Below are 56113 nucleotides of genomic sequence, written 5' to 3'. Positions count from 1 at the left end.
ACCCTGCGCGCGCAGACGGCCCAGCGACAGCGGCAGGGCGTTGCGCGAGGCGAACACGCACAACAGGTTCGCAGGCCCGTAGTCGAGCAGCAGCTGCAGCGCGTTCACGATGCGCGGGTCGCGCAGGTGGTGCGCGTCGTCGAGGATCAGCGCGACGTCGCGCCGCTGCGCCGCGATGCCGCGGACCAGCGCGATCACCAGGGCCTCGATGGCGTCCTCGCCGTGGCCATGGCCCGCCAGCGCAGAGGCTTCGGCCGTCATCGACGGATCGATGTGCGACAGCGTGGCGAGGAGGGCGTCGACGAAGGGCGCCAGATCGTCGTCGCCTTCGCCGAGCGCGATCCAGGCCACCTCGACGCCGATCCCCAGCAGTTCGCGCCGCCACGCATCGAATGCCGTGGTCTTGCCGCTGCCGGCCGGCCCCTGCAACACGACGCAGCGGCGATGCCGGGCCTGCCTCAATTGCTCGACGAGGCGCGGTCGCGCGATGGCGGCCGCGTCCGCGCGCGCGGGGCGCGGCTTGCGTTCTGCCGCCACGCGTTGCCGAGGCTTCGCGCACGGGTCTTTCATGTCGATCTGCTTTCGGATGTCGTCTCGCACGGGCGCCATTGTGCGGCAGGGCACCTACTCCTCAGGGGTGGGGCCGGCGCGCGCCTGTCCTGCTCTACTGGCGGTATGCGAGCGCGTGGCTCGCGCCATGCTTGCGCGGTTCGCCGCATGAAAGGCTTCTCATGGACAAGACCGCCCTGTTGCGGCGACTGCGCCTGCCCGTCGTCGCTTCCCCGATGTTCATCGCGAGCGGCATCGATCTCGTCGTCGCGCAATGCAAGGCGGGCATCGTCGGCTCGTTCCCGGCGCTCAATGCGCGCCCGGCCGATCAGCTCGACCGCTGGATCGGCCGCATCGAAGAGGCGCTGGCGCAGCACGACAGCGAACATCCGCAGGCCCCTGCAGCGCCCCATGCGGTGAACCTGATCCTGCACAAGACCAACGATCGGCTCGAGAGCGACCTCGCGACCTGCGTGCGCCGCAAGGTGCCGATCGTCATCACCTCGGTGGGCAACCCGGCCGCCGTGGTCGATGCGGTGCACGGCTATGGCGGGCTCGTGTTCCACGACGTCATCCACCAGCGCCATGCACGCAAGGCCGCACAGGCCGGCGTGGACGGGCTGATCCTGGTCTGCGCCGGCGCCGGCGGCCATGCGGGCCGGCTGTCGCCCTTCGCACTGGTCGGCGAGGTGCGCGACTGGTTCCAGGGCCTGATCCTGCTCGGTGGTGCCATCACCACCGGTGATCATGTTCTCGCGGCCCAGGCACTGGGTGCCGACCTGGCCTACATGGGCACGCGCTTCCTCGCAACGCCCGAGGCGCAGGTGCAGCCCGCCTACAAGGAGGCAGTGCTCGCCGCGTCGGCCGAGGGCATCGTCTATTCCGACCTGTTCTCGGGCGTCCATGCGAACTACCTGCGCAGCAGCATCGCGACGGCCGGCTACGACCCCGACAAGCTGCCTGCCAAGGGCGGGCACGCGGAGAACTTCGGCTCCGAGAGCATGGCCACGAGCAAGGTGTGGCGCGACATCTGGTCCGCGGGCCAGGGCGTGGGACGCATTCGGGAAGTGCTGCCTGCGGCCGATGTGGTGACGGAACTGCGCCGCGACTACGCTGCGGCCAGGCAGCGCCTCGCGCCAGGCCATTCTTGAAACTCAGCGCGCACAGGCGACGCGGGATGCAGAGGATGGCCTGAGGTGCGCCACGCACAGCCGGTGTCCGCGGCATACTTTCCCGGAGTCTCCAAGGTCGGGCGGCACGGCACGCCCGATCTCGGGCGGGACGGCCCGGCGACCGAGCTGCAAGGTGGATGACATGGTGATGACACGCGGCCGAGGCGTCGCCTCGAGATCGAAGGGGCACCATCCGCTGGCCCGCACTGTGGCGCCTCGAACGCGAGAACTCGATCAAGGGCACCGTGACGGAAGGCGTGATCCGCTGGTTCAGGACCGCGCAGTCGAACATCAAGATGGTGTCGCCGTACTTCGCGCCCTTCGATGCGGCCGTGGCGAGCCTGGCGCAGGCGCAGGCCGCGGGCATCCAGGTCGCGCTGCTCACGAACTCGCTCGCATCGACCGACGAGCCCTGGGTCTACGTCGGCTACTGGCCCCATATCCATGACCTGCTGCAGGCTGGCTGGGGCCGTTCATTCCGCAGGACGAGTTGTAGCCCCTCGAATTGCGCGTCGGAACCTTCAGACCGGCTTCGTCCCCTTCAGCGTGATCCGTTGCATCACCCGCTGGAACCCGTGGTAGTCGTTCACCGGGTTGTGTTGTGCGCAGCGGTTGTCCCAGAACGCGATGGTGTTGGATTCCCAGGCCCAGCGGCAGGTGAATTCGGGCCTGACCTGGTGCTCGAACAGGAAGTGCAGCAGCGGCGCGCTTTCTTCGTCGGTCATGCCCTTGATGCCCGCGGTGTGCGCGGTGTTCACGTACAGCGCCTTGCGGCCCGTCTCGGGATGCGTGCGCACGACCGGATGCTCCGCACGGTATTCGCGCAGGTTCTCGGTCTTGCCGTCCGACTTGATGCGGTCTTCGCGGGTGCGCGAGATGTCTGCCTTGCTCGATGTGCTGATGCCGATCATCGGATCGATGACGCGCTTCATCTCCGCCGACAGCGTGTCGTAGGCAAGGTACTGGTTGGCGAACAGCGTGTCGCCGCCATAGGGTGGCACTTCGCGCGACAGCAGCATCGAGCCCATCGGCGGCTCGTCCAGGTACGTTGTGTCCGAATGCCAGATGCCGCCGAAATTCGATGTCTCGCACTTGAGCTTCTTCACTTCGATGATGAAGGGAAAACCTTCCACGCCCTTCACGAACGGGTACTCGATCGGCTCGCCCATGGACCTGGCGAAATCCAGGAACTGCTGCGGCGTCAGGTCCTGGTTGCGCATGAAGATCACCTGGTGGTCGAGCAGGGCCTGGCGCACCTCGGCGGCCCGCGTGGCGTCCATGCCTTGCCGCAGGTCGATGCCCGAGAGTTCTGCGCCGAGGGCGCCCGCGATTTTTCTGATTTGCACGCTCAGGCCTTCTTCGTGTCTTGCGTCGACGCATCGGGCGCATAGGGAATCGACTCGTCCACCGTCTCCCAGATGTACGCGCCCGACGGGTTGCGGCTTTCTTCCAGGATGTGGCCGACCAGGCCGGCGGAGCGGCTCACCACGGCCACGCCGCGCATGACCTTCTGCGGAATGCCGATCTCGCCCAGCAGGGCCGCGGTGGCGCCGGTGGCGTTGATCGTCAGGTGCCTGCCGTAGACCGCGTCGACCTGCACCGAGAGCATGCGCAATGCGGCGATGTGGCGCCCGGGCACGCCTTCGCGTTCGGCCACGGCCAGCATCTTGGGCGAGCGCGGATCGTCGGGCTTGTGATGCGGATGGCCGAATCCGTGCACCGGCCTGCGTGCCGCATGCTGGCGCTCGGCGATGGCGCGCGCGCGGGCTTCCATGCCCTCGGGTGCGGCGAGGATTTCTTCCAGCAGCGCGGCGCATCCTTCCATGGTGCCGATGAAGGTCGTGCCCACGCCGAGCAGGCCGGCCGCGACCGCCGCCTGCAGCGCATCGGGCGCCGAGTGGTAGATCAGCCGCGTGGCGATGACGCTCGGCGTGATGCCGTGTTCCATCAGGGTGACCAGCACGGTGTCGAGGATGCGCACCTGTGCTGGTGTCGGTCGCGTGCCGATCAGCTGCAGCAGGAACATCTCGGTGAAGCTCATCTCGCCGATGATGTCTTCCACGAGGTTGACTTCGCGCACGAAGATGCTCTGGGCATCCGAGCGCGCGATCGCGGTGCTCGGCTTGGCTTTGGTTCTCAAGAGGATCCTTTCGGGATGTTCAGCGCGTCACCTGGATGCCGGCGCGTTCGCGGTCCCAGAATGCGCCAAGATTGGCTTCGGCCTTCTGGCGCAGCTTGTACTTCTCGATCTTCTGGCTCAGCGTGGCGGGCATGTCCTCGGCCACCTCGATGTAGCGCGGCACCATGAAGTACGCGAGGTTGCGGTTGCAATGCATGAGCAGGGACTCGTGGCTGAAGTCGCCTTCCATGCCGGCGCGCAGCGTGATGGTGGCGGCGACCTCGTCCTCGCTCGACTCCGCGCACACCGGATACACGGCCACGTCGGCGACGGCGGGATGGGTGCGGATCACTTCTTCCACCTCGAAGGCCGAGATGTTCTCGCCGCGCCGGCGGATCGCGTCCTTGATGCGGTCGGTGTACCAGACGTAGCCGTCTTCGTCGCGGAAGCCTCGGTCGCCGGTGTGGAACCACAGATTGCGCCGGCTCGCGACGGTGGCTTCGGCTTGCCTGTAGTAGCCGAGCGAGGCGCCCCACGGATTGTTGTTGCGCAGGAGGATCTCGCCCGGCGTTCCGGGCGGCACGTCGAAGTCGTCGGCGTCGACGATGCGCACCTCGACGCCCGCGCGCGGCAGGCCGCAGGAGCCGAGCTTGTCGCGCCGGCTTCGCGTGTTGTAGGCCGATCCCAGGCAGTAGTCGGTGAGGCCGAAGGCGCTCATGATCTGCATGCCGAAGCGTTCTTCGAAGCCCTTGGCGAAGCCGGGCACGGGCGCCAGATGGCAGCGCCGCACCGTGTGGCTGCGGTCCTGCGGCGAGGGCGGATGCTTCCACAGGAAGTTGGTCACCGCACCGACACCGTTGAAGACGGTCGCGCCGCTCTCGCGGATGTGCTGCCAGAACCTGCTGACCGAAAAGCGCGGCGCCAATGCGATCGCCGAGCCGGCCATGAGCGAGCCCATGGTGCTGCCCAGCAGCGCATTGCCATGGAACAGCGGCAGGAACACATAGGCGATGTCCTGCGGCGTGTACTCGTGATGGAAGGCGACGTCGGTCCCCCAGTAGATGAGCTGGGCGTGGCTGAACATGATGGCCTTCGAGGGCCCGGTCGTGCCGGAGGTGAACATCAGCATCGCGAGGTCGCTGAAGCGCGGCGGCTGCGCCACCTCGGGCTCGGCGGCCAGCAAGTGCGCGAAGTCATGCACGGCGGCGCCGGACGCGAGCGTGCTGCCGGGTGTCCAGGCGGGGACAGGGGCATCGCTGTCCGGCCGCTCCACGCGCACCACGAACACCTGCTTCACGCCGGGCACGGTCTCGCAGATGTCGATGAAGCGCTGCAGCAGCCGCTCCTCGACGATCAGCGCAGCGCTGTCCGAGTGGTTCAGGAAGTAGGCGAGCAGTTGTCCCTTGGCCGCAGCATTCACCGGCACGGTCACGTAGCCCGAGCGGCAGGGGCCCCAGATGGCGAGGAGTTGCTCGGGGCAGTTCTCCATGAGCACCGCGACGTGGCTGCGGGCCGCGATGCCATGCGCCGCCAGGCCGCCGCCGATGCGAGAGGTCCTTTCGTCGATCTGCGCATAGCTGGTGGCGGCGCCCGTGGGCAGCCAGGTCATGAAGGTCTTGTCGCCCCATGTCCGCGCTTTGGCCGCGAGGACCTGGTGGAGGTCGGCGGTGCGCGCATCAAAGTCGAGCCGGTCGGGAAAGGCCGTCATTCCAGCTTCGCCCCGCTGACACGGATCAGGTCCTGCCATTTCTTGCGCTCGCTGGCCTGCGCGGCGCTCCATGCCCTGACGTCCGCGAAGTCGTTCTCGAAGCCCTGCGCACGTGCCAGGTCGGCCATGGCCGGCGAGCGCATCTGCGCGGACAGCCCGTCGGAAATCCTGCGCACGACCTCGTCGGGCGTTGCCGTCGGCACGAAGACGGCGTTGAAGGAGAAGTACTCCCAGCCCGGATAGCCGAGTTCGGCCACGGTCGGCAGATCGGGCAGCGCCTGCGAGCGGCGCGGGCCGGTGACCGCCAGTGCCCGCAGCTTGCCGCCCTTGAGCTGCGCCGCGGCCGTGGTGAGCGCGGCGAAGCCGAAGTTGACCTCGCCGCTGATGATGTCGATGACCGCGGCGCTCTGCGTCTTGTAGGGCACGTGCATCAGCTCAATGCCCGCCACCTGCTGGAACGAGGCCGCGGCGAGATGCTGCGAACTGCCGCTGCCGCCGCTCGAGTAGGTGAGCTTGCCCGGGTTCTTCTTCGCATGGTCGACCAGTTCCTTCACCGAATGAAAGGGCGAGTTGGTCGGCACGACCAGCACCAGCATCACGCTGGCCAGGCGGGCGACCGGCTTGAAGTCGCGGCCCACGTCGTAGGGCACCTTGCCCATCAGCACCTCGTTGGTGTAGTGGCCGGGTCCGGTGAACAGGACCGTGTAGCCGTCCGCTGCCGCGCGGGCCACGTAGTCGGTGCCGATGACGCCGTTGGCACCTGGCTTGTGATCGACAATCACCGGCACCTTCCATTGCGTGCCGAGCCGTTCGGCGAGGACGCGGGTAATGGCGTCGAGCGTCGTGCCCGGGCCGTAGGGTTCGAGAAAGGTGACGGGCCGCGCAGGCCAATCGGTCTGCGCGTGGGCGATGGGCAGCGCCGCCAATGCGCCGGCGGACAGGGCCGCCAGCGTGATCGAGCGCCGGAGTGGGGATTTCATGCACAGGTCCTCGTGTGGAGTGCCGGATAATTTATTCGCTCATGCGAAATAATGTTCGCGATTTCGAACAATTGCGCCATTTGCGTGCGGCTGCGGGTTTGTCCGTACGGGATGTTCGGTATCTCGAACATCCCGCCGAGCGGCGGCTGGCGCGGAGAGACCGGCGAGTGCCTCAATCGCGACCGCGCCGGCCTTTTGCCGCATGCGGCGGCACGACATGATCGGCCGGGGCACTGTCCGCGAGTCGCTCCATCAGCGGGCTCGCCATGCCGAGCACCTTGCGCTCGGTCTCGTTCAATTGCTTGAGGGCCGCGGACAGCCAGCTGTCGCATCGGACCATGTCCTGGTCGAGCGTCGCGCGCCCGGCCTCGGTGATCGAGATGAAGAAGCGGCGTCGATCGTCCTGGCTTCGCTTGCGCACGATCATGCCGGCCTCGCGCAGTTCCGCCAGTGCGCGCGTCAGCGACTGAGGCTGCTGGCATTCCGCGGCAGCAAGCTCGCTGAGCGTCTTGGGCCCATGTCGCTGCAGATAGCTCATCATGCCGATCTTGTTGGCGCTCAGGGCGTCTGCCGCGAGTTCGGCGCGCAAGCGGCGTGCCAGGCGGAAAACTCCGCGCCGAACGTCCGCCACGCTGTCGGGAGAACCCTTTGAGCTTGTCATGATAATGCGCAGTTGCGCAGTATATTCTGGGCAGAATATCGCTGCCCCGAAGGGGCCGATTGCCGCTTTATCAAGTCAATGCGATGTTCCGGTGAAGGCAATCAGTGCCCCGCATCAGCCAGCCATCGGTCCCGGCGGCATCTTGCGTTCGCTGGATGCATTTCGTCGCATTGCGCTCGCCACGGGGCGCACAGGGCAGCACAGTCGCGCCATCGCTCCCATACGGAGAAGGTCATGAGCAACGCAAACACGGCGCCCGCAAGGTGGCGGCATTCGCAAAGAGTCACCGCATTGGCTGCGGCGCTGGCCCTGGCCGGCTGCGCGGTCGGGCCCGATTTCAAGACGCCCGAGCTTCCACCGGCGGCCCAGGGGCCTGACTACACCCCCGGCCCGCTGCCGGCCAGGACGGCCGAAGCGCCCGGCAGCGCAGGCCCGGCGCAGGAATGGGCCAAAGGCATGGACATCCCGGCGCAATGGTGGACGGTGTTTCACTCCGAGCCGCTGGACCAGCTGATCCGCAGCGCACTCGCGCACAGCCCGACCCTCGCATCGGCCCAGGCCGCGCTGCGCCAGGCACAGGAAAACTACAACGCGCAATCGGGCAAGCTGAGTCTGCCGTCCGTCGATGCACAGCTCGGCGTCGAGCGCGAACGCGCCTCCGCCATCCAGACCCAGGTGGCGGGCGGCCAGCTGCTGACGCTGTACAACGCCTCGGTCAATGTCTCGTACACCGTCGATGTGTTCGGCGGCGTGCGCCGCCAACTGGAAGGCGCGCAGGCCGCGGTGGATGCGCAGCGCTACCAGGTCGAGGCGGTGTATCTCACGCTCACCGGCAACCTGGTCACGACGGCGATCAAGGACGCGTCGCTGCGCGCCCAATTGCAGGCCACGCGCGAGGTGTTGGCTGCGCAACAGCAGCAACTGGATGTGATCGAAAAGCAGTTCGCCACCGGCGCGACGCCCAAGTCGATCGTGCTGGCGCAGCGCACGCAGGTCGCGCAGACCCTGGCAACGCTGCCGGCGATCGAAAAGAGCCTCGCGCAGACCCGCCATCAGCTCGCCGTCTATGCAGGACGCCTGCCCAGCGAGGCCGGGCTGCCCGAGTTCGATCTCGCCAGCCTGAACCTGCCGGCCACGCTGCCGCTCTCGCTGCCCTCCGAGCTGGCACGCCAGCGGCCGGACGTGCGCGCCAGCGAGGCGCTGCTGCACGAGGCCAGCGCGCAGATCGGCGTGGCCACCGCCAACCTCTATCCACAGCTCCAGCTCACCGCGAGCTACGGCAGCACGGCGACCCGGGCACGCAACCTGTTCGGCAGCGGCTGGGACTTCTGGAGCCTGGCCGGTGGCCTGACGCAGCCCATCTTCCACGGCGGCGCGCTCAATGCGCAGCGCCGCGCCGCGATCGCCGCCTTCGATTCCGCCGCGGCGCAATACCAGGGCACCGTGCTGACGGCATTCCAGAACGTCGCCGATGCGCTGCGCGCGCTCGAGTTCGATGCCGCCACGCTCAAGTCGCAGTCCGACGCCGAAGCCATCGCGAAGCAGTCGCTCGACCTGACGACGCAGCAATTCCGCGCCGGCGCGGTGAGCTATGTGCAGCTGTTGACCGCGCAGCAGGCCTACCTGCAGACCCACACGGCACTGGTGCAGGCGCAGGCCGCGCGCTACGCCGACACGGCCGCGCTGTTCCAGGCGCTGGGCGGCGGCTGGTGGAACCGCAGCGAACTCGCCGACGCCTCGGCCGCCCCCAAGAATTGACGACCCCGACCCCCAGGAGAACCCCCTCATGACGAAGCGCATGATCATCATGATCGGCTGCGTGTTGCTGCTGATTGCCGTGCTGGCATTCGGCAAGTTCCTGCAGATCAGGCAGCTTATCGCGTCGGCCCCCAAGCCGAGCGCGCAGACCGTGACGGTCATCGAGGTGAAGAGTCAGCAATGGCGTCCGCAGCTGGCCGCCGTCGGCACGCTCACCCCGGTGCGCGGCGCCGACCTCAGCACCGAAGTCGCGGGCCTGGTGCGCAGCGTGCACTTCAAGTCGGGACAGGACATCCAGGCCGGCGCGCTGCTGGTCCAGCTCAATGCCGATTCCGACATCGCGCAGCTGCATGCGCTGGAAGCCGCCGCTGCGCAGGCCGCCATCGTGCTCAAGCGCGACCAGGCGCAGCTTGCGGTGCAGGCCGTCAGCCAGGCGCAGATCGATGCCGACCTCAATGACCTGAAGGCCAAGCGCGCACAGGTCGCCCAGCAGGCGGCCACGGTCGACAAGAAGGCCATCCGCGCGCCCTTCGCCGGCCGGCTCGGCATCACCACGCTGAACCCGGGACAGTACGTGAACGCCGGCGACAAGCTGGTCACCCTGCAGACGCTGGACCCGATCTACGTCGACTTCTCGCTGCCCCAGCAGCAACTGGCCGGACTCGCGGTCGGGCAGGTCGTCAACGTCAGCGTCGACACCTTCCCCGGCCAGACCTACAGCGGCAAGATCAACGCGATCAATCCGAAGGTCGATCCGGCCACGCGCAACGTGCAGGTCGAAGCCACGCTCGCCAATCCCAAGCGCGAGCTGTTGGCGGGCATGTTCGCGAACGTGAAGATCGACGTCGGCGACACGCAGCAGTGGCTCACGGTGCCGCAGACCGCCATCACCTACAACCCCTACGGCTCCACCGCGTTCATCGTCAGCAAGGCCGGAGCCGCCAGGCCGGGCCAGCCGGCGAGCGCAGCGAGTGCGCCCAGTGCAGCCGGTGCGGCAAGCGCACCGGCCGGTGCCGGCGGCGACCAACTGGTCGTGCACCAGGTTTTCGTCGAAGCCGGGCCGACCCGCGGCGATCAGGTCGCGATCACCAAGGGCCTGGAGGCCGGTCAGCGGATCGTGACCAGCGGCCAGATCAAGCTGAAGAACGACACGCCGGTGGTCATCGACAACAGCGTGCAGCCCGCCAACAGCCCGAACCCGACGCCGCAGGAAAAGTGAAGAAGGCCATCGCATGAACTTCACCGACATCTTCATCCGCCGGCCGGTGCTGGCGACGGTGGTCAGCCTGCTGATCGTCGTGCTCGGGCTGCGTGCGCTGTTCGGCCTGCCGATCAACCAGTACCCGCGCACGCAGAACGCGGTGGTCACCATCACCACCGCCTACTACGGCGCCGACGCCGCGACCGTGGCCGGCTTCATCACGCAGCCGCTCGAGGCCGCGGTCTCGCAGGCGCAGGGCATCGACTACCTGTCGTCGTCGAGCATCAGCGGCGTGTCGACCATCACCGCGACGCTGCGCCTGAACTATGACGCCAACCGCGCGCTGACCGAGATCAACACGCAGGTCGCCTCGGTCAAGAACCAGCTGCCGCCGCAGGCCCAGCAGCCGGTGCTGACGGTGCAGACCGGCCAGACCACCGATGCCATGTACATCGGCTTCTACAGCGACACGCTGGCCAACAACAACGTCACCGACTACCTGGTGCGCGTGGTGCAGCCCAAGCTCAATGCCATCGATGGCGTGCAGACGGCGGAAATCCTCGGCGCCCGCACCTTCGCGCTGCGCGCCTGGCTCGATGCCTCGCGCATGGCGGCCTACGGCGTGACCGCGGCCGACGTGAGCGCCGCACTCGCGGCCAACAACTTCCTGGCAGCGGTCGGCTCGAGCAAGGGGCAAGCCGTCACCGTGCCGCTGACCGCGGGCACCTCGCTGCACTCGGTCGACGAGTTCAAGCAGCTCGCCATCAAGAGCAGCGGCAGCGCGATCGTGCGACTGCAGGACGTGGCCACGGTCACGCTGGGCTCCGAGAACTACGACTTCAACGTCGCCTTCAACGGCGTGCGTTCGGTGTTCGTCGGCATCAAGGTCGCGCCCGAGGCCAACATCCTCGACGTGGCCGAGCGCGTGCGCAAGGTGTTCCCCGACGTGCAGAGCCAGCTGCCCAGCGGCCTGACCGGCGAGATCGTCTACGACTCGACCGACTTCATCAACACCTCGATCACCGAGGTCGTGAAGACGCTGGTCGAGGCGCTCTTGATCGTGACGGTGGTGATCTTCCTGTTCCTCGGCAGTTTCCGGGCGGTGCTGGTGCCGGTGATCGCGATGCCGCTGTCGCTCATCGGCACCTTCTTCGTCATGCTGATGCTGGGCTACTCGATCAACCTGTTGACGCTGCTCGCGCTGGTGCTGGCCATCGGCCTGGTGGTGGACGACGCCATCATCGTGGTCGAGAACGTCGACCGCCACATGCGGGAGGGAAAGTCGGCGATGGAGGCGGCCTTCATCGCGGCACGCGAACTCAGCGGGCCGATCCTGGCGATGACGGTGGTGCTGGTCGCGGTGTACGTGCCGATCGGCTTCCAGGGCGGCCTCACGGGTGCGCTGTTCACCGAGTTCGCCTTCACGCTGGCCGGCGCAGTGGCGGTGTCAGGTGTGATCGCGCTGACGCTGTCGCCGATGATGTGCTCGCGCTTCTTCAAGCCCGAGCAGGACAGCGGCAAGTTCGCGATGGCGATCGAGCGCACCTTCGAGCGCGTGCACCACGGCTACCAGTCCGTGTTGCGCAGCCTGCTGCGGACCTGGCCGGTGCTGATCGTGATGGGCGTGATCCTCATCCTGTGCCTCGGCCTGATGTTCAAGATGTCGAAGTTCGAGCTTGCGCCGGAAGAAGACCAGGGCATCGTGCTGTCGCAGATCCAGGGCCCGCCGACCGCGACCATCGATCAGATGCAGACCTACGCCGACCAGATCTTCAAGATCGCGAAGGCCATTCCCGAGTACGCGCAGATGTTCCAGCTGACCGGCGTGCCCAGCACCAACACCGGCATCGCCGGCGTGCTGCTCAAGCCCTGGGACCAGCGCTCGCGCAGCGCGCACGACATCCAGTCCGAACTGCAGCAGCGCTGGAATGGCATCGCCGGCGCGCGCGTGGCGGCCTTCCAGTTCCCGGCGCTGCCGGGCGCCTCCGGGCTGCCGGTGCAGTTCGTGATCAACACCACCGAGCCCTTCGAGAACCTCAACACCATCGCGCAACAGGTGATGGACCGCGCGCGCGCCGACAAGAAGTTCTACTACATCGATGCCGACCTGAAACTCGACAAGCCGCAGGCCACCGTGGTCGTCGACCGCGACAAGACCGCCTCGCTCGGCATCACGCAGCAGGACGTGGGCAATGCGCTCGGCGCTGCGCTGGGCGGCGGCTTCGTCAACTACTTCTCGATCGCGGGCCGCTCGTACAAGGTGATCCCGCAGGTGCTGCAGGTCGACCGGCTCAACCCCTCCGACACGCTGAACTTCTACATCAAGACGCCGAACGGCGTGGTGCCGGCCAGCACGGTCGCGAGCCTGCAATACACGGTGCAGCCGGAGTCGGTGAACCACTTCCAGCAGCTCAACTCGGTGACCATCTCGGGCGTGCCCAGCGGTGCGCAGGGCGAGACGCTGGAGTACCTGCGGGGCCTGGTGAAGCAGATCGCGCCGACCGGCTACACGGTCGACTACTCGGGCCAGTCGCGCCAGTTCCAGCAGGAGTCGGGCAACTTCGCCGTGACCTTCGCGTTCGCGCTGATCATCGTCTTCCTGGCGCTGGCCGCGCAGTTCGAGAGCTTCCGCGATCCGATCGTGATCCTGGTGTCGGTGCCGCTGGCGCTGTTCGGCGCGATGATCTTCATCTTCCTCGGCTTCGCGTCGATGAACATCTACACCGAGGTCGGGCTGGTCACGCTGATGGGGCTGATCAGCAAGCACGGGATCCTGATCGTGGAGGTCGCCAACCGGCTGCAGCGCACCGGCAAGAGCAAGCTCGATGCGGTGATCGAAGCCGCCGGCACGCGGCTGCGCCCGATCCTGATGACCACGGCGGCGATGGTGTTCGGCGTGCTGCCGCTGGTCATCGCCTCGGGTGCCGGCGCGGCCGGGCGGCAGGCGATGGGCATCGTGATTTTCAGCGGCCTGTCGATCGGCACGCTGTTCACGCTGTTCGTGGTGCCCGCGATGTACCTGGCGCTGGCGGCCCAGCACCAGCACGACAACGAGGCCGCTGCCGGCCCCGCGCCGCAAGCGTTGGCCGAGGCCTGAAGAAGAGGGCGCGCCGGCCCGGGTGAGATCCGGGTCAAAGGCCCAGGTAGGCGTTGCGCACCGCCGGGTCGTCGATCAATTCCCTGGCCGGCCCGCTGCGCACGATGCGCCCGGTCTCGAGCACGTAGCCGCGGTCGGCGCCCGACAGCGCGAGATGGATGTCCTGCTCCACCAGCAGCACCGTCACGCCCTCGGCGCGGATCGATGCCAGCACCTCCATCAGCTGCTGCACGACGACCGGCGCAAGGCCGAGGCTCATCTCGTCGACCATCATCAGCATCGGTGCGGCCATCAGTGCGCGCGCCATCGCGCACATCTGCTGCTCGCCGCCCGACATGCTGCCCGCCAATTGGCGGCGGCGTTCCGAAAGGCGCGGAAAGAGCGCGTACATCCGGTCGAGATCGCGTGTGACGGCTGCCTTGTCGCGACGCAGGTAGGCGCCCATCAGCAGGTTGTCCTGCACCGTCATGCGGTCGAACAGCTGCCGGCCCTCGGGCACCTGCACCAGGCCATGCGCGAAGGCCTGGTCGGGCGTCAATCCGGTCAGCTCCTCGCCCTTGAGCACGATGCTGCCGCCGGCCGCGGGCAGCACGCGCGACAGGGCGCGCAGCAGCGTCGTCTTGCCGGCGCCGTTGCTGCCGACCAGGGCAACGATCTCGGCCGCGTGGATTTCGAGGTCGACCTCGTGCAGCGCGAGCATCTCGCCATAGCCCGCGCTCAGGCCCTTGACCTGCAGCAGCGGCGCGGCTGTGGCAATGGCGTTCATGTGCGCTTCTTCCCGAGATAGGCCTGCACCACCGCAGGATCGGCCAGCACATCGTCGGGCGCGCCGTCGGCGATCTTCTCGCCATGGTGCAGCACCAGCAGGCGGTCGGACAGGGTCTTGATCGCGCGGATCACATGCTCGATCACGAGCACGCTGATCCCCTGCGCGCGCACCTTGCGGATGATGTCGATCACCTCGTCGATCTCGACATTGTTGAGCCCTGCCATCACCTCGTCGCACAGCAGCACCTTGGGCTGCATGGCCAGCGCCTTCGCCAGTTCGAGGCGCTTGCGGCCGGGGCCGCCGAGTTCCTCGGCGCGCTGGTCCACGGCCTTTCCCATACCGACGAAGTCGAGGCAGGCACGCGCCTGTTCGCGCGCCAGCGCCAGCCTGGACTGTCCGCCGCCGCGTCCGAACAGCGCGCCGACGGCCACGTTGTCGAGCACCGACAGGCCCGGGAACGGCCGCATGATCTGGAAGGTGCGGCCGATGCCCAGGCGCGCGCGGCGGAAGGCCGGCATGGCGTCGATGCGTTCGCCCTGGAACAGGATCTCGCCGTCGCCCATGTCCAGCGTGCCGCTGATCAGGCTGATGAGCGTGGTCTTGCCGGCGCCGTTCGGGCCGATCAGGCCGAGGATCTCGCCCGGCTGCAGCGAGAAGCTGACGTCGTTGACGGCCACCAGCCCCGCAAAGCGCCGCGTCGTGCGGCGGACTTCGAGTTGCGCGGTCATAACCGATGGGCCCTGATGTTCTCGATGAAATAGCGCCAGCCGCTGACCTTGGCGCGCCGCAGCATGTCGGCCAGGCCGCGCGGCATCAGCACCACCGCCGCGACGATGACCACGCCGAAGAAGAGGCCCGCGATGCTGGTCACCTTGCTCGACAGGATCTCCGAGATGGCAGACAGCGAGAAGGCGCCGACGATCGGTCCGAACACGGTGCCCGGTCCGCCGAAGACGGCCATGATGATCATCTGCACGTTGAGCGTGATGTCGAAGGCGCTCGCCGGATCGAGGAAGGTGATCCAGTAGGCATGGATGCCGCCGGCCAGCGCGCTGAACAGGCCCGAGAGCGCGAAGGCGAGCACCTTGTAGAGGGTCGTGTTGACGCCCATCACCGCGGCACCTTCCTCGTTCTCGCGGATCGCGATCAGGCCGAAGCCGAAGCGGCTGCGCGTGATCCAGAAGATGGTCAGCGTCGCCGCCACCAGCAGGGCCAGCGCGGATTCGTAGAAGAGGGCGTCGTTGTTGAGCGGCGGCAGCACCAGCCCGACGTTCTGGCCGGCGAGCGGGATGTTGGAGACGATCGCCGTCATCACCTGCGCCAGCGCCAGCGTCGCGATCGCGAAGTAGTGGCCCTTGAGCCGCAGCACCGGCAGTCCGAGCGCGAACGCGAACACCACCGCCAGCAGCGCGCCGAAGGCCAGCCCGACGCCGAAAGACAGGTTCCACTGCACCATCGCGATGGCGACGCCGTAGCTGCCCAGCCCGTAGAAGACCGAGTTGCCGAAGGACGCATAGCCGGTATAGCCGCCGATGATGTTCCAGCCCTGCGCCAGCACAGCCAAGAGCAGCGTGCTGATGCCGAACTGGATCACCACGTCGGAGCCGTACCAGGGCACGCCCGCCAGCGCGACCAACGCGGCGAGGATGAGCGCGATGCGCAACGTCTTCATGCCGTCTTCCCCAGGAGGCCGCTCGGCCTGACGACCAGCACCAGCAGCAGCACGCCGAAGCTCGCGACATCGGCGAAGGTCGGTCCGATGTAGAGCGTGGCGAGCGCCTCGATGAGGCCGAGGAAGAGGCCGCCGACGATCACGCCGAGCGGATTGTCGAGCCCGCCGATGATCGCGATCGCGAAGGATTTGGCGGTCAGGGATGCGCCGATGTAGGGATTGACCTGCGACACCGTGCCATAGAGGCCGCCGGCCGCGCCGGCCAGCGCGATGCCGAGGCCGAAGGTCACCGCGTAGAGATGCCGCGGCTCGACGCCGTAGAGCCGCGCCGCGACCAGGTTCTGCGCCGTCGCGCGGATCGCGCGGCCGAGGCGCGTGTGCAGCAGGAACAGCCACATGCCGACGGTCAGCACGATCGCGATCGCGAAGGCGATCAGCCGCACCACCGGCAGCACGATGCCGAACCACGCGACGCTGTTGCCCGCATAGGGCGGATTGATGGTGCGGAAGTCGGCCGAGAAGGCGAGCTGCGCGAGGTAGGTCAGCACGACCTCGAGGCCGAAGGTGATCAACAGCGTGTTGAACATCGGCGCGCGCACCACCAGGTTGAGCACGCTGCGCTGCATCAGATAGCCCAGGCAGAACATCGCGACCGCGGTGATCGGCAGCCCCACGAAGGGATCGATGTGGGCGTCGGTGTAGAGATACCACGACAGGTACCCGCCCAGCATGATGAAGGCGCCGTGCGCCAGGTTGACGATGTTGAGCACGCCCCACACCAGCGCCAGCCCGAGCGCCATCACCGCATAGAGGCCGCCTTGCAGAATGCCGTTGACGACGATCTGCGCGAAGAGATCCATGACCTGCTGTCCGGAACGCGGCCGCTCAGCGCGCGTTCCAGGCCGGCATCGGGTACTTGGGTGCGTTGACGCCGCCCTTGGCGCCGTAGATCTCGACCAGCTTGTCGCCCTGTACCTGGATCACGACCTGAGGCAGGTCGATCTGGCCCTCGGGGCTGAAGGCGATCGGGCCGTAGAGGCTGTCGAACTTGCTCTTGGCCAGCGCGTCGCGCACCTTCGCCGGATCGATGCTGCCGGCGGTTTCGATCGCCTGCACGATGGCCTCGACGTCCGCGGCGCCCGAGGCCGCGTGGTAGTCGGGGTCGTAGCCGAACTTGGCCTTGTATTCGTCGGCGAACTTCTGCGCGTCGCCGAACCAGCGGTCCTTGAGCGTCGTGCTGGGCAGCCAGGCGGTCATGCCGAAGGCGTAGTCGGCGTCCTTGCCAAGCGCCTTGCGGAAGTCCTCGCTCGGCACGCCGACGGTGAACGAATAGAGCTTCGGCGCGACCGCGAGGCTCTTGGCCTGGCGCACGAAGTTCAGGATCTCGGTCTCGTGGCCGGCCACCAGCACGACGTCCACGTTCTTGCTCTTGACCTGCGAGAGCAGCGAATTGAAGTCGGTCGCGTTGGTGCTGTAGCGCTCGTCCATCACGGTGTCGAAGCCGGCCTTCTTGAGCATCGGCCGCGTGCCCCCGGCGACCGAGACGTCGAAGGCATCATCGGCATACAGCAGTGCCACGCTCCTGGGCACCGGCTTGAGCGACTTGAGCATGTCGATCGTGCTGCCGAAATAGTTGCTGGCCGGTGCCAGCGTGCCGAAGATGTACTTGAACTTGCGCGAGAAGATCTGGTCCGATGCGCCGCCGCCTTGCACCATCGGCACCTTGTATTTTTCCGACACGGCCGAATCGGCGAGTGCGAAGTTGCTCGCGAAGGGCCCGAGCAGCAGGTTGACCTTGTCCTGCGAGACCAGCTGCGTGTATTGGCGCACGCTCAGGTTCACGTCGGACTGGTTGTCGTAGAGCTTGAGCGCCAGCTTGTGCGCCGTGCCGCCGATCTTCACGCCGCCGGCCGCATTGATCTTGTCGATCGCGAGCTGGTAGGCGTCGCGGTAGTAGCGGCCGGTGTTGGCGACCGGCCCGGTGAGCTGGACCGATGCGCCGAGCACCACGTCCTGTGCGAACGCCGCGGCTGCGGGCAGGGTGGTCATGGCGACCGTCAGAAGTGCAGGAAAGAGGGGCGAACGATGGATGCGCATGGGTGGATGTCTCCTGGCTTATTGGTTGTTTTGCAACCTGATGTGCTTCACCCTTGTTACGGGTCGGCCAGCGCGCAATAGGTTCCCCGCTTATCTGGAATTCTTCAGCGCGACATCGATCTCGGTCCCGAAGCGCCGCGTGTAGTCCGAGCGCAGGTGGTCGCCGTCCTTGTAGATCGGCGTGCCGTCGGGCGTGGTCCGGATGCACTGGTCGTCCTTGCACAGCGCCGGCACGGGATCGATGACGATCGCGCCGGTCTTTTGCGCGAGTTGGCGCAGGCGCAGGTAGAGCTGCTTCTGCGCCGGCGGCCAGGGTGTCGTCGGCGTCGAACGGGTGACGTCCATGCGCCCCAGCCGGCTGCCGCCGAGCAGGAGCCGCTTCGGATCGAACTCGTCGCCGATCGGGTTGTCGAGCATCAGGTACACGGTCTTGCGTGTCGCGAGTTCCTTCAGCAGCGATTCGAGCGAGGCGAAGGCCAGCTCGGCACCGTCGCCGCCATTGCGAAAGCCGTGGCGCTTCCGGCCGTCGAAGAAGTAGTAGCCCTCGTTGTCGGCCAGCGTGGCACTGGGCAGCGTCTGCTTGACGAAGTAGCAGTTCCAGCAGGCGCCGATCACGACCGCGTCGACGCGGCTGTCGAGCGCCAAGCGGATCATCGCGCTGCGCCGCTTGTCGCAGTCGACGTTCTTGTCCTCGAACACGCCGGGCATCGGCGCGCAGCCGCCCCAGGTCGCGAAGTAGGTGGTGGCCAGTGCGTCGGGCGCCGTGCGAGCGAGCTCGACGGCCCGCGGTCCGTACTGTTCCAGGTGGCTGTCGCCGAACAGCAGCACCGTGCGCGCGCCGTGGCCGATGCGGTAGACCTTCTCGCCATCGACCTCGGCCGGCGCGAGGCCTTCGGGGTAGGTCCAGTCCTTGACGGCAGCCATCACCTGGCCGATGTACGGATCGCCATGCCGCGCCGCGAGCCGCTGCGTGGCAGCCAGCGCGCCGAGCGCCGCGATGACGACCATCGCGATCACCAGCACCCGCAGCACGGCCGCGCGCGCGCTGCGGCGCGCGGCGCGTTCGACGAAGCGATAGCTCAGCCACGCCAGCGCGATGCTCGCCAGCACCGCCAGCAAGCGGACCCTGCGATTGGGCGTGCCGTCCTCGAGGATGCGCGCATACACCAGCAGCGGCCAATGCCACAGATAGAGCGGATAGCTGATCAGGCCGAACCCCACCAGCACGCGCGAGGAGAGCAGGCTGCGATTCAGCCATGCCGATGGACCGGCCGCGATGCAGAAGAACGCGCCCAGCGTCGGCAGCAGCGCCCACCAGCCGGGGAATGCGCTGCCGCTGCGGATCAGCACCAGCCCCGATGCGATGAGCAACAGGCCCAGGATCGATTGCAGCCCGCGGCCGCGCGACAGCCACTGCGGCCGGTGCAGCACGATGTACGCGAGCATGCCGCCGACCATCAGCTCCCAGAAGCGCGAGGCCGGCAGGTAGAAGGCCGCGGTCGGATGGCTGTGGATGGTGAGGACGTTGATGCCGAAGGACAGTGCCGCCACCGCGAGGATCACCGCCGGTGGATTCCACTTGCGCCGCCAGGCCAGGCCCAGCAGCAGCGGCCACAGGATGTAGAACTGCTCTTCGACCGCGAGCGACCACAGGTGCAGGAGCGGCTTGGTCTCGGCCGCGTTGTCGAAGTAGCCGGCCTCGCTCCAGAACGCGAAGTTGGAGACGAAGGCCGCGCCCGCTGCCACGTGCTTGCCGAGCTGTTCCCATTCGTCCGCCAGCAGCACGAACCAGCCGAAGGCCAGGCTCGCCGCCAGCACCAGCACCAGCGCCGGGAAGATCCGCTTGATGCGCCGCGCATAGAACGCGCGGTAGCTGAAGCCTTCGCCTTCCAGGCTGCCGATGATGATCGTGCTGATCAGGAAGCCGGAGATGACGAAGAAGATGTCGACGCCGATGAAGCCGCCGCGCAGCCAGTCCGGAAAGGCATGCACGCCGACCACCGACAGCACGGCGATCGCGCGCAGGCCGTCGATGTCGGCGCGGTACTTGGGATGGACCAGGTGGGGAAGGGGCGCCATCCTTTGCGGCTACGCGAGCGTGCCGGCCTCGACGGCGGCGATCAGGCGCGCCGCGGCGGCTTCGGGGTCCGGGTCGGCGACCAGCGCGCGCACCACGGCGACCGAGCCGACGCCGGTGGCCAGCACTTCGGGCAGGCGCGCGGCGTCGATGCCGCCGATGCCCACTTGCGGATAGCCGCGCAGCAGCCGTGCATAGGCCGCGAGTCGCGCCACGCCCTGCGGCGCGGTTGCCATCTGCTTGAGCGTGGTCGGATAGACCGCGCCCATCGCGATGTAGCTCGGGCTGACCGCATCGGCGCGCACCATCTCCGCATAACCGTGCGTGCTGAGGCCCAGGCGCAGGCCCGAGGCACGAAGCGCTTGCAAATCGCCGGGCGCCAGCGCGTCGAGGTCTTCCTGCCCGAGGTGCAGGCCATAGGCGCCAGCCTCGATGGCGGCGCGCCAGTGGTCGTTGATGAAGAGCAGCGCGTCGGTGCCGCGCACGGCGTCGACGGCGGCACGCACCTCGCGCGACACGGCTTGCGCATCGCCCGACTTGAATCGCAATTGCACGGTGGGCACGCCCGCGCGCGCCATGCGGCCGACCCATGCCGCATCGGGCAGCACGGCATAGAGGCCGAGCCTTGGCGGGCAGGGCGGGAAGGCATCGTCGCGTGACGCGGGCGGGAAGGCGCGCAGGCCGAAGTCGACCGGTGATTCGGGCCATGCGTGAGCGTCGAAGTGGCCGGTGCGCTGCGTCTGTGCATGCCAGGCTTGCGCGAGGCACTCGGCATCGACTTCGATGAAGCCGAGCCGTGCGCACCCTTGCTTCGCGCCGCGATAGACAGTGTCTTCCGACGAAAACACAAGTTCGGCGGATGTGGATGCGGGCGCGGTCTCGCCGAAGCGCGATGCGTGCGCGGCCACGATGGCCTGCGCGAGAGCTTGAGGGTCGTTGGTCATGTTCGTGGCTCGTGGCTCATTGCGATGCGGCGTGATGCCAGAACGGCGTGCCCAGCACCGGCGTGCTCGGCTGCGCCGACTCCTGTGCGGCCATGGCGCCCGCGCGGTGCGCATCGCGGCCGGCCTGCACCGCATCGGCGAAGGCGCCCGCCATCGCGACGGGATCCTGCGCCAGCGCGACCGCGCTGTTGAGCAGCACGCCGTCATAGCCCCACTCCATCACCTGGCACGCATGCGAGGGCAGGCCGAGGCCGGCATCGACCAGCAGCGGCACATCGAGCCGTTCGCGCAGCACCTGCAATGCATAGGGATTGACCGGACCGCGGCCGGTGCCGATCGGCGCGGCCCAGGGCATCACGGCCTGGCAGCCGACATCGACCAATCGCTGGCAGAGCACGAGATCCTCGGTGCAATAGGGCAGCACCTGGAAGCCGTCGCGGATCAGCTGCGAGGCCGCATCGACCAGGTTCAGCGTGTCGGGCTGCAGCGTGTAGTCGTCGCCGATCAGTTCGAGCTTGATCCATGGCGTGTCGAACAGCTCGCGCGCCATCTGCGCGGTGGCGATCACTTCCTGCACGCTGTGGCAGCCGGCGGTGTTGGGCAGCACCGGCACGTCGAGCCGGCGCAGCAGATCCCAGAAGCCGTTGTCGCCGCCGGCCGCGCCGGGCGTGGCCATCTGCCGGCGCAGGGATGCGGTCAGCATCGCGGGTTTTGCGCGGCGCACCGCGGCTTCGAGCACGTCGGGCGAGGGATAGCGCGCGGTGCCGAGCAGCAGGCGGCTCTGGAAGCTGTGGCCGTAGAGGACGAGCGGGTCGTTGGCGGTGGTGTGGGTGGAGGTCATGGCGCTTCTTCTCTCAGCCGCCCGTGACGGGGCGGATCACTTCGATGCGGTCATCGGGTTGCAGGGCATGCGCGGCGTAGTTCGAGCGCGGCACGAACTGGCGATTCACCGCGGCCGCGAAGGGCGGCTTGGCCTCGATGAGGGCCAGCGCGTCGGCCAGCATCGCGCCGGGCGGCAGCGTGTGGGGCGTGTCGTTGATCAGGACGTTCATGGTGAAGCGGTCGCGAGTTCGGATGGCAGATCGAAACTGCTCGCCAGCTGCGAATGGCCGGTGGCCAGCAGCTCCATCGCGACATCGAGCATCGCCGGCGCGATCATGAAGCCGTGCCGGTACAGGCCGTTGATCTGCAGCACGCCGGGGCGCGGCTGGCGGAAGGCCGGCAGGTTGTCCGGCAGCGTGGGCCGGCATTGGGTCGCGATCTCGAGAATGCGCGCCTCGGCGAAACCGCTGTGCACCGCATAGGCCGCGCTCAGCAGTTCGAGCGTCGAGCGCACGCTGGCCGGCGACATGTCCTCCGACTCGATCTCGGTGGCGCCGATCACGAACACCTTGTCGGGTTTGGGCGCGATGTAGAGCGGATAGCGCGGATGCACGAGGCGCGTCGGCCGCACGAGGCCGACCTCGGGTGCGTGCACGCGGATGACCTCGCCGCGCACGCCGCGCACCGCGCTCCATTGCGGGCGCGCGCCGAGGCCGCGGCAATCGATCACGCGCTCGGGCTGGCCTGCGGCACCGGGCTCGAAGTCGGCGATGGCGCGTGGCGAGTGCCAATGCAGGCGCACGCGCGGCGAGGCCTGCAGCGTTGCGAGCAGGGCCGCGAGCAGGCCGCGGTTGTCGAGCTGGCCTTCGTCCGGCAGCAGCAGCCCTTGCGCGAAGCGCCGGCCGATCGACGGCTCCAGCGCGGCGATGCCGGCCGCGTCGAGCGTCTGCATGGCGGGCAGCTCGGGCACGATCTCGGTCGTGTGCGCGAGCAAGCGCGCGAGGCGCGCGGCCTCGGCGGCGTCCTGCCGATGCCACAGCACCAGCGTGCCTTCGCGCTGGAAAAACACCGGCGCGGCCAAGGGTGCGAGCAGCGTCGGCCAGCGTTGCAGTGCGTGGTGTCCCATGCGCACGACCGAGGGCGGCGCGATGGCGGATTCGGCCAGCGGCGCCAGCATCGCGGCGGCCACGCGGGCGGCCGCGCCTTCGGCATCGGGACCGCCAGCCTCGAACAGATCGATCGTGCAACCGGCCTGTGCGAGCGTGACTGCGAGCAGCCGGCCCATCAGGCCCGCGCCGAGGATCGCGGCCGAGTCGAAGGGGAGGGTGGGCGTGGCCCCGGGGTGTACGCTATCCATATGACTTCTGCATTTTCACGCTACGCCCGCGTGCTCTCGATCGCCGGCTCCGACAGCGGCGGCGGCGCCGGCATCCAGGCCGACCTGAAGACCTTCGCGGCGCTCGGCTGCTACGGCATGACGGCGATCACCGCGCTCACCGCACAGAACACGCTCGGCGTGACGGGCATCCACGGCGTGCCGCCGGCTTTTCTCAAGGCGCAGATCCAGGCGGTGGTCGAGGACATCGGCGTCGATGCCGTCAAGCTCGGCATGCTGCACGCGCCCGAGATCGTCGAGGTGGTGGCCTGGGCCATCGACCACTACCAGCTGCCCAACGTCGTGCTCGACCCGGTGATGGTCGCCACCAGCGGCGACCGGCTGATCGCCGCCGAGACGGTGCAGGTGCTGGTGCGCGAGCTGTTCCCGCGCGCGGCGGTCGTCACGCCCAACCTGGACGAGGCGGCGCTGCTGATCGGTCATGGCATCGACGGCGTCGATGCGCTCGACGATGCGGCCAGCGAATTGCTGGCGCTCGGCGCGCACGCGGTGCTGCTCAAGGGTGGCCATCTGCCGGGCAACGACGTGGTCGATCTGCTGGCGCAGGTCGATGGCGAGCGCTTCCGCTTCGCGTCCGAACGCATCGTGAGCCGCAACCTGCATGGCACCGGATGCACGCTGTCCTCGGCCATCGCGGCGCACCTGGCGCTCGGCCATGCCTTGCCCGAGGCGGTCGAACGCGCGCGAGGCTACGTGGTCGCGGCCATGGCGGCCGGCGCGGACGTGAAGACCGGTGCCGGCCACGGTCCGCTCAACCACGGCTTTGCGCCAGTGCCGACGGTCCGCCTGCCGGCGTCGGGCGCGTGATCCACGCCAGCACGAAGGTGATCGCGAGCGTCGGCAGCGCCGAGCCCCACTGAGGCGCCCACGCCGCCGAGGCGTGGTACACCGCGATGCCGACGATCCAGATCGCGGCGGCCGTGACATCGACACGCCGCGTACCCGTCGACACGACGGCGCTGCCCATGCCGAGCCGTCCGAGGATCACGCCATAGAGCGGCACGAACACCGAGCTCAGCAGCAGCAGGAAGGGTTCGAGCGAATGCATCGGCAGCACCAGCGCGAAGGCGATGCAGGCCACCGCCAGCACCAGTCCCCAGCGCCGCACGCTCCAGCGCGGCTGCAGGCTGTGCGCCGACACCGAGCCCGAATAGACATCGCCATAGGCGTTGTCGAGTTCGTCGACCAGGATCAGGCCCAGCGCCATCAGGCCGCCCTGCGCCAGCAGCAATGCCGCCACGAGATCGGTGCCGGGCTCGGCCACGCTGACCACCATCACGCCGAGCGCATAACACCAGATATTGGCCACCACGTAACCGACCCAGGTGCCGCCGAACGCGCCGCCGAGCCCGCCCGTGCCGCGCTGGCCGTGCCGCGCATAGTCGGCCACCAGCGGCAGCCAGGACACCGGCATCGCGATCACCAGATCGAGCGCGCTGAACATGCCCATGCTGCCGTCGCCGGGCCGCGACCAGAACGCATCGAGACCCTTGGCATGCAGCCGGGCCGCGAACTGCCAGCTCAGCCACAGCAGCGACAGCACCACCAGCGGCAGACCGAAGCGGCTCACGAAACGGCGCACCAGCTTCACCATCGAGCCGGCCAGGAGCGCCAGCAGCACCGCGCCCCACAGCAGCGTGGTGAGCAGCGTCCCGAGCGTGCCGCCGAGCGACAGCCAGCCGAAGGCCTGCTTGCCGATGGCTTGCGTGCCCTCACGCATGATCACGATCTCGAAGGTGGTCCAGCCGATCAGCTGCACGATGTTCAGCACCACCGGCAGGCGCGCGAAGGCGCTGCCGTAGGTCGCATGCATCAGGCCGGCGCTCGCGAGGCCGCTCTCGCAGCCGATGCGCGCCGTCCAGGCCAGGAGGCCCGCACCGATGCACGAGCCCAGCACGATCGCGAGCATCGCATCGCGCGTGCCGACCGCCGGCACCAGGTAGGCGCCGATCTGCATCACGAGCAGGCCGACGCCGAGGCTGAACCACAGCGCCATGTGGTCGTGCCAGCGGAAGACGCGGCTCGTTTCGCCGAGCGGCGTCAGCGCTTCGTTCGCGCCGGCGGGTGTCGGGTCGGGTGTGTGTGCCATCCGTTTGCTCCATTGCAAAGAGTTGGCAGGTGGGCGAGGCCATGGCGGTGGGACTGCCACGCGAGACAACGTGACAGCCGCCGGGCCGGCTTCCCTGCGCGAGGATTACCTCAGTCAGGTTCAAAGGGACTCTCTCAGCCGGCCCGCGTTTCGATCCGCGCGCCGGCACCCCTAGCGTTGCTTCGACGGGCGAAGCAGGATGGATTGTAGAACGATGCGCCGACCCGGCTTCAGCGAGGGCTCGTCGATGACCCTGTCTGCCGATCGTCCCGCGCGACGATCGGCACGCCGAAGCGTCGGGCCAGCCGTCCGAGCGCCCAGATCGCTGCCGTCATCACGCCGGCCAGCGCCAGCCCGGCGATGATGTCGAGCGGGAAATGCACGCCCACGTAGATGCGGGCCCAGCCCGTGAGCACGGCGATCGCCGTGATCGCCAGGCCGAGGTCGCGCAGGGCCGGCCGCATCAGGAAGGCCAGCGCGACGGTGAACATCACGCACGCATGCGCGCTCGGCAGCGAGCCGCGTGCGCCGTGCGCGATGTACCTGGGACTCAGGCCGAGGACGAAGGGGCGCGCCAGGTCGATCGCATCGGCCAGCGCGTGGGCCAGCATCGCGGCCAGGACGGCAGCCACCAGGATCGCCATCACGTAGGCGCGCTGCGTCGGGCGGCGCCAGGCGGCCCATCCCATGAGGGCAACGCAGAGCCATGCGGCATGGCTGGCCACCGCCGACGCGAACCACAGCGCCCACGGGTCGGGCGCATGGCCGGCGCCGATCCATTCGAAGAGCGCGAGGTTCAGCGGCTCCACACGGCCCCGCGGAAAGACGGAAACGGGGCGTTGCGACGACGGCTGGACATCGGCCGATCATAAGGAACGCCGCATGTCGGCAACATGAATGCGGGGTTCACCGCGCGTTCAGGTGCGTGCGCGCCTTGCCGCGCGTCGGGCGCAGTCGCCTAGTGACTCACGCCGAGCAGCGTGTGCAGCCGCGTGCTGGTGGTGGTGTATTGCAGCGGCACGGAACGGCCGGGGAACACGATCTCGGTGGCGCCCCAGGCCGCCAGCGTGGCCTCGTGGAAGCCGCAGACGATGAGCTTCTTCTTGCCCGGGTAGGTGTTGATGTCGCCGACCGCGAAGACGCCGCGCTCGCGCGTCTGGAACTGCTGCGTGTCCACCGGCACCTGCTTGCGTTCGAGTTCGAGGCCCCAGTTCGCGATCGGGCCGAGGCGCGGCGAGATGCCGAGACAGCCGATCAGCGCATCGAGCGCCAGCGTCACGGTCTGCGCGTCGGGCGTCGTGACCTGCAGCGCGCTGCCGTCGAAGGCCGTGGGCTGGCCGACCACGAGGCGGATCGCGCCGGCCGCGATGCGCGCACGCAGTGCCGCCACGGTCGCCTCTTCGGCCTGGAAGGCATCGCGCCGATGCAGCAGCGTGACCTCTGCAGCGCGGCCCGCGAGCGCCAGCGCGGTGTCGAGCGCCGCATCGTCGCCGCCCTGGACCACCACCGCCTGTCCCGCGAAGCGTTCGAGCGCCTCGGGATGGTAGAAAAGCCGCGAGCCCTCGAAGCGCTCGATGCCTTCGAGGGCGATGCGCTTGGGCACGAAGGCGCCCACGCCGGCAGCAATGAAGACGGTCCTGGCGAGGAAGGCGCTGCCCGCCGAAGTGCTCAGCAGCAGGCGCTCGTCACCCTGGCGCTCGAGCGTCGCGACCTGTTCGCCGAAATGGAAGCCGGGCTTGAAGGGCGCGATCTGCTGCAGCAGCGATTCCGCGAGGCCACGGCCCGTGGTGACCGGCGTTCCGGGAATGTCGTAGATCGGCTTGTCGCCATAGAGCTCGACGCACTGTCCGCCGGCGCGGGGCAGCGCATCGACGATGTGGCAGGCGATTTCGAGCAGGCCGAGCTGGAAGGCCTGGAACAGGCCGACCGGACCGGCGCCGATGATCAGTGCGTCGGTCTCGATCGGCGTGGCGGTTGGATTCAGCGCACCAGCTCCCCGAGCTTGTCGGTCTTGTCTTTCCACTCGTCGGCGTCGGGCAGCGCGGGCTTGCGCTTGGTGATGCTCTTCCAGCCGTCGGCCAGCGCGAGCTCGGCGTTGATCTTGATGAACGCCATCTGGTTGGCCGGCAGGTCTTCCTCGGCGTAGATCGCGTTGACGGGGCACTCGGGGATGCAGACCGCGCAATCGATGCATTCGTCGGGATCGATCACCAGCATGTTCGGCCCCTCGCGGAAGCAATCCACGGGGCACACGTCGACGCAGTCGGTGTATTTGCAGCGGATGCAGGATTCGGAGACGACGTGGGTCATGGTCTTGGCAAGCGAGAGAGAAGAGGCGGGAAGCCCGCGATTTTAGGCGTTTGCGGCGGCGGGCCTTACCAGCACCGCCGCCGAGGTCTTGTGCGACGCGGTGTCGACCAGCACCAGCGAACCGAGCGCGCGCGATTGGGTGAAGGGCAGCACCGCGAGCGGCTGCTGCAGCGACAGCACGACATCGCCGATTGCATTGGCTTCGAGCTGGGTCGCCGGTTCGGATTCGAGCGTCGTGATGTTCACGCGATCGACGATGCGCGCCACCTTGGCCTTGACCCAGCGGTGGCCCTGCAGCGCCCAGTAGACACGGCCTGCCGTCAGCGGCTCGTCGTCCAGCCAGGCGATGGTGGCGGTGATCTCGCGCGTCGCCTCGAACGCATCGGGCGCCAGCAGCCAGTCGCCGCGCGACACATCGACCTCGCGATCGAGCACGATGCCGGCGCTGTGGCCCGCATGCACGGTCTTCGGCTTGCGCGTGTGGCTCAGCACCTGCGCGACGGTCGCGGTCTGCCGGCTCGGCAGCACGGTGATGCGCTGGCCCGGCTCGACATGGCCGCTGGCCACGCGGCCCCAGAACACGCGCCGGCCTTGCGAGGTGTCGGCCGACGACGAGAACTTCTCGACCCATTGCACCGGGAAGGCGAAAGGCACCGCTTCGTCCTGCGCGGTGACGGGCAACTGCTCGAGCAGTTCGAGCAGGCTCGGCCCTTCGTAGCCGCACCAGTCGGCATGGCGCGTGGCCACGTTCCAGCCCTTGAGCGCGGAGATCGGCACCGTGGCGGCGACCTGCACGCCCGCGGCATCGGCAAAGGCGGCCAGCGCCGCACCGATGCGTTCGAACGCGAGTTCGGCATTGTCGATCGCGTCGAGCTTGTTGACCGCGAAGACGATCGACTGCACGCGCAGCAGATGGCACAGCAGCGTGTGGCGGCGCGTCTGCGGCAGCAACTCGCGCTTCACCACCTCGCCGTCCTCGACCTCCGCGGCCCAGGCCAGCTTGGTCGCGTCGACCAGCACCACGGCGGCATCGGCACTCGACGCGGCCGTGACCATGTTGCGCGTGTACTGCTCATGGCCCGGTGCATCGCCGATCACGAACTTGCGCTTTGCCGTCGAGAAATAGCGGTACGCCACATCGATCGTGATGCCCTGTTCGCGCTCCGCCGATAACCCGTCCGTCAGCAGCGCCAGATCCGTCTCGCCGCTGCGCTGCACACCGGCCAGCTGGTCCTGCAGAACGGCCTTGCTATCGACGAGGAGCCGCCCGATCAACGTGCTCTTGCCATCGTCCACGCTGCCGCAGGTGATGAAGCGCAGCGCCGCCCCCGTGTCAGCCGGGACCTGAATGGGCGTGTGGGTCGGAGAAGTAGTCAAGTTCATATCCACTCTGCGCAATGCTGCGCTCTTCAGTTCGTGAAACACCGCGGAACCGGCTCCGCCGGGCCGCAGGTGTTGCCCCCGGTAGGGGGTGGGCGGCTACGCGAAGCGAGCAAGCCTGGGGGCGAGCTAGAAATACCCGTCTTTCTTGCGCTTTTCCATCGAAGCGTCGGACGTCTTGTCATCCATGCGCGTCGCGCCGCGCTCGCTCACGTCGGCCGCCAGCGTTTCGATCACCACCTCGGCCGCATCGGACGCCAGGCTCTCAACGGGGCAGGTGCAAGTAATGTCGCCCACGGTGCGAAAGCGCACGTCGCGCAGCTCGACCTTCTCATCGTCGCGCGGCGGCGTGAGCTCGGTGACCGGCACCAGGAGCCCGCGGCGCTCGACCACCTGGCGCTGATGGGTGTAGTAGATCGAGGGCAGCGCGATGTGCTCGCGCTCGATGTACTGCCACACATCCAGCTCGGTCCAGTTCGAGATCGGGAACACGCGGAAATGCTCGCCCGGTGCCAGGCGCGTATTGAACAGCGTCCACAGTTCGGGCCGCTGGTCCTTGGGCTGCCATTGACCAAAACTGTCGCGGTGCGAAAAGATGCGCTCCTTGGCGCGTGCCTTCTCTTCATCGCGGCGCGCGCCGCCGATCAGCGCATCGAAATGAAATTCCTCGATGGCTTCGAGCAGCGTGACCGACTGGTGCACGTTGCGCGATTCGCCCGGATGCGCGAGCCGCACGGTGCCGCGCTTCATCGAATCCTCGACGCTGCGAACGATCAGCTTCGCATCCAGCTCCACCGCGCGCGCATCGCGAAAGGCCGTCACTTCGGGGAAGTTGTGGCCGGTGTCGATCATCAGCAGCGGGTACGGAATGCGGCCGGTGCCGAAGGCCTTCTCGGCGCACTTGAGCAGCACCAGCGAATCCTTGCCGCCCGAGAAGAGCAGGGTCGGCCGCTCGAACGACGCCGCGACTTCGCGCAGGATGAAGATCGTCTCTTCCTCGAGCGCGTCGAGTTGCGTGTTGGACAGGCGCGCCAGCGAAGGCGTCGTTTGCAGCAGCAGGTCGTGTTCGGTGCGGGCGTTCATGAAAAAGCGGTGGTCAGTTCGGGATGGCACGGATGGGAATGGCACGGTTCGACAGCGGCGAGACGGCAGAAACGGCAGACGGGGATTCGAACGCGGCCGGCTCCTCGCCTTCGTGGCTGCCGTCGGCGGCGACATGCAGGCCGCATTCCTTGGCGCTTTCCTGTTCCCACCACCAGCGGCCCGAGCGGAAGTCCTCGCCGAGGGTCACGGCGCGCGTGCAGGGCGCGCAGCCGATGCTCGGATAGAACTGGTCGTGCAGCGGGTTGTAGGGCACCTCGTGCAACGCGATGTAGTGCCACACGTCGCCCCAGGTCCAGCGCGCCAGCGGGTTGACCTTGACGCGCTCGGGCTGCTGCTCGATGAACTCGACCTCGGCGCGCGCGCCCGATTGCTCCCGGCGCAGGCCCGTGATCCAGCCGCGCCGGCCCGCGAGGGCGCGTTCCAGCGGCTCCATCTTGCGGATGTGGCAGCAGGCCTTGCGCAGGTCGAGGCTGCGGTACATGGCTTCCTCGCCGTTGGCCGCGACGAAGGCGGCCGCGGCCGCCTCGACCGGGCGATAGATGTCGACCTGGCGGCCGTAGTGCGTCTGCAGCGCGTCGAGCAGGCCCAGCGTCTCGGCGTGCAGCTTGCCGGTTTCGAGCACGAAGATGCCGGACGCGATGCCGTGGCGCTGCAACAGGTCGGTCACCACCATGTCCTCGGCGCCGAGGCTGGAGGCTTGCGTGATCGGTGCGAACTCGTCCGCTGCGCGGCGCAGCAGCGCGACGCTTTCGGCGAGCTTGGCATCGAAATCGGCAGAGGCCTTCGCGTAGAGCGAGATGGCGTTCATCGAGGGCAGGCTCAAGCGGCGGCTCCGGCGTCCTGGCGATGGCGGAACAGCGGCGTGGAGGCCACGTCGCCCTGGTAGAAATCACCGAAGCGGTCGAACTGGCGCTGGGCATCGGAGGCGTCCACGCCTTCCTTGAGCACCGCGCTCGAGAAGCCGCTGCGCTGCATCTGCACCAGCTGGTCAATCAGCACGTCGCCGGTGGCGCGGATGTCGCCCTTGAAGCCGAGCCGGCGGCGCAGCAGGTAGGCCTGGCTGAAGGCGCGGCCATCGGTGAACTTCGGGAAGTTCAGGTCGATGCGCTGCACGTCGTTCAGGCACACCTCGATGGCCAGCGGGTCGGCATCGTTGGCGATCTGCAGCACGCTCGGGTCGCCGTCGTCCACGTGGTCTTCGGCCGCGATCAGTTGAAGCGTCCTGTTCATGCGGCCTCCTCGACCTTGAAGCGCGCGCCGTTGGCGGCCGCCTTGAAGGGGTCCATGCCGACGCGGCGCAGCGTGTCGATGAAGCTTTCGCCCGCGTTGCGCGTGTCGCGGTAGGTGTTGAGCACGGCTTCCACCACGTCCGGCACCTCGGCCGCCGAGAACGACGGGCCGACCACCTTGCCGGGCAGGGCCGGACCATTGCGCGCGGCGCCGTCGGAGCCGCCGAGCGTGACCTGGTACCACTCCTTGCCGTCCTTGTCGACGCCGAGGATGCCGATGTGGCCGCTGTGATGGTGGCCGCAGGAGTTGATGCAGCCGCTGATGTGCAGGTCGATCTCGCCCAGGTCGTCGAGTTCGTCGAGGTCCTGGTAGCGCTCGGTGATGGCGGCCGCGATCGGGATCGAGCGCGCATTGGCCAGCGAGCAGAAGTCGCCGCCCGGGCAGGAGATCATGTCGGTCAGCAGATGGATGTTGGGGCTGGCGAAGCCGGCCTCGCGGGCGGCGAGCCACAACGCGTGCAGGTCTTCGGCATGGACCCACGCAAGCAGCAGGTTCTGTTCGTGCGTGACGCGGGCCTCGCCGGCGCTGAAGCGGTCGGCGAGCTGGGCCGCGGCCTCGAGCTGGCTGGCCGATGCGTCGCCCGGCGCCTGGCCGAGGCGCTTGAACGACAGCGTGACGGCGCGCAGCGCCGGGTTCTTGTGCGGCGCCACGTTGCGATGCAGCCAGCGCGCGAACTGCGGGTCTTCATCGGCCTGTGCGCGCAGCGCAGCATGGGTTTCCTCGGCGCTGCGGAACACGCGCGCGGCGAGCGTCGGCGTCACGAAGCTCGCGCTCACGCGGTCGAGTTCGGCCTGCGTGATGGTGTGCGGCGCGCCGTCGCGCTCGACCACCTGCTTGTACTCGGCCTCGACGTCGTCGATGTAGCGCTGGCCTTCGGCCTTGACGAGGATCTTGATGCGCGCCTTCCAGACGTTGTCGCGCCGGCCGTAGCGGTTGTAGACCCGGATCACGGCTTCCAGGTAGTTCATGAGCTGGTCCCAGGGCAGGAACTCGCGCACCACGGTGCCGATGATCGGCGTGCGGCCCATGCCGCCGCCGACCTTGACGCGGAAGCCGAGCTCGCCGGCCTCGTTCTTGTAGAGCTGCAGGCCGACGTCATACCAGCCGGTGGCAACGCGGTCTTCCACGGCGCCGGTGACGGCGATCTTGAACTTGCGCGGCAGGAAGGCGAACTCGGGGTGCAGCGTGCTCCACTGCCGCATGATCTCGGCGAAGGGACGCGGGTCGGCGATCTCGTCGACGGCGATGCCGGCGAGCTCGTCGCTGGTGATGTTGCGGATGCAGTTGCCGCTGGTCTGGATGCCGTGCATGTCGACAGTGGCCAGCAGATCCATCACGTCGGCCGACTTGGCGAGCGGGATCCAGTTGTACTGTACGTTGGTGCGCGTGGTGAAGTGCGCATAGTGCGTCGGCAGCTTCACGCTGCCCAGCTTGCCCTGGATCTCGTTCGCGTTGCGGTAGAGCTCGGCTTCGGGCGCGTCGTACTCGCGGGCGATCTTCGCCAGCACGCGCAGGCGTGCGCTGGACAGTTCGCCATAGGGCACGGCCACGCGCAGCATCGGCGCGTAGCGCTGGACGTACCAGCCGTTCTGCAGGCGCAGCGGCCGGAACTGTTCTTCGGCGAGCTTGCCGCTCTGCCAGCGTTCGAGCTGGTCACGGAACTGCGCGGCCCGCTGGCGCACGAACTGGCGGTCGAAATCTGTGTATTGGTACATGTGTTCAATCTGGCTGGAAGACCATGCGTCCATGGCCCGTCAACGTGAGGCAGGACTGTAGATGCGAGCCTTATGGAACCAAACTATTTTTTGGTTCGCGCTTTATGCGGATAAGCTTATTCGCCAGCATCCATGCGGGTTGCGGGGCGATGGAGGGCCTTTTCCGGATAAGGCCGCTCGCCGGGCTTCCATGCTGCGCGGCGCGGCCTGAGCGCGCAGGCGGCCGGCGGCTCTAAAGGCTGCCGCGCGGCGCGGCGAAGGTGTCCTGGATGTCTTCCAGGCCTCGTCCGCGGGTCTCGATGCCGCTGCGCACCAGCATCACCGCCGCAGCGGCCATCGGCACCGCGATCAGCAGGGCCGACATGGCGAAATGCCCGAACACACCGAGCACGCCGAAGCCCGCGCCCAGGATGCCGCCGAACTTGGAGCTGGCTGCGATCACGCCCGACCCCGTGCCGCGCAGGTGCACCGGATAGATCTCGGCCGCGTAGGGGATCAGCATCGCGATCACGCCGCTCGAACTCACGAGCAGCAGGGCGGTCGTCAGCACCATCGCGAGGCTGGACTGCACCTGTGCCAGGCCGAGCCCGAAGAACACCAGGAGCGTCGCCGCGGTGAGCACGATGAACAGCACCAGCGCCTTGATGCTGCTCCAGCGGTGGTAGAGCCAGATCACCACGCCGATGCCCGGCAGCGCCAGCAGCGCGGAGCGCGCGAGCAGGGCGCTGGCCGCGGTCGGGTCCATGCCCATGCTGCCCAGGTTGGTCGGCAGCCACAGCACGAAGCCGAAGTTCACCAGGCCCCAGGCCACGCCGCAGACCACCAGGCCCCAGGTGATGCGGCCATGGCTGCCGCGCAGCAGTTGCATCAGGCCGCCCGGTGGTTCTTCCGGCTCGGCCACGACCGGCGCGGGGCCGGCCGCGCCCGCACCGGCCGCCTGGCCGCCGGCAAAGCGCGCGAGCACGGCGCGGGCTTCGTTGGCCAGCCCGGCGTTCGAGAGGAAGCGCGGCGACTCGGGGATGTAGCGGCCGAGAAAGACGATCAGCAGGCCCGTCGGCAGCCCGAGCAGCCACAGCGCGCGCCAGCTGAACTCGGGCACCAGCAAGGCTGCCGACCAGGCCGCCAGCAGGTAGCCGGCCGAGGTGCCGACGCCGCCGAGCGCCACCAGCATCCAGCCGCGGTGCGCTGCGGGCACCGTCTCCGCCATCAGCGTGAAGGTGATCGGCAGCAGCCCGCCGGCCGACGCCCCCATCAGGAAGCACATCGCGAGGTTCCAGCCGAAGGCCGGCATCGCGCCGCAGATCGCGGTGCCGATGAACATCAGCGCCGACAGCAGGATCGCCGAACGCCGGCCGAAGATGTCGGCCAGCCGTCCCCACACGACGGAACCCACCGTGGTGCCGATGAGCGCGACCAGCGCGAGCACGCCCGCCGTTTCCTTGCTGATCGCGTACTCGTGCGTCATGCCCGGCATCACGAAGCCCAGCGTGGCCGGCTTGAGCACGTCGACGGCCAGCGCGACGACCAGCACGCCCACCAGCTTCCAGTGCTCGCCGTTGAGCGGCACGCCGTCGGCCAGATGGAACTGCAGGTGGCTGTCGCCGTGCAGGCTCTTCTGCATCTGCGCGATGCGCGGCATCAGGCCGTAGGCCGACAGCAGCACGCCGAGCGGGATCATCGCCATGCCGGTCAGCATGGTGGTGTCCATCTCCATGCCGACCATCTGGTAGCCGGTGTAGCGGCCCATCAGGAACATCGGCACATGCGCGAGCACGCCGCCGATGATGGCGATGCAGCCGATCCAGAAGGCGAGGGGATGGTGGAAGTTGAAGTTCTGCGGTTTCACGTGCGCTGGATGTTAGCCGGCCCCGAGAGACTTGAAGGCTTGGTCCAGCTCGATCACGGTGCCCGACTCGTGGGTCTGGTAGCCCGGCAGCTGGTTGACGGCCGTCCGGTATTCCTCGCTGCGCAGGATCTCGAGCATCTTCTGGACCGCGGGCGTAGCCAGCGCCTTCTCGTTGCACATCAGGCAGTAGCGCTCGGTCTGGCTCGGGATGAAGTCGAGCTTGAACTGGCGTGCCGGCGTCTCCACGCCGTAGCCCGCATCGGCCATCCCGCTGGCGACGAAGGCGGCGACCGCGGCATGCGTGTATTCGCACTGCTCGTAGCCCTTGATCTGCGCCGGCTCGATGCCTTCCCTGCGCAGCAGCAGGTCGAACAGCAGGCGCGTGCCGGAGTCGGCCTGGCGATTGATGAAATGCACGTCGGGCCGGGCGAGGTCCCTGATCTGGTAGATCTCCTTCGGATTGCCGGGCGCCACCATCAGCCCCTGCCGCCGCGTCACGATGTTGATGATCTTCTGCGTGCCGAGCGTGAGCCAGTCGCCGTAGTGCTCGAGCACCGGCGCCTCGAATTCGCCCAGCGGCACGTGGAAGCCGGCCACGTCGCAATCACCGTTGTGCAGCGACACGACAGCCTCGAGGCTGTTGCGGTACTTGAGCTCGTTCGGCACGTGGGCCGCGCCCAGGAAGTTGTGCAGCATCTGGACCGAGAAGCCATGGCTCGCGTGGATGCGCAGCAGCGCGGGCGCGGCCGAGAGCACCTTCTCGATCTCCGCGCCCAACTCGGAGGCGAGCGAATCGAGCATCGGCGACAGGCGCGCGGCGATGCGGCGATCGGCCCACACCAGCTTCTCGCCGAGCAAGGTCAGGCTCGAGCCCTTGCCGCGCTCCATGAGCACCAGCGTCTCGCCGAACAGGAGCTCGCCTTCGTGCAGCAGGTCCCAGGCATGGCGATAGGACATGCCGGACGCCTTGCAGGCGCTGGCCAGGCTGCCGTGCTCATGCACCTTGACCAGCAGGTCGACCACCCGCCGCGGCAACGCGACGCCACCCGGACGGCGAATGATCCATTCGGGCTTGATCGTGACTTCATGCATACGTACGTGTGTTTTCGCTGGCGGCGCGCTCCGATTATGAATGCCCTCCGACGGCGGCATGGGTCCGCGGATGGGTCATAGGCACTCGAGCGCATATGGCTTCGATGGAACGTCGCATATTGCGCTGCGAATACTCCTGCCATCCAATCCACGCCGCAGCTTCCTCAGCGCGCGGGCGCTGTTCCAGCGAACTTGCATCGAGATTCCGAGCCTTCGAGACCTTCCATTGATGACTGACCAACCTCCCTCCGTCACTGCACTGGCCATCGTGCGCGAGGTACTCGAACGGCGCGCTGCGATGCCGGGTGCGCTGCTGCCGATCCTGCACGACGTGCAGGATGCGCTCGGCCATATCCCGGCCGAGCTGGTGCCCGAGATCGCCGGTGCGCTCAACCTCTCGCGTGCCGAGGTGCATGGCGTGGTGAGCTACTACCACCACTTCCGCTCGCAACCGGCGGGCCGGCGGGTGGTGCGGATCTGCCGCGCCGAATCGTGCCAGGCCATGGGCGCCGAGGCGCTGCTGGCGCACGCGCAGCAGCGCCTCGGCTGCGGGCTGCACGGCACCACGAAGGACGGCGAGTTCTCGCTGGAGCCGGTCTATTGCCTCGGCCTGTGTGCTTCGTCGCCGGCCATGATGCTGGGCGACGAACCGCACGTGCGCGTCACGCCGCAGGTCTTCGACGCGTTGCTGCAGGAAGCCGGGGCGCACGCATGAGACATCCGGTGTCAACCCTCTTGAGAGATTTCGATGCGACAAGCGCTGGAATGGATGGCCGGGTCGTAGAGAGTGCCGTTGGTCCAGATGCGCCAGAGCACACGGGTCCAGGCGCGAGCCAATATGCGCACTGCGTGCGGATGATCGCAACCGCGCTTGCGCGCGGCGTTGTAGACGCTGGCAGCCCATGGGCTGGCATGACGAGAGTTGTCTGCAAGGCAGGTAATGGCTCGACGCAGGCGATGGTTGCAAGCCCATCGGAAGGTGACGGCGCGACTCTTGCCGGACTCGTAGGTGACCGGTACGACGCCTGCCTCGGAGCACAGCTGCTGGGCGCTGGCAAAGCGCTCAGGTACGTCACCCAATTCGGCCAGGATCTGGGCGGCGCAGATGCAACCGGCGCGCGGCAGCGACATCACCGAGATGGCCTGCGGCAGCGCGGTCATGGCTTGGGCAATGTGTGCATCCAGGGCCTTGATCTGGACGCTCAGGGGCTTGAGCACGGCCACCAAGGCCAAGGCGGCCGTAGCGTGGGCCTGGGCGAGCGTGGGTTCGCACAGGCTTGGCGCGGCAGCCTGAAGGCGCTCGAGCAAGACACCGGCCGAACGCCGGCCGCTGTAGCCATGGCGCTTGCAAAAGGCGGCGATCTGGCGGGCGGTGAGTTTGCGCGCGGTAGGCCACTGCTCGATGAAGGCCAGTGCAATGGGCGAATCGACGGCGGCAAAGATGCAGGCGGCGCCAGGCCAATAGGCATCAAGCAGTGCGGTGAGCGGGTTGGCCAGGCGAACGCGCGTGGTCACCAAATCGTCGCGTGTGCGCACCCGGGCGCGCAAGCCGCGGATAGCCGCCGACTGGGGCTGCAAAGCGTGCCAGCGATGACCGTCGGTACGCAGCAAGTCAGCCAGCATGAAGGCATCTCCCGCATCGCTCTTGGCGTTGGTGCTGCGGTAGCGTGGGCGGCTGGCCTTGACGGCGTTGGGGTGGATTGCAAAGACCTGATGGCCGGCTTCAACCAGGGCATCGACGATCAGGCCCGAAGGCCGTTCAATGGCGATGGGCAAGGCCTTGCCGAAGGCAGCGAGCGCGTGCCGCAGCTCGCCCAGTCCTTGGGCGTCGTGGCTGATGGTCAAGTGCTTGAGCACGCTGCCCTGAGCATCGATCACGCACACCGCGTGCGAGCGGTAGGCCCAATCCAGGCCGACAAAGACACTACGAGTCATGGACAACCTCCATCGGTTTGGGTTAAGACTGTCCGTGTCGGAAGGCATGGCGGGACGCTCATAAATTGGCGCTCTGGCTGGGTAGGCGTAGCGCTACATCCGGTGGCCCGTCGTGGCCTTCCGGCACCTCGGGTGCTGCAGGTCTCATGCGGGCTGTCGAACAGCCAGCGCCGCGGGCAGTCACCACGAGGGCACGGAAGTCGGATCGCCACCTCAGCACCTGTCCAAGGCAGCGTCAAGCAGGAGGTTGCCTTGTGAGCGCCGCGCCGGGCCGCCCCAAGCAGGCTCGCGCCCCCTTGGGGGGCAGCGAGGACACGAAATGCCGAGCGTGGGGGCACGCATGACCGTCACCGTCTACGTGCCGCGCGACTCGGCCGCGCTGGCCGCCGGCGCCGAACGCGTGGCGCGCCGCATCGCCGAGGAGGCCGCGGCGCGCGGTGTCGCGGTGACGCTGGTGCGCAATGGCTCGAGAGGCCTGTTCTGGCTCGAACCGCTGGTGGAGGTCGCGACGCCCGCAGGGCGCATGGCCTATGGGCCCGTCACGTCCCGCGATGTGGCGGGCCTGTTCGATGCCGGCTTTCTCGACGGCGGCGCGCATGCGCTCGGCCTCGGTTTGACCGACGAGATCCCCTTCCTGAAGAAGCAGGAGCGCCTGACCTTCGCCCGCATGGGCATCACCGATCCGCTGTCGCTGGCCGACTACGAGGCCCACGAAGGCTTCGCCGGCCTGCGCCGCGCGCTCGCGATGGCGCCGGCGGACATCGTGCAGCAGGTGCTCGACGCCGGTCTGCGCGGCCGCGGCGGCGCCGCATTCCCGGCCGGCATCAAGTGGAAGACGGTGCTGGCCACGCCGGCGCCGCAGAAGTACGTGGTCTGCAATGCGGACGAGGGCGACTCCGGCACCTACTCCGATCGCATGACGATGGAGGGCGATCCGTTCATGCTGATCGAGGGCATGGCCATCGCCGGCATCGCCACCGGCGCGACGATGGGCTACATCTACGTGCGCTCCGAATACCCGCATGCCATCGCGACGCTGAACGAAGCCATCCGCCTCGCCGAGGCCGCGGGCTTTCTCGGCGCCGACGTGCTGGGCTCCGGCCATCGCTTCGCGCTCGAAGTGCGCAAGGCCGCCGGCTCCTACGTGTGCGGCGAAGAGACCGCGCTGCTCGAAAGCCTCGAGGGCAAGCGCGGCGTGGTGCGCGCCAAGCCGCCGCTGCCGGCCATCGTCGGGCTGTTCGGCCGGCCCACCGTGGTCAACAACGTGATCACCCTGGCCACCGTGCCGCTGATCCTGGCGCGCGGCGCCGAGTTCTACCGCGACTTCGGGCAGGGCCGCTCGCGCGGCACGCTGCCGTTCCAGCTGGCCGGCAACATCCGGCAGGGCGGGCTGGTCGAGAAGGCCTTCGGCGTCACCCTGCGCGAACTGCTCTACGACTTCGGCGGCGGCTCGGCCTCGGGCCGGCCGATCAAGGCGGTGCAGGTGGGCGGGCCGCTCGGCACCTACCTGCCGTCTTCGCAATGGGACATCCCGCTCGACTACGAAGCCTATGCCGCGGTCGGTGCCGTGGTCGGGCACGGCGGCCTGGTGGTGCATGACGACACGGCCGACATGGCAGCGCTCGCGCGCTACGCGATGGAATTCTGCGTCGTCGAATCGTGCGGCAAGTGCACGCCCTGCCGCATCGGTTCGACGCGCGGCGTCGAGGTGATCGACCGCATCCGTGCCGGCACCGATGCGCCGCGCCAGATCCGCCTCCTGCGCGACCTCTGCGACACGATGGTGCACGGCTCTCTGTGCGCAATGGGCAGCATGACCCCGTACCCGGTGCTCTCGGCGCTCGATCACTTTCCGCAGGATTTCGACAGCGCCGCGGCCCACGACGCGGTCGTGCTGGCCGACACGAGGAGATGAAGAAGATGCACGATTCCCTGAACGAGATCGACTACGGCACGCCCCAACGCACGGCGGCGCGCGAGGTCACGCTCGACATCGACGGCACCGCGGTCACCGTGCCCGAAGGCACGTCGCTGATGCGCGCCGCCGCGCAGGCCGGCGTGCAGGTGCCCAAGCTCTGCGCCACCGACAGCCTCGAGCCCTTCGGCTCGTGCCGCCTGTGCCTGGTCGAGATCGAAGGCCGCAAGGGCTATCCCGCATCCTGCACCACGCCGGCCGAGGCCGGCATGCAGGTGCGCACGCAGACGCCGAAGCTGCTGGCACTGCGCAAGGGTGTGATGGAGCTCTACCTGTCGGACCTGCCGCCCGATGCCGCCGGCGCGCAGGCGCCGAGCAACGAACTGCAGCACATGGTGGCCGCGGCAGGCGTGGAGGGCGTGCGCTACGGCTTCGGCGGTGCGAGCCATGCGAGCGACGCGAAGGACGAATCCAATCCGTACTTCACCTACGACCCCGCGCAGTGCATCGTCTGCAACCGCTGCGTGCGGGCCTGCGAGGAGACGCAGGGCACCTTCGCGCTGACCATCAGCGGCCGCGGCTTCGCGTCGCGCGTGTCGGCGGGGCAGAACGAATCGTTCATGGACTCCGAATGCGTGAGCTGCGGCGCCTGCGTCGCGGCCTGTCCGACCGACGCGCTGAAGGAGAAGACGCTGATCGCCATCGGCCAGCCCGAGCGCAGCGTCGTCACCACCTGCGGCTACTGCGGCGTCGGCTGCGGCTTCAAGGCCGAGATCAAGGGCGACGAGGTGGTGCGCATGGTGCCGTGGAAGGACGGCAAGGCCAACGAGGGCCACGCCTGCGTGAAGGGCCGCTTCGCCTGGGGCTATGCCTCGCACAAGGACCGCATCACCAGGCCGATGATCCGCGAGAAGATCACCGACCCGTGGCGCGAGGTGAGCTGGGACGAGGCCATCGGCCATGCGGCCAGAGAATTCAAGCGCATCCAGGCCACGTACGGCCGCGATGCCATCGGCGGCCTGAGCTCGTCGCGCTGCACCAACGAAGAGGCCTACCTGGTGCAGAAGCTGGTGCGTGCGGCCTTCGGCAACAACAACGTCGACACCTGCGCGCGCGTGTGCCACTCGCCCACGGGCTACGGGCTCGGCGTGACGCTGGGGACCTCGGCCGGCACGCAGACCTTCAAGTCGGTGGAGCAGGCCGACGTGATCCTGGTCATCGGCGCCAACCCGACCGATGCGCATCCGGTGTTCGGGTCACGCATGAAGAAGCGATTGCGCGAAGGCGCGCAGCTGATCGTGGTGGATCCGCGGCGCATCGACCTCGTCAGGTCGCCGCACGTGCGCGCGGCGCACCATCTGCAGCTGCGGCCGGGCACCAACGTGGCGGTCGTCACCGCGCTCGCGCACATCATCGTCGGCGAAGGGCTGGTCGACCAGGCCTACGTTGCCGAGCGCTGCGAGCAGAAGTCGTTCAACGAGTGGCAGGCCTTCGTCGCGCGACCCGAGAACTCGCCCGAGGCGACCGAGGCCGAGACCGGCGTGCCCGCCGCCGAGCTGCGCGCCGCGGCGCGCCTCTATGCCACGGCCGGCAACGCAGCGATCTACTACGGCCTCGGCGTCACCGAGCACAGCCAGGGATCGACCGCGGTGATCGCGATCGCGAACCTCGCGATGGCGACCGGCAACGTCGGCCGCGAAGGCGTCGGCCTCAATCCGCTGCGCGGCCAGAACAACGTCCAGGGTTCGTGCGACATGGGCTCCTTCCCGCACGAGCTGACCGGCTATCGCCACGTCTCGGACAGCACCGTGCGCGCCTCCTTCGAGGAGGCCTGGGGCGTCGACATCAACCCCGAGCCGGGCCTGCGCATTCCGAACATGTTCGATGCCGCGCTGGCCGGCACCTTCATGGGCCTGTACTGCCAGGGCGAGGACATCGTGCAGTCGGACCCGGACACCCAGCACGTCGCCGCGGCGATGATGGCGATGGAGTGCATCGTGGTGCAGGACATCTTCCTCAACGAGACCGCCAAATACGCGCACGTGCTGCTGCCGGGCTCCTCCTTCCTGGAGAAGGACGGCACCTTCACCAACGCCGAGCGCCGCATCTCGCGCGTGCGCAAGATCGTCCCGCCGCTCGGCGGCTGGGGTGACTGGGAGGTGACGATGAAGCTGTCCAACGCGCTCGGCTATCCGATGAACTACACGCACCCGAGCGAGATCATGGACGAGATCGCCGCGCTCACGCCCACCTTCAGCGGCGTGAGCTTCGACAAGATCGAGCGCATGGGCGGCAGCGTGCAGTGGCCCTGCAACGAATCATCGCCCGACGGCACGCCGACGATGCACGTCGGCCGCTTCGTGCGCGGCAAGGGCCGCTTCCTCATCACCCAGTACGTGGCCTCGGACGAGAAGGTCACGCGCAAATTCCCGCTGCTCTTGACCACCGGGCGCATCCTGTCGCAGTACAACGTCGGCGCGCAGACCCGGCGCACCGAGAACAACCAGTGGCATGCCGAGGACGTGCTGGAGATCCATCCGCACGACGCCGAGGAGCGCGGCATCCGGCACGGCGACTGGGTCGGCATCCAGAGCCGGGTCGGCGACACCGTGCTGCATGCCGACGCCACCGAGCGCGTGCGGCCGGGCGTGGTCTACACCACCTTCCATTTCCCCGAATCGGGCGCCAACGTGATCACCACCGACAACTCCGACTGGGCCACCAACTGCCCCGAGTACAAAGTGACCGCGGTGCAGGTGACGCGCGTGATGCAGCCTTCGAAGTGGCAGAAGGAATACAGCCGCTTCAACCGCATCCAGGAAGCGCTGCTGAAGGAACGCGAGGAGGCCGGCCATGCCGTCGCGGCGAAATGATGAGGCGGGTGCCGCGTGAAGCCGGATGACGCCATGTTCCTGCGCGGCGGCGCCACGCAGCATGCGGTGCGCGGGGTTCGCAAGGGGCGCGAACTCACGGGCCGCGACTGGGTGGCCGACGAGGTGCCGGTGGCGCTCGAGTTCAACGGCGTGTCGCATGCCGTGATGCTGGCCACGCCGCTGGATCTGGAAGACTTCGCGCTCGGCTTTGCGTTGAGCGAAGGCGTGCTGGCGAGCCGTGACGAGCTCTACGCCGTCGAGCAGCACGAGGACGCGCTCGGCATCACGATGCGGCTGCGCATCGCCGGTGCCGCATTCGCGCGCCTCAAGGACCGGCGCCGGTCGCTGGCCGGACGCACCGGCTGCGGCCTGTGCGGCACCGAAAGCCTGGCCCTTGTGGCGCGCGAGTTGCCCGTGCTGCCCGACGGCCCCCGATTCGAGCGGCAGGCGGTCGCGCGCGCGATGGCCGAACTGGGCGGCCTGCAGACCCTGCAACGCGCGACCGGCGCGGTGCACGCCGCGGCCTGGTGCTCGGCGCACGGCGGGATCCATCTGTTGCGCGAGGACGTGGGCCGCCACAACGCGCTCGACAAGCTGATCGGCGGCCTCGTCGCTGCACGGCATCCCGGGCCCGACACCGGCTTCATCGTGGTCACCAGCCGCGCCAGCTTCGAGATGGTGCAGAAGACCGTGATCGCGGGCGTGCCGCTGCTGGCCGCCGTCTCGGCACCCACCTCGCTCGCGATCCGCACGGCCGCTGCCGCGCGCATGGCGCTGGTCGGCTTCGCGCGCGGCGACGACCTGGTCGCCTACACCCATCCGGAGCGACTCTCGCTCGAACCTCTCTAACGAATAGCCCGATGCAAGTCGACAACCTGATCCGCATGGCCAACCAGATCGGCAGCTTCTTCGAGGCGATGCCCGATCGGCCTCAGGCATTGAAGGACATCGCGCTGCACATCCGCAAGTTCTGGGATCCCCGCATGCGGCGGGCCTTCCTGGAGCACGTCGACCAGACCGGCGGCGCAGCGTTGAGCGAGGTGCTGGGCGAAACCCTTCGCCTGCATCGCGACATCCTGGATTGGCGAAGGCAGCCCGCTACAGCACGAAGCGCGTCACCGTGACGTAGTGGCTCACCGTGCCGGCCAGCACGAACAGATGCCAGGTGCCATGCGCATGGCACCAGCCGCGGCGATTGCGATAGAACACCGTGCCGATCGAATACAGCGCGGCGCCCGCCAGCAGCCACGCGAGGCCGGCACCGTCGAGCCGCTCGACGATCGGCGCGGCGGCCAGCACGCCGATCCAGCCCATGCCCACATAGAGCAGCAGCGAGGGCCTGGGCGGCTCGCCCGGCCGCAGCTCGCGGCCGATGCCGAACAGCGCGGCGCCCCAGGTCGCGACCAGGAGCGCCCAGCCCCACGCGCCTTGCAGCGTGACCAGGGCGAACGGCGTATAGCTCCCGGCGATCAGCAGGTAGATCGCGCAGTGGTCGACGCGCTGCCAGAACAGGCGCGTGCGGCCGCGCGTGCTGTGAAAGAGCGTCGACGCGGCGTAGAGCGTCACCATCGACAGCGCGAAGACGAGCGCGCTCGCCGTCCTCGCCGGGTCGCCGCCGGGCACGGTGCGCGCGAGCAGCAGGGCGGAGCCTGCCGTGGCCAGCATCAGCCCGAGCAGGTGGCTGTATCCGTTGAAGCGTTCGCCGGGGTACATGAAGGATCGCGATAGTGAGGATGTCGGTGAGGATGTCGAGTGGGCCGCCGCAATGCGGCAGCGTCATGACATCAGACGCCGATCGGCGGCGGCGCGCATCCACCATCGGGTCTGGGCGTTCGCGCTACGCCCTGGCCGCGGCGCCTATGACTCGATGCGCCTCACCTGCACCGTGGCCTCGAGCCCTTCGTAGGCTTCGGCCGGGCCGTACCAGCTGCCGCTGATCGGCGCGGCCTGCGAGGGATCGCGCGCGACGCCGACGCGGATCAGCTGGCCGCTGCCGGCCAGGTTGTTGGTCGGGTCGTAGGCCACCCAGCCGGCGCCCGGCAGATAGGCATGCAGCCAGGCATGCGTGGCGCCGGCACCGGTCACCGTTTCGCCGGGCGCGGCGCTGCCGCTGTCGAGCGCGGCATCGTAGAGATAGCCCGAGACGAAGCGTGTGGCGACGCCGAGGCGGCGCGCGGCTTCCATCATCAGCAGCGTGTAGTCGCGGCAGCTGCCGGTGCCCAGCGCCAGCGTCGCGAGCGGTGTCTGCGTGCCTTCCTCGTCGCGCGCGGCATAGGTGAGGCTCTGGCCGATGTGGGCATTCATGCGCGCGAGCACTTCGCGCGTGCTGTTGGGCTTGTCGCTGTGCAGGAACTGATGCGCCCAGCGGATCAGCACGCCCTCGGGATCGTCATGGTGCGGACGCAGGTAGTGCTCCAGGTCCAGCCGCTCCTGCACCGAGTAGGCGAAGGGCAGGAACTCGGCCGCCGGCTCGAGTTCGAGCGTGTGATGCGGCGCGCTCACCTGCTGGATCGAGAAGGAACACACGATGCGCAGCTCGGTCGCCTCGCCCATCGGCTGCACCAGCGCCACCGAGTTGGAATGCGGATCCTGGATCATCCGCACGTAGGCCTGGGGGCTGACCTGCAGGTCGGTCGCCAGCACGCGCAGGTCATGGCTGTCGCGCGGCCTGAACATCACGCGGTGCAGGCCGAAGCTCACCGGCTCGTTGTAGCGGTAGACGGTGGTGTGGACGATGTCGTACTGGGTGGCCATGCGCGATTGTGGCGCCGTCGACGGCCGGTGGGCCGCATTCGCATCAACGCCCTTGCACGCGCCGCGTGTCGAGGGCACGCGCCAGCGTTGCCGGCAGCGCCAGCGGCTCGCCGTGCCAGCGCGCGGCCAGCAGCTCGGCGCACAGGGCCGCGAAGCTCAGGCCGCGCGAACCCATCGCCGTGCAGAGCCAGACGCCCGGCATGCCTTCGGCATCGAGCGGCCCGACCAGCGGCCGGCGGTCGCCGGAGGCGCAGCGCACGCCGACCCAGGGCTCGGTGGCGCCGCGTTCGAAGGCCGGCGCGAGCGCCGCGGCAGCCGTCGGGTGAAGCCGCTCCAAGCGGGCACGATTGACTTCGGTGTCGACGGCATTCGGCGCGAGCGCTTCGCTGTCGCGGTCGAAGGTGGCGCCCGCCAGCCACAGCGCACCGCCGGCATCGGGCACGTGTGCGATCAGGTGGCCGTCGCCATTGAGGGGCGCCGCGGGCAGCATCAGGCCGCCGTGCATGCGCCCGGTCTCGAGCTGGCCGCGCACCGGTTGCAAAGGCATCGAGGCGGCGAATGCGCGGCTCTCGTGGCCGGCCGCAATCACCACGCGGTCGGCGTCGGCGATGGCGGCGTGTTGCGTGTCGAAGAGCGTCCAGCCCGTGCCGCGCGCGCTCAGGCGGGCGATGCGCCGATGGGGTTCGAAGCGGATCCCGGGCTGCGCGAGCCAGGCGGCAATCAGCCGCGACGGGCGCACCCAGCCGCCGCGCTGGTGCCACAGCGCAGTGGTGTCGGCAGGCAGCCCTGCTGCGTCCAGCTGCGTCGGCGATGCGTGCCATGACTCGTTGGCTCCGTCGGCCGACCAGCCGGGCGGCAGGCGGGCATTGCCGGTCTCGCGCCGCTCGAGCACGCCGCTCGCGCACCAGTCGATGCCTTCCTCCAGCAGCGCTTCGAGCTGTTGCCAGATGATGCGAATGCCTGCGCGCGTGAGGCGCGAGAGCAGCGCGTCGTCGGGCGACACATGGGGCGCGAGCACGCCGGCCGGCAGTCCGGAAGCGCCGGCTGCGGGGTGGCCGGCCGCGTCGAAGACCGTGACACGCCAGCCGCGACGCGCGAGGCTGGACGCCACCGCCGCGCCCGCCAGCCCGGCACCGATGACCGCGCAATGTCCGGGCGCCGACGCGCGCTCGTCGATGATCGGAACGCCGCGCCGCCGCACCTGCCAGGCCGGTTCGAACACGCCTTGCAGGCAATCGCGTTTCGGCGGCAGGCCCGGCGCCTTGTGGATCCGGAAGCCGCATTGCGTCAGTGCGTCGCGCACCGGCCGCGCGATGCTCCAGGTCGCGATGCGCGTGCCTCGCCGCGTGAAGCGTGACACGCCCTTGAGCGTGTCCGGGGACCACATCTGCGGATTGCGCGCCGGGCTGAAGCCATCCAGAAAGATGCTGTCGGCCTCGAAGTGCTGCGCGCGCAGCATCGGCTGCACGTCGCCGATGCAAAGGGTGAGCAGCACGCGGCCCTGGTCGAAGGTCAGCCGATGGAATCCGGGCAGGAGGCCCCACCATTGCGCACCCAGCTCGCCGGCGAGCGCCGCAAGTTCGGGACAGGTCGCCGCGGCGCGCACGAGGTCATCGCGCGAAACCGGGAACGCTTCGATGGAAACGAAGTGCAGGCGCTGCGGACGCTGCGGATCCGCGCGCCATGCCTGCCAGGTTGTCAGAAAGTTGAGGCCCAGGCCGAAGCCGGTTTCGAGAATCAGCCATTGCGGGCGACCGCCCCATGCCGCGGGCAGGCCGCAGCCGGCCAGGAAGACATGCCGCGCCTGCGCGGGCGCGCCGCTTTCGGTGTGGTAGATGTCGTCGAAGCGTGCGCTGCGCGGGACGCCGTCGGCACGCCAGTCGACGGGCTCGGCCATGCGGGCCTCGGGAACTCAGGATGCGGAAGGCGGCACGTAGCCCTGCGCGACGTCGGCGCCGCCGCCGAAGAAGTGGTTCTCCATCTGGCGCGCGAGGTATTGCCTTGCCCGCGCATCGGCAAGGTTCAAGCGGTTCTCGTTGACCAGCATCGTCTGCTGCTTGAGCCAGGCGGCCCAGGCTTCCTTGCTGACGTTTTCCCACAGGCGCTTGCCGAGTTCGCCGGGGTAGGGTGGGAAGTCGAGCCCTTCGGCCTCTTTGCCGAGCTTGATGCACTGAACCATGCGAGCCATTTGGGTTGCCTTTGGGTGTCTTAGTTGATTTGGCTATTAGAAACTGAGAACTCGGTCGTTCGCGTTTCCATATGCGATATCCAGAATACGCGGCTTCAACGTTATGCCATCGAGCAGCACAAGACCATGAGCCTTCGCCGCGACTTTATCAAGCTTTCCCTCGGTACCGCCGCTGCAGCCGGCATCGCCCTGACGGCATTGCCGTCGTTTGCCCAGGGCGTGACCTTGCTCAACGTGTCATACGATCCGACGCGCGAACTCTACGTCGACTACAACCAGGCCTTCGTCAAGTACTGGAAAGCCAAGACCGGGCAGGACGTGACGATCAAGCAATCGCACGGCGGCTCGGGCAAGCAGGCGCGCTCGATCATCGACGGCCTCGATGCCGACGTCGCCACACTCGCGCTGGCCGGCGACACCGACGCGCTCGTGACGCACGGCGGCCTCGTCAAGCCCGATTGGCAAAAGCGCCTGCCGCACAACTCGGCGCCCTACACCTCGACCATCGTCTTCCTCGTGAAGAAGGGCAATCCCAAGGGTCTCAAAGACTGGGACGACCTGGTGAAGCCGGGCGTGCAGGTGATCACGCCCAACCCCAAGACCTCGGGCGGCGCGCGCTGGAACTACCTCGCAGCCTGGGAGTTCGCCAAGCGCAAGTACGGCGGCGATGCGAAGGCCAAGGAATTCGTCGCCAACCTCTACAAGAACGTGCCCGTGCTCGACACCGGTGCGCGCGGCTCGACCATCACCTTCGTGCAGCGCGGCGTCGGCGACGTGTTGCTCGCATGGGAGAACGAGGCCTTCCTGGCGCTGAAGGAATTCGGCCCCGAGAAGTTCGAGATCGTGGTGCCGTCGATCAGCATCCTGGCCGAGCCCACGGTCGCGGTGGTCGACAAGGTGGTCGACAAGAAGGGCACGCGCGCCGTGGCCGAGGAGTATCTGAAGTACCTGTATTCCGATGAAGGCCAGGACATCGCCGGCCGCAACTACTACCGGCCGACCTCGGACAAGGCCAAGGCGAAGTACGAGAAGCAGTTTCCCAAGCTCACGCTGTTCACCATCGACCAGGCCTTCGGCGGCTGGACCCAGGCTGACAAGGTGCACTTTGCAGATGGCGGCTCCTTCGACCAGATCTACGTGAATAAATAACTCGTGTCCGTTCTTCTCATTGCCGGCAGCCCCTCTGCGCCTTCACGCTCCGCCGTTCTTCTCGATGCCGTGGCCGCGCGTCTGTCGCTGCGCGAGGTGCGGGTCGAACGGCTTGCGATCCGCGAGCTTGCGGCGCATGCCCTCCTGCTCGGCGAGGCCTCGCATCCTTCGGTGCAGCACGCGGCCGAGCAGGTGCGGCGTGCCGATGCGATCGTGATTGCGACGCCAGTCTACAAGGCGGCCTACAGCGGGGTGCTCAAGGTGTTCCTCGATCTGCTGCCGCAGTCCGCGCTCAAGGGCAAGACGGTGCTGCCGCTGGCCACCGGTGGCAGCCCGCATCACATGCTGGCGCTGGACTATGCGCTCAGGCCGGTGCTGCAATCGCTGGCCGCGCGGCACATCCTGCCGGGCGTGTACGCGACCGACGGCCAGGTCACGCTGCAGCCCGAGGGCGCCTACCAGCTGCAGGCCGAACTCGCGCAGCGGCTCGACGATGCGGTCGACACGCTGGCGAGCGAAGGGCTCCGGCTGCCGGCCGCCACGGGCTTCGAGTCGGTGGCGTTCTCGCGCGTGCGATGTAGCGTCTGACGACCGCCCACCGGACCTCCGCCCGTTTTCTTTCAGGCCCTGGCGCTGTCGGCGCGCAGCGCGGGGCAGCGCACGCACATCCCATCCGTCGAAAGTCCATTCCATGACATCTCCCTCATCGACACGTCGCCGCCTGGTCCAGGGCGTGGCCGCCGCGGTTGCACTGCCCTCGCTCGCGGCCTTCGCACAGGCGCCGGCGCGCCAGCTGCGCATCGGCCATCAGAAAGGCAACCTGAGCCTGCTCAAGGGTCGCGGCACGCTGGAGAAGCGCCTGGCCCCGCTGGGCGTCTCGCTCAAGTGGACCGAGTTCACCGCCGGGCCGGTGCAGCTGGAAGCGCTCAACGTCGGCTCGATCGATTTCGGCGATGTCGGCGAGGCGCCGCCGATCTTCGCCCAGGCCGCCGGCGCGCCGCTGGCCTACGTGGCCGCGACGGTGCCGCGTCCGCGGTCCGAGGCCGTGCTGGTGCCGAAGGGCTCGGCCATCCGTTCGGTGGCCGAGCTCAAGGGCCGCAAGGTCGCGCTCAACAAGGGCAGCAATGTCCACTATTTCCTGGTCAAGCTGCTTGAGAAGAACGGCCTCGGCTATGGCGACGTGAACGTCGTCTTCCTGCCGCCCGCCGATGCGCGCGCCGCGTTCGAGAAAGGCTCGATCGACGCCTGGGTGATCTGGGATCCGTTCTTCGCCGCGGCGCAGACCTCGCTCGACGCACGCGTGCTCGCCGATGCGACGGGCGTGGTCGGCAATCGCGCCTACTACTTCTCCTCGCTCGGCTACGCGGACAAGAACCCGGACGTGATCAGGATTCTGATCGAGGAACTCGACCGGGTCGAGAAATGGGGCGAGGGCCACCCGAGCGAATTCGCGGCCGAGCTCGCGCAACTGTGGGGCATTCCGAAGTCGACGGTCGATGTAGTGGTCGCACGCACGCAGTACGGCACCGGCCCGATCACCCGGGCCATCCTTGCCGAGCAGCAGAAGATCGCCGATACCTTCTTCGATCTCAAGCTGCTGCCCCGGCGTATCGACGTGCTCGAAGCCGCGGCCCGCGGCATTGCCTGAGGCGGCGCGATGCAGCCCGACAAAGAAGGACCATGACCGAACAAGCGCAGCCCTTGCCGGGCATGGCCCCTCCGTCGCCCCTGGGCACCGCCAGGCTCTTCGTTCTCGGCGTGGGCCAACGCCTGCTGCCGTGGATCGTCCCGGTGGGCCTGATCGTGGCCTGGCAGATCGCGGCCTCGTCGGGCTGGCTGTCCAGCCGCGTGCTGCCGGCACCGGTGGACGTGTTCAAGGCCGCGTGGACGCTGACGCTGTCGGGCGAACTGTGGACGCATGTGAAGATCAGCGCGGGACGCGCGCTGTCGGGACTGGCCCTCGGCGGCGGCGTCGGGCTGGTGCTGGGTCTTCTCACGGGCTCGGTGCGCGTCTTCGAGACGCTGCTCGATTCCACCATCCAGATGGTGCGCAACATTCCGGCGCTGGCGCTGATACCGCTGGTGATCCTGTGGTTCGGCATCGACGAGTCGGCCAAGGTGTTCCTGATCGCGGTGTCGGTGTTCTTTCCGATCTACCTCAACACCTTCCATGGCATCCGCAACGTCGACCCGCAGCTGATCGAGATGGGCCGCACCTATGGCCTCACGCGCTGGCAGCTCTACCGCGAAGTGATCCTGCCGGGCGCGCTGTCGTCGATCCTGGTCGGCCTGCGCTTCTCGCTCGGGCTCATGTGGGTGATCCTGATCGTGGCCGAGACCATCTCGGCGCAATCCGGCATCGGCTACCTCACGATGAATGCGCGCGAGTTCCTGCAGACCGACATCGTGCTGGTCGGCATCCTGCTCTATGCGTTGCTTGGCAAGCTGGCCGATCTGTTCGCCCGCGCGCTCGAGCACTGGTGGCTGCGCTGGCATCCGGGCTACCGCTCGGGCCGATGAAAGAAAGAGATCCGCGATGAGCGCTGTATTGAATCCGCCCCGCCTTGCATCCGAAGGCATCCGTCTCGAGGCGCGCGCGGTGCACAAGCGCTACGGCGCACGCGAGGTGCTGCGCAACGTGCAGCTCGCGATCGAGCCGGGCCAGTTCATCGCCATCGTCGGCCGCAGCGGCTGCGGCAAGAGCACGCTGCTGCGGCTGGTTGCGGGGCTGGAGGCGGCGTCCGAAGGCACGCTGTCCAGCGACGGAAAGCGCATCGACGGCCTGCACGACGACACCCGCATCATGTTCCAGGAGGCGCGCCTCCTGCCATGGCGGCGCGTGCTGGACAACGTGATGCTGGGCCTGCCGCCCGCAGCGCGCGAGCGCGGCGAGGCGGTGCTCGCGCAGGTCGGGCTCGCCGATCGCCAGAACGAGTGGCCGGCGCGCTTGTCGGGCGGGCAGCGGCAGCGCGTCTCGCTCGCGCGGGCGCTGGTCCATCGGCCGCGCCTGCTGCTGCTCGACGAGCCGCTGGGTGCGCTCGATGCGCTGACGCGCATCGAGATGCACCGTCTCATCGAAGGCCTGTGGCAGCGCCACCGCTTCACCGCGCTGCTGGTGACGCACGACGTGCAGGAGGCCGTCGCGCTGGCGGACCGCGTGATCCTGATCGAGGACGGCCACATCGCGCTCGACGAGCCCATCGCGCTGGCGCGGCCGCGCTCGCAGGGCGACCCGGCCTTCGCCGCGATCGAGAAACGCATCCTCGACCGCGTCCTGCAAAAACCGGCCGACCCCGACCCCGAACCCGTGGCCGCGAACGACGTGCGCTGGCCTGGCGCTCCGGCCCATGCGCTGCACTGGGCCGTCTGATCCTTTTCTTCGTTTTCCTTCAGGAGTTCTTCATGTCCATTCAAGCCATCAACGTCCGCAATCAATTCAAGGGCAAGATCCGCGAGATCGTGCGCGGCGACGTCGTCTCCGAGATCGATGTCGAGACGCCGTGGGGCATCGTGACCTCGGTCATCACCACGCGCTCGGTCGACGAGCTGCAGCTCAGGGTCGGCTCCGATGTCGTGGCGCTGGTGAAGTCGACCGAGGTGTCGATCGCGAAGCTCTAGGCTGGCAGAAACCCCGCCGGGGCGGGGTTTTGTGCGATGGTGCAAGGTCGGACCCCCGCACCACCGGAGAAAACCCATGTCCCTTTTCGATGTCAACGACATCGTGCTCGCGCTGCACCAGGCGCGCGACGAATGGCGCGATTCGCAAAGGCGCTCGCGCGAACCCGGCAGCAGGGAGTTCCCGTCGCGCGATGCGCTGGCCGGCATCGTCGAATCGCTCAAGGGGGCGCTGTTCCCGATGCGTCTCGGGCCGCCCGATCTGCGGCACGAGAGCGAGGATTTCTACGTCGGCCACACGCTGCACTCCGCACTGCAGTCCCTGCTGGTGCAGTCGAGGCTGGAGCTGCGCTACAACGCGCGCCACAACCCGCGCGACGCAGAGGCAATCGATGCCGAAGGCGACGCCGCCGTGCGCGCATTCGCCGCGGCGCTGCCGGGCATCCGGCGCTTGCTGGACGGCGATGTGCTCGCGGCCTTCCAGGGCGATCCGGCGGCGCGCAGCGTCGACGAGGTGCTGCTGTGCTATCCGGGCATCCTCGCGATGGTTCACCATCGGCTCGCACACCAGCTCTACGGCCTCGGGCTGCCGCTGCTCGCGCGCATCGTGGCCGAGATCGCGCACGGGCAGACCGGCATCGACATCCATCCGGGCGCGAAGATCGATGCCGGCTTCTTCATCGACCATGGAACGGGCGTCGTGATCGGCGAGACCGCGGTGATCGGCAAGCGCGTTCGCATCTACCAGGCCGTGACGCTGGGCGCCAAGCGTTTTCCGACCGACGGCGAAGGCAAGCTGCAAAAGGGCCTGCCGCGCCATCCGGTGGTGGAGGACGACGTGGTGATCTATGCCGGTGCGACGATCCTCGGCCGCGTGACGCTGGGCAAGGGCGCGACCATCGGCGGCAACGTGTGGATCACCGACGACGTGCCGCCGGGCGCCAGCGTGACGCAGGCGAGCCTGCAGAACGCGCCGCAGCACAGGGCGGCCTGAGTGAAGCTTTCAGAAGTCAGAAAAAAGCCTCGATGGCTCCGCATAATCCATCTTGCTTCCCGTCCACCCGTTCCAAGGAGCTTTCATGAGCCAGACCAAAATCGCCGTCGTCATCGGCAGCCTGCGCAAGGATTCGTTCAATCGCAAGCTGGCACTTGCCATTGCGCATCTCGCGCCCGCGAACTTCACGTTCGAGCACGTGCGCATCGACGACCTGCCGGCCTACAACCAGGACGATGACGGCAACCAGGCGCCGGCCGTCAAGCGGCTCAAGTCGGAGATCGCCGCGGCGCAGGGGCTGCTGTTCGTGACGCCGGAATACAACCGCTCGATCCCAGGCGTGCTCAAGAACGCGATCGACAACGCCTCGCGACCCTACGGGCAGAGCGCATGGGCGGGCAAGCCGGCGGGTGTCATTGGCGTGTCGGTCGGCGCCATCGGCACCGCGCTCGCGCAGCAGCACCTGCGCAACATCCTGGCCTACCTCGACGTGCCGACCATGGGCCAGCCCGAAGTCTTCCTGCAGAACAAGGAAGGGCTGTTCGACGACAAGGGGCATGTCGCGGAAGCCAGCAAGCAGTTTCTGCAGGCATGGATCGACAAGTACGTGGCCTGGGTCAAGACCCACTCGGCTTGAGCTGATCTCGGTCGCGCCTAGAGCGCGACGGCAACGAGCCATCGGCGAACGATCTGCTCTTCGTCGGGTGTGAGCGAGGCGGCCAGTTGCTGCTCGAGCGCACGCACGCGCTGGCGGGATGCGCCCAGCAGCCGTTCGCCTTCGGCCGTGACATCGAGATGCTGGATGCGTCCGTGCACCGCATGGGCGCGCCGCTCGAGCGCGCCCGAGCGCTCGAGGTTCGAGACGATCACGCTCACGGTTTGCGGTGTCAGCATGGCCAGGCGGGCGATCTCGGCATTCGAGATGCCCGGATAGGCCACCAGCATCGTCAGCACCACGAACTGCGGCGGCGTCACGCCGAGGTCGGACAGGGCGCGCTCCATGCGCCGTGCGTGCGCCGCACCGGCCTGCCGCAGCAGATAGCCCAGATAGCCTTTGGGACCGCGTTTGCCTTCGCCGATCTTCGGGATCGAAGGCCCATCCGGAATCGTGGTCTTGCGCATGATGTCAGGGCTCGAATAACATGTTCGTACTCTGATATTTAACCATGAAGGACTCGCATTCCATGAGCACGTTGCGGCCCCGGATCGACTATCCGGACTTCGCCAGGCAAGCGCCCGCCGTGCATTCGGCACTGCGCGCAATGAGCAAGGCCGTCGACGATTCCGGGCTGGAAAAGTCGCTGACCGAGCTGGTCAAGCTGCGTGCATCGCAGATCAACGGCTGTGCCTTCTGCCTGCAATTCCATCTCAATGTGCTGCGCAAGCTGGGCGTGGAGGCGCCGAGGCTCGATCTGGTCGCGGCCTGGCGCGACGCCGGCGTGTTCTCGGCGCGCGAAGCCGCCGCGCTCGAATGGACCGAGACGCTGACGTTGATGGCGCAGCGCCATGCCGACGACGCGGCCTGGCAGGCGCTGCGGCTTCACTTCAGTGAATCGGAGGCAATGAACCTCACCGTGGCGATCGGCACCATCAACCAATGGAACCGGATCGCCGTGGCCCTGCGCTTCGCACCGCCGATTGCAGAGGGAAGCGCTGCATAACCCGCGAAGCGGGCGGGCGTTCAGGCCGCCAGCGAGGCGACGTCCTGATTGGCTGCGTGGCCGGTCGCAGTCGCGATGTCGGCCCGCGCGACGCTGAGTGCGGCTGCCTTCGCCGCTTCGCCCATCGCCACGCCCTCGGCGCGCACGAAGCGCACGTCGGTGATGCCGAAGAAGCCGAAGATGACTTTCAGGTAGCTTTCCTGATGCTCCATCGCCTGGCCGCCTTCGCTGGTCGAGTAGATGCCGCCGCGCGCCAGTGCGACGATCACGGTCTTGCCGGTGGCGAGGCCGACCGCGCCCTTGTCGGTGTACTTGAAAGTGCGGCCTGCCTGCGCGAGCCGGTCGATCCATGCCTTGAGCTGGGTCGGCACGGTGAAGTTATAGAGCGGCGCGCCGATCACGATCACGTCGGCGGCGAGAAACTGGCTCACCAGCTTTTCCGACACTTCGTTCTCGCGGCGCTGGGCGTCGGTGGGTTCGGCCTGGATGCCGACCTTGATGCCGAGCGCGTCGGCGCTGAAATGGTTCGGGGTTTCGACCGCGAGATCGAGGTAGTCGACGGTCGTGTGGGGATGGGCCCGGCGCCAGTCGGCCACCACTTCGGCGGTGAGTTGGCGGGATACCGAGCTGGTGCCCAGGATGCTGGAATCGATGTGGAGCAACTTCATGATCAATGCTTTCCTTGAAAGGGCCGGCACGGAAATCGGTCGGCATGGGTGAATTCTATTTTTGATGTGATTGCTTGATAAGTCGGTAAAATTAGGCCATATCGTCCCAATAACAGGACAATCGATCGATGCAAGACCTGAATGACATGGTTTTCTTTGCCGAGGTCGCGGAACACGGCGGGTTTGCTGCCGCAAGCCGCGCGCTCGGCATTCCCAAGTCGCGGCTGTCCAGGCGCGTGGCCGACCTGGAGGCGCAGCTGGGCGTGCAGCTGATGCAGCGCAGCACCCGGCGCCTGTCGCTCACGCCGGCTGGCGAGCTCTACCTGCGCCATTGCGCGGCCATGCGCGACGCGGCGCAGGCGGCCGCCGAGGCGGTCGCGCAGGTGCAGACCGAGCCGCGCGGCACCGTGCGCCTGAGCTGTCCGGTGACGCTGGCGCAGAGCGCGCTGGGTCCGCTGCTGCCGATCTTCATGCAGCGCTATCCGGCCGTGCGGATCGAGATGCGGGTGCTGA

The 56113-nt window shown here is 68.1% G+C and carries 54 protein-coding genes and 1 riboswitch (2 of these 55 running past the window's edge); of the genes, 20 read left to right on the top strand and 34 right to left on the bottom strand.

The genetic code is table 11. The features are described 5' to 3' along the window. Positions 1 to 570, bottom strand: the 5' portion of a protein-coding gene (locus WDLP6_RS14120) for a helix-turn-helix transcriptional regulator (protein ID WP_162592834.1). The gene continues 2181 nt to the left of window position 1, outside the view; 570 of the gene's 2751 nt are visible here — the first part of the coding sequence; the start codon lies at positions 568 to 570; its stop codon lies off the left edge, out of view. Positions 571 to 731: 161 nt separating this feature from the next. Between WDLP6_RS14120 and WDLP6_RS14115 the strand changes: the two genes are divergently transcribed. After that, on the top strand, positions 732 to 1700 hold the full coding sequence (locus WDLP6_RS14115) for an NAD(P)H-dependent flavin oxidoreductase (protein WP_162592833.1): 969 nt from the start codon (positions 732 to 734) through the stop codon (positions 1698 to 1700). 542 nt (positions 1701 to 2242) lie between these two features. Here the strand turns inward: WDLP6_RS14115 and WDLP6_RS14110 are convergent. The 5 genes from WDLP6_RS14110 to WDLP6_RS14090 all read right to left on the bottom strand — a co-directional run bounded on the left by WDLP6_RS14110 (position 2243) and on the right by WDLP6_RS14090 (position 7189). Beyond that, entirely contained in the window at positions 2243 to 3067 is an 825-nt protein-coding gene (locus WDLP6_RS14110; RefSeq protein WP_162592832.1) for a TauD/TfdA dioxygenase family protein, read from the bottom strand. A 2-nt stretch (positions 3068 to 3069) separates the two neighbouring features. Further along, positions 3070 to 3861, bottom strand: a complete 792-nt coding sequence (locus WDLP6_RS14105; protein WP_162592831.1) for a citryl-CoA lyase — start codon at positions 3859 to 3861, stop codon at positions 3070 to 3072. A 19-nt stretch (positions 3862 to 3880) separates the two neighbouring features. Further along, positions 3881 to 5548, bottom strand: a complete 1668-nt coding sequence (locus WDLP6_RS14100) for an AMP-binding protein (protein ID WP_162592830.1) — start codon at positions 5546 to 5548, stop codon at positions 3881 to 3883. Next, complete coding sequence (locus WDLP6_RS14095; protein ID WP_162592829.1) at positions 5545 to 6528, bottom strand: tripartite tricarboxylate transporter substrate binding protein; 984 nt, start codon at positions 6526 to 6528, stop codon at positions 5545 to 5547. The genes WDLP6_RS14100 and WDLP6_RS14095 overlap by 4 nt, the downstream gene beginning before the upstream one ends. Positions 6529 to 6700: 172 nt before the next feature. Continuing rightward, a complete protein-coding gene (locus tag WDLP6_RS14090) occupies positions 6701 to 7189 on the bottom strand; it encodes a MarR family winged helix-turn-helix transcriptional regulator (RefSeq protein WP_162592828.1) in 489 nt (162 codons plus the stop codon). Positions 7190 to 7423: 234 nt separating this feature from the next. Here WDLP6_RS14090 and WDLP6_RS14085 point away from each other — a divergent pair, with 234 nt between their 5' ends. From WDLP6_RS14085 to WDLP6_RS14075, 3 genes are read left to right on the top strand one after another with little or no spacing between them, the layout of a single operon-like run. Then, positions 7424 to 8947, top strand: coding sequence for an efflux transporter outer membrane subunit (locus WDLP6_RS14085; RefSeq protein ID WP_162592827.1), 1524 nt, complete (start codon positions 7424 to 7426; stop codon positions 8945 to 8947). A gap of 28 nt (positions 8948 to 8975) precedes the next feature. Beyond that, positions 8976 to 10166 carry an efflux RND transporter periplasmic adaptor subunit gene (locus WDLP6_RS14080; RefSeq protein WP_162592826.1) on the top strand — a complete coding sequence of 397 codons (1191 nt, stop codon included), beginning with the start codon at positions 8976 to 8978 and terminating at the stop codon, positions 10164 to 10166. 13 nt (positions 10167 to 10179) lie between these two features. Continuing rightward, positions 10180 to 13245 carry an efflux RND transporter permease subunit gene (locus WDLP6_RS14075; RefSeq protein WP_162592825.1) on the top strand — a complete coding sequence of 1022 codons (3066 nt, stop codon included), beginning with the start codon at positions 10180 to 10182 and terminating at the stop codon, positions 13243 to 13245. Positions 13246 to 13279: 34 nt separating this feature from the next. On the opposite strand, the gene WDLP6_RS14070 is transcribed toward WDLP6_RS14075, so the two are convergent. The 10 genes from WDLP6_RS14070 to WDLP6_RS14025 form a co-directional block, all read right to left on the bottom strand. Continuing rightward, complete coding sequence (locus WDLP6_RS14070; RefSeq protein ID WP_162592824.1) at positions 13280 to 14011, bottom strand: ABC transporter ATP-binding protein; 732 nt, start codon at positions 14009 to 14011, stop codon at positions 13280 to 13282. Beyond that, the gene (locus tag WDLP6_RS14065) at positions 14008 to 14742 is read right to left on the bottom strand and encodes an ABC transporter ATP-binding protein (RefSeq protein ID WP_162592823.1); all 735 of its coding nucleotides are present in this window, start codon (positions 14740 to 14742) and stop codon (positions 14008 to 14010) included. The genes WDLP6_RS14070 and WDLP6_RS14065 overlap by 4 nt, the downstream gene beginning before the upstream one ends. Beyond that, a complete protein-coding gene (locus WDLP6_RS14060) occupies positions 14739 to 15686 on the bottom strand; it encodes a branched-chain amino acid ABC transporter permease (protein WP_162592822.1) in 948 nt (315 codons plus the stop codon). The genes WDLP6_RS14065 and WDLP6_RS14060 overlap by 4 nt, the downstream gene beginning before the upstream one ends. Next, the gene (locus WDLP6_RS14055) at positions 15683 to 16546 is read right to left on the bottom strand and encodes a branched-chain amino acid ABC transporter permease (RefSeq protein ID WP_162592821.1); all 864 of its coding nucleotides are present in this window, start codon (positions 16544 to 16546) and stop codon (positions 15683 to 15685) included. Before WDLP6_RS14055 ends, WDLP6_RS14060 begins: the two co-directional genes overlap by 4 nt. 25 nt (positions 16547 to 16571) lie before the next feature. Continuing rightward, positions 16572 to 17735: an amino acid ABC transporter substrate-binding protein gene (locus tag WDLP6_RS14050; protein WP_197910162.1), complete on the bottom strand. Its 1164-nt coding sequence runs from the start codon at positions 17733 to 17735 to the stop codon at positions 16572 to 16574. Between the two features lie 138 nt (positions 17736 to 17873). After that, on the bottom strand, positions 17874 to 19862 hold the full coding sequence (locus tag WDLP6_RS14045; protein WP_162592819.1) for an acyltransferase family protein: 1989 nt from the start codon (positions 19860 to 19862) through the stop codon (positions 17874 to 17876). Positions 19863 to 19871: 9 nt separating this feature from the next. Beyond that, positions 19872 to 20804, bottom strand: coding sequence for a thiamine phosphate synthase (locus WDLP6_RS14040; protein WP_162592818.1), 933 nt, complete (start codon positions 20802 to 20804; stop codon positions 19872 to 19874). Between the two features lie 16 nt (positions 20805 to 20820). Beyond that, complete coding sequence (locus WDLP6_RS14035; RefSeq protein ID WP_162567792.1) at positions 20821 to 21645, bottom strand: thiazole synthase; 825 nt, start codon at positions 21643 to 21645, stop codon at positions 20821 to 20823. 13 nt (positions 21646 to 21658) lie between these two features. After that, complete coding sequence (gene thiS, locus WDLP6_RS14030) at positions 21659 to 21856, bottom strand: sulfur carrier protein ThiS (protein ID WP_162567791.1); 198 nt, start codon at positions 21854 to 21856, stop codon at positions 21659 to 21661. After that, positions 21853 to 22983, bottom strand: a complete 1131-nt coding sequence (locus tag WDLP6_RS14025) for an FAD-dependent oxidoreductase (protein WP_162592817.1) — start codon at positions 22981 to 22983, stop codon at positions 21853 to 21855. The genes thiS and WDLP6_RS14025 overlap by 4 nt, the downstream gene beginning before the upstream one ends. Here WDLP6_RS14025 and thiD point away from each other — a divergent pair, their 5' ends adjacent. Continuing rightward, complete coding sequence (gene thiD / locus WDLP6_RS14020; protein WP_162592816.1) at positions 22984 to 23829, top strand: bifunctional hydroxymethylpyrimidine kinase/phosphomethylpyrimidine kinase; 846 nt, start codon at positions 22984 to 22986, stop codon at positions 23827 to 23829. Here thiD and WDLP6_RS14015 read toward each other — a convergent pair. The 11 genes from WDLP6_RS14015 to WDLP6_RS13965 form a co-directional block, all read right to left on the bottom strand. Next, positions 23774 to 25111: a purine-cytosine permease family protein gene (locus tag WDLP6_RS14015; protein ID WP_162592815.1), complete on the bottom strand. Its 1338-nt coding sequence runs from the start codon at positions 25109 to 25111 to the stop codon at positions 23774 to 23776. The two genes, thiD and WDLP6_RS14015, sit on opposite strands and share 56 nt — an antisense overlap. A 74-nt stretch (positions 25112 to 25185) precedes the next feature. Beyond that, positions 25186 to 25294: riboswitch (TPP riboswitch) on the bottom strand. A gap of 47 nt (positions 25295 to 25341) precedes the next feature. Then, the gene (locus tag WDLP6_RS14010; protein ID WP_162592814.1) at positions 25342 to 25920 is read right to left on the bottom strand and encodes a phosphatase PAP2 family protein; all 579 of its coding nucleotides are present in this window, start codon (positions 25918 to 25920) and stop codon (positions 25342 to 25344) included. Between the two features lie 149 nt (positions 25921 to 26069). Further along, the gene (locus tag WDLP6_RS14005; RefSeq protein WP_162592813.1) at positions 26070 to 27134 is read right to left on the bottom strand and encodes an NAD(P)/FAD-dependent oxidoreductase; all 1065 of its coding nucleotides are present in this window, start codon (positions 27132 to 27134) and stop codon (positions 26070 to 26072) included. Continuing rightward, a complete protein-coding gene (gene fdxA, locus WDLP6_RS14000; protein ID WP_162592812.1) occupies positions 27092 to 27421 on the bottom strand; it encodes a ferredoxin FdxA in 330 nt (109 codons plus the stop codon). Before fdxA ends, WDLP6_RS14005 begins: the two co-directional genes overlap by 43 nt. Positions 27422 to 27463: 42 nt before the next feature. Further along, a complete protein-coding gene (locus WDLP6_RS13995) occupies positions 27464 to 28804 on the bottom strand; it encodes a sulfate adenylyltransferase subunit 1 (protein ID WP_162592811.1) in 1341 nt (446 codons plus the stop codon). A gap of 126 nt (positions 28805 to 28930) precedes the next feature. Further along, a complete protein-coding gene (gene cysD / locus WDLP6_RS13990; RefSeq protein WP_162592810.1) occupies positions 28931 to 29884 on the bottom strand; it encodes a sulfate adenylyltransferase subunit CysD in 954 nt (317 codons plus the stop codon). 13 nt (positions 29885 to 29897) lie between these two features. Beyond that, positions 29898 to 30713, bottom strand: coding sequence for a phosphoadenylyl-sulfate reductase (locus tag WDLP6_RS13985; RefSeq protein WP_162595097.1), 816 nt, complete (start codon positions 30711 to 30713; stop codon positions 29898 to 29900). 11 nt (positions 30714 to 30724) lie between these two features. After that, positions 30725 to 31135 carry a DUF934 domain-containing protein gene (locus WDLP6_RS13980; RefSeq protein WP_162592809.1) on the bottom strand — a complete coding sequence of 137 codons (411 nt, stop codon included), beginning with the start codon at positions 31133 to 31135 and terminating at the stop codon, positions 30725 to 30727. After that, complete coding sequence (locus WDLP6_RS13975) at positions 31132 to 32910, bottom strand: nitrite/sulfite reductase (RefSeq protein WP_162592808.1); 1779 nt, start codon at positions 32908 to 32910, stop codon at positions 31132 to 31134. The genes WDLP6_RS13980 and WDLP6_RS13975 overlap by 4 nt, the downstream gene beginning before the upstream one ends. A gap of 232 nt (positions 32911 to 33142) precedes the next feature. After that, on the bottom strand, positions 33143 to 34756 hold the full coding sequence (locus WDLP6_RS13970) for an MFS transporter (protein ID WP_162592807.1): 1614 nt from the start codon (positions 34754 to 34756) through the stop codon (positions 33143 to 33145). 12 nt (positions 34757 to 34768) lie between these two features. Continuing rightward, complete coding sequence (locus tag WDLP6_RS13965; RefSeq protein WP_162592806.1) at positions 34769 to 35848, bottom strand: substrate-binding domain-containing protein; 1080 nt, start codon at positions 35846 to 35848, stop codon at positions 34769 to 34771. Between the two features lie 229 nt (positions 35849 to 36077). Between WDLP6_RS13965 and WDLP6_RS13960 the strand changes: the two genes are divergently transcribed. Continuing rightward, a complete protein-coding gene (locus tag WDLP6_RS13960; RefSeq protein WP_162592805.1) occupies positions 36078 to 36563 on the top strand; it encodes a formate dehydrogenase subunit gamma in 486 nt (161 codons plus the stop codon). Positions 36564 to 36574: 11 nt separating this feature from the next. On the opposite strand, the gene WDLP6_RS13955 is transcribed toward WDLP6_RS13960, so the two are convergent. Continuing rightward, positions 36575 to 37783 (bottom strand): IS110 family transposase, encoded by a 1209-nt coding sequence (locus WDLP6_RS13955; protein WP_174259871.1) that lies wholly within the window; start codon positions 37781 to 37783, stop codon positions 36575 to 36577. Between the two features lie 340 nt (positions 37784 to 38123). On the opposite strand from WDLP6_RS13955, the gene WDLP6_RS13950 reads away from it, so the two are divergent. The 4 genes from WDLP6_RS13950 to WDLP6_RS13935 are packed head-to-tail and all read left to right on the top strand — an operon-like array spanning position 38124 to position 43695. Beyond that, entirely contained in the window at positions 38124 to 39698 is a 1575-nt protein-coding gene (locus WDLP6_RS13950) for a formate dehydrogenase beta subunit (RefSeq protein WP_162595095.1), read from the top strand. A 5-nt stretch (positions 39699 to 39703) separates the two neighbouring features. Beyond that, a complete protein-coding gene (gene fdhF / locus WDLP6_RS13945) occupies positions 39704 to 42571 on the top strand; it encodes a formate dehydrogenase subunit alpha (protein ID WP_162592804.1) in 2868 nt (955 codons plus the stop codon). Positions 42572 to 42586: 15 nt separating this feature from the next. Then, complete coding sequence (gene fdhD, locus WDLP6_RS13940; protein ID WP_332105584.1) at positions 42587 to 43420, top strand: formate dehydrogenase accessory sulfurtransferase FdhD; 834 nt, start codon at positions 42587 to 42589, stop codon at positions 43418 to 43420. An 11-nt stretch (positions 43421 to 43431) separates the two neighbouring features. Next, on the top strand, positions 43432 to 43695 hold the full coding sequence (locus WDLP6_RS13935; RefSeq protein WP_162592803.1) for a formate dehydrogenase subunit delta: 264 nt from the start codon (positions 43432 to 43434) through the stop codon (positions 43693 to 43695). Here the strand turns inward: WDLP6_RS13935 and trhA are convergent. The 4 genes from trhA to WDLP6_RS13915 form a co-directional block, all read right to left on the bottom strand. Beyond that, positions 43670 to 44284 carry a PAQR family membrane homeostasis protein TrhA gene (trhA, locus tag WDLP6_RS13930; RefSeq protein ID WP_162592802.1) on the bottom strand — a complete coding sequence of 205 codons (615 nt, stop codon included), beginning with the start codon at positions 44282 to 44284 and terminating at the stop codon, positions 43670 to 43672. The genes WDLP6_RS13935 and trhA overlap by 26 nt on opposite strands. A 144-nt stretch (positions 44285 to 44428) precedes the next feature. Further along, a complete protein-coding gene (locus tag WDLP6_RS13925; RefSeq protein WP_162592801.1) occupies positions 44429 to 45325 on the bottom strand; it encodes a transglutaminase family protein in 897 nt (298 codons plus the stop codon). A 43-nt stretch (positions 45326 to 45368) separates the two neighbouring features. Next, positions 45369 to 47222: an FAD-dependent 5-carboxymethylaminomethyl-2-thiouridine(34) oxidoreductase MnmC gene (mnmC, locus tag WDLP6_RS13920; protein ID WP_162592800.1), complete on the bottom strand. Its 1854-nt coding sequence runs from the start codon at positions 47220 to 47222 to the stop codon at positions 45369 to 45371. Between the two features lie 15 nt (positions 47223 to 47237). Beyond that, a complete protein-coding gene (locus tag WDLP6_RS13915) occupies positions 47238 to 47513 on the bottom strand; it encodes an oxidative damage protection protein (protein WP_162567771.1) in 276 nt (91 codons plus the stop codon). A 126-nt stretch (positions 47514 to 47639) separates the two neighbouring features. On the opposite strand from WDLP6_RS13915, the gene WDLP6_RS13910 reads away from it, so the two are divergent. From WDLP6_RS13910 to WDLP6_RS13875, 8 genes are all read left to right on the top strand, one after another. Beyond that, a complete protein-coding gene (locus WDLP6_RS13910) occupies positions 47640 to 48662 on the top strand; it encodes a sulfate ABC transporter substrate-binding protein (protein ID WP_162592799.1) in 1023 nt (340 codons plus the stop codon). Between the two features lie 3 nt (positions 48663 to 48665). Continuing rightward, positions 48666 to 49250 (top strand): NADPH-dependent FMN reductase, encoded by a 585-nt coding sequence (ssuE, locus tag WDLP6_RS13905; protein WP_162592798.1) that lies wholly within the window; start codon positions 48666 to 48668, stop codon positions 49248 to 49250. Positions 49251 to 49353: 103 nt separating this feature from the next. Next, positions 49354 to 50310, top strand: a complete 957-nt coding sequence (locus tag WDLP6_RS13900) for a sulfonate ABC transporter substrate-binding protein (RefSeq protein ID WP_162592797.1) — start codon at positions 49354 to 49356, stop codon at positions 50308 to 50310. 32 nt (positions 50311 to 50342) lie between these two features. Further along, the gene (gene ssuC, locus WDLP6_RS13895) at positions 50343 to 51182 is read left to right on the top strand and encodes an aliphatic sulfonate ABC transporter permease SsuC (protein ID WP_162592796.1); all 840 of its coding nucleotides are present in this window, start codon (positions 50343 to 50345) and stop codon (positions 51180 to 51182) included. A 16-nt stretch (positions 51183 to 51198) separates the two neighbouring features. After that, positions 51199 to 52032: an ATP-binding cassette domain-containing protein gene (locus WDLP6_RS13890; protein WP_162592795.1), complete on the top strand. Its 834-nt coding sequence runs from the start codon at positions 51199 to 51201 to the stop codon at positions 52030 to 52032. Between the two features lie 32 nt (positions 52033 to 52064). Then, positions 52065 to 52280, top strand: coding sequence for a TOBE domain-containing protein (locus WDLP6_RS13885; RefSeq protein WP_162592794.1), 216 nt, complete (start codon positions 52065 to 52067; stop codon positions 52278 to 52280). Between the two features lie 76 nt (positions 52281 to 52356). Then, positions 52357 to 53271, top strand: coding sequence for a serine O-acetyltransferase EpsC (gene epsC, locus WDLP6_RS13880; RefSeq protein ID WP_162592793.1), 915 nt, complete (start codon positions 52357 to 52359; stop codon positions 53269 to 53271). Between the two features lie 85 nt (positions 53272 to 53356). Continuing rightward, on the top strand, positions 53357 to 53908 hold the full coding sequence (locus WDLP6_RS13875) for an NADPH-dependent FMN reductase (protein WP_162592792.1): 552 nt from the start codon (positions 53357 to 53359) through the stop codon (positions 53906 to 53908). 17 nt (positions 53909 to 53925) lie between these two features. Here WDLP6_RS13875 and WDLP6_RS13870 read toward each other — a convergent pair whose 3' ends face one another. Then, entirely contained in the window at positions 53926 to 54393 is a 468-nt protein-coding gene (locus WDLP6_RS13870) for a MarR family winged helix-turn-helix transcriptional regulator (RefSeq protein ID WP_162592791.1), read from the bottom strand. A 62-nt stretch (positions 54394 to 54455) separates the two neighbouring features. Here WDLP6_RS13870 and WDLP6_RS13865 point away from each other — a divergent pair, with 62 nt between their 5' ends. Next, positions 54456 to 54932, top strand: a complete 477-nt coding sequence (locus tag WDLP6_RS13865; RefSeq protein ID WP_162592790.1) for a carboxymuconolactone decarboxylase family protein — start codon at positions 54456 to 54458, stop codon at positions 54930 to 54932. 20 nt (positions 54933 to 54952) lie between these two features. On the opposite strand, the gene WDLP6_RS13860 is transcribed toward WDLP6_RS13865, so the two are convergent. Beyond that, a complete protein-coding gene (locus tag WDLP6_RS13860; RefSeq protein ID WP_162592789.1) occupies positions 54953 to 55600 on the bottom strand; it encodes an FMN-dependent NADH-azoreductase in 648 nt (215 codons plus the stop codon). 128 nt (positions 55601 to 55728) lie between these two features. Between WDLP6_RS13860 and WDLP6_RS13855 the strand changes: the two genes are divergently transcribed. Further along, positions 55729 to 56113: the 5' end (the start) of a LysR family transcriptional regulator gene (locus WDLP6_RS13855; RefSeq protein WP_162567762.1), read on the top strand. Its footprint extends 533 nt past the window's final position; the window shows 385 of its 918 coding nt (coding positions 1-385); it begins with the start codon at positions 55729 to 55731; its stop codon lies beyond the right edge, outside the window.

Source organism: Variovorax sp. PBL-E5 (assembly GCF_901827185.1).
Classification (GTDB): domain Bacteria; phylum Pseudomonadota; class Gammaproteobacteria; order Burkholderiales; family Burkholderiaceae_C; genus Variovorax.
Note: the sequence above shows the minus strand (reverse complement) of the source record. Positions and strands in the feature narration are given on the sequence as shown.

Coding starts and splice junctions, on each gene's coding strand:
- WDLP6_RS14115 (WP_162592833.1), top strand. CDS start 732: ATGGACAAGACCGCCCTGTTGCGGCGACTGCGCCTGCCCGTCGTCGCT.
- WDLP6_RS14100 (WP_162592830.1), bottom strand. CDS start 5,548: ATGACGGCCTTTCCCGACCGGCTCGACTTTGATGCGCGCACCGCCGAC.
- WDLP6_RS14095 (WP_162592829.1), bottom strand. CDS start 6,528: ATGAAATCCCCACTCCGGCGCTCGATCACGCTGGCGGCCCTGTCCGCC.
- WDLP6_RS14090 (WP_162592828.1), bottom strand. CDS start 7,189: ATGACAAGCTCAAAGGGTTCTCCCGACAGCGTGGCGGACGTTCGGCGC.
- WDLP6_RS14085 (WP_162592827.1), top strand. CDS start 7,424: ATGAGCAACGCAAACACGGCGCCCGCAAGGTGGCGGCATTCGCAAAGA.
- WDLP6_RS14080 (WP_162592826.1), top strand. CDS start 8,976: ATGACGAAGCGCATGATCATCATGATCGGCTGCGTGTTGCTGCTGATT.
- WDLP6_RS14075 (WP_162592825.1), top strand. CDS start 10,180: ATGAACTTCACCGACATCTTCATCCGCCGGCCGGTGCTGGCGACGGTG.
- WDLP6_RS14070 (WP_162592824.1), bottom strand. CDS start 14,011: ATGAACGCCATTGCCACAGCCGCGCCGCTGCTGCAGGTCAAGGGCCTG.
- WDLP6_RS14065 (WP_162592823.1), bottom strand. CDS start 14,742: ATGACCGCGCAACTCGAAGTCCGCCGCACGACGCGGCGCTTTGCGGGG.
- WDLP6_RS14060 (WP_162592822.1), bottom strand. CDS start 15,686: ATGAAGACGTTGCGCATCGCGCTCATCCTCGCCGCGTTGGTCGCGCTG.
- WDLP6_RS14055 (WP_162592821.1), bottom strand. CDS start 16,546: ATGGATCTCTTCGCGCAGATCGTCGTCAACGGCATTCTGCAAGGCGGC.
- WDLP6_RS14050 (WP_197910162.1), bottom strand. CDS start 17,735: ATGACCACCCTGCCCGCAGCCGCGGCGTTCGCACAGGACGTGGTGCTC.
- WDLP6_RS14045 (WP_162592819.1), bottom strand. CDS start 19,862: ATGGCGCCCCTTCCCCACCTGGTCCATCCCAAGTACCGCGCCGACATC.
- WDLP6_RS14040 (WP_162592818.1), bottom strand. CDS start 20,804: ATGACCAACGACCCTCAAGCTCTCGCGCAGGCCATCGTGGCCGCGCAC.
- WDLP6_RS14035 (WP_162567792.1), bottom strand. CDS start 21,645: ATGACCTCCACCCACACCACCGCCAACGACCCGCTCGTCCTCTACGGC.
- thiS (WP_162567791.1), bottom strand. CDS start 21,856: ATGAACGTCCTGATCAACGACACGCCCCACACGCTGCCGCCCGGCGCG.
- WDLP6_RS14025 (WP_162592817.1), bottom strand. CDS start 22,983: ATGGATAGCGTACACCCCGGGGCCACGCCCACCCTCCCCTTCGACTCG.
- thiD (WP_162592816.1), top strand. CDS start 22,984: ATGACTTCTGCATTTTCACGCTACGCCCGCGTGCTCTCGATCGCCGGC.
- WDLP6_RS14015 (WP_162592815.1), bottom strand. CDS start 25,111: ATGGCACACACACCCGACCCGACACCCGCCGGCGCGAACGAAGCGCTG.
- fdxA (WP_162592812.1), bottom strand. CDS start 27,421: ATGACCCACGTCGTCTCCGAATCCTGCATCCGCTGCAAATACACCGAC.
- WDLP6_RS13995 (WP_162592811.1), bottom strand. CDS start 28,804: ATGAACTTGACTACTTCTCCGACCCACACGCCCATTCAGGTCCCGGCT.
- cysD (WP_162592810.1), bottom strand. CDS start 29,884: ATGAACGCCCGCACCGAACACGACCTGCTGCTGCAAACGACGCCTTCG.
- WDLP6_RS13985 (WP_162595097.1), bottom strand. CDS start 30,713: ATGAACGCCATCTCGCTCTACGCGAAGGCCTCTGCCGATTTCGATGCC.
- WDLP6_RS13980 (WP_162592809.1), bottom strand. CDS start 31,135: ATGAACAGGACGCTTCAACTGATCGCGGCCGAAGACCACGTGGACGAC.
- WDLP6_RS13975 (WP_162592808.1), bottom strand. CDS start 32,910: ATGTACCAATACACAGATTTCGACCGCCAGTTCGTGCGCCAGCGGGCC.
- WDLP6_RS13965 (WP_162592806.1), bottom strand. CDS start 35,848: ATGCATGAAGTCACGATCAAGCCCGAATGGATCATTCGCCGTCCGGGT.
- WDLP6_RS13960 (WP_162592805.1), top strand. CDS start 36,078: ATGACTGACCAACCTCCCTCCGTCACTGCACTGGCCATCGTGCGCGAG.
- WDLP6_RS13955 (WP_174259871.1), bottom strand. CDS start 37,783: ATGACTCGTAGTGTCTTTGTCGGCCTGGATTGGGCCTACCGCTCGCAC.
- WDLP6_RS13950 (WP_162595095.1), top strand. CDS start 38,124: ATGACCGTCACCGTCTACGTGCCGCGCGACTCGGCCGCGCTGGCCGCC.
- fdhF (WP_162592804.1), top strand. CDS start 39,704: ATGCACGATTCCCTGAACGAGATCGACTACGGCACGCCCCAACGCACG.
- WDLP6_RS13935 (WP_162592803.1), top strand. CDS start 43,432: ATGCAAGTCGACAACCTGATCCGCATGGCCAACCAGATCGGCAGCTTC.
- trhA (WP_162592802.1), bottom strand. CDS start 44,284: ATGTACCCCGGCGAACGCTTCAACGGATACAGCCACCTGCTCGGGCTG.
- WDLP6_RS13925 (WP_162592801.1), bottom strand. CDS start 45,325: ATGGCCACCCAGTACGACATCGTCCACACCACCGTCTACCGCTACAAC.
- mnmC (WP_162592800.1), bottom strand. CDS start 47,222: ATGGCCGAGCCCGTCGACTGGCGTGCCGACGGCGTCCCGCGCAGCGCA.
- WDLP6_RS13915 (WP_162567771.1), bottom strand. CDS start 47,513: ATGGCTCGCATGGTTCAGTGCATCAAGCTCGGCAAAGAGGCCGAAGGG.
- WDLP6_RS13910 (WP_162592799.1), top strand. CDS start 47,640: ATGAGCCTTCGCCGCGACTTTATCAAGCTTTCCCTCGGTACCGCCGCT.
- WDLP6_RS13900 (WP_162592797.1), top strand. CDS start 49,354: ATGACATCTCCCTCATCGACACGTCGCCGCCTGGTCCAGGGCGTGGCC.
- ssuC (WP_162592796.1), top strand. CDS start 50,343: ATGACCGAACAAGCGCAGCCCTTGCCGGGCATGGCCCCTCCGTCGCCC.
- WDLP6_RS13890 (WP_162592795.1), top strand. CDS start 51,199: ATGAGCGCTGTATTGAATCCGCCCCGCCTTGCATCCGAAGGCATCCGT.
- WDLP6_RS13885 (WP_162592794.1), top strand. CDS start 52,065: ATGTCCATTCAAGCCATCAACGTCCGCAATCAATTCAAGGGCAAGATC.
- epsC (WP_162592793.1), top strand. CDS start 52,357: ATGTCCCTTTTCGATGTCAACGACATCGTGCTCGCGCTGCACCAGGCG.
- WDLP6_RS13875 (WP_162592792.1), top strand. CDS start 53,357: ATGAGCCAGACCAAAATCGCCGTCGTCATCGGCAGCCTGCGCAAGGAT.
- WDLP6_RS13870 (WP_162592791.1), bottom strand. CDS start 54,393: ATGCGCAAGACCACGATTCCGGATGGGCCTTCGATCCCGAAGATCGGC.
- WDLP6_RS13865 (WP_162592790.1), top strand. CDS start 54,456: ATGAGCACGTTGCGGCCCCGGATCGACTATCCGGACTTCGCCAGGCAA.
- WDLP6_RS13860 (WP_162592789.1), bottom strand. CDS start 55,600: ATGAAGTTGCTCCACATCGATTCCAGCATCCTGGGCACCAGCTCGGTA.